Below are 57,277 nucleotides of genomic sequence, written 5' to 3' on the forward strand. Positions count from 1 at the left end.
CGTTTCGGCCATCTTCCGGTACCCTGTCAGCTTGCCGCCGGCGATCGTAAGCATTCCCGAAGGCGAAACGAAAATTTCGTCCCGTCTCGATACTTCCGAAGGCGCTTTGCCTTCCTCGTAAATCAGCGGGCGCAGCCCCGCCCAGCTCGATTCAATATCCGATGCCGTGAGCCGAAGCTCCGGAAATATATGATTGCAGGCTGCCAACAGGTAATCCCTGTCTCCGGAAGTCGCCCGCGGATGAACCGTATCGCCGACGTAGTCGGTATCGGTCGTGCCTACATACGTTTTCCCGTCGCGGGGGATGGCGAACACCATCCTTCCGTCCGCCGTATCGAAGTAGATGGCCTGCCGGAGCGGGAAGCGGACGCCGTCGAATACAAGATGCACGCCCTTGGTCAGGCGGAGCGTTTTGCCGGACTTGGACCGGTCAAGCTCCCGCAGCGTATCGACCCAAGGCCCCGTTGCATTGACGATTTTCCGGGCCCGAATGCGGTATTCTCCTCCATCGATGACGTCCCTGGCCTTCACTCCGACCAGCTTCCCGCCATCGTATAAAAGCTCCTCCGCTTTCGTATAATTGACGGCGTCCGCTCCGGCTTCCACCGCTTTTTTCATCACTTCGATCGTGAGGCGCGCGTCATCCGTCCGGTATTCCACGTAATAGCCGCCGCCTTTCAAACCCTGCGTCCGCAAAAGCGGCTCTTTACCGAGCGTTTCCTCTATGCTCAGCATCTTGCGCCGCTCTTCGCGTTTGACGCCGGCCAGGAAGTCGTATACGCGCAGACCGACCGACGTCGTGACCGCCCCGAACGTGCCGCCTTCGTAAAACGGCAGCAGCATCCATTCCGGCGTCGTGACATGCGGCCCGTTTTCGTATACCACGGCGCGTTCCTTGCCGACCTCCGCCACCATTTTCACCTCGAATTGCTTCAAATAGCGAAGCCCTCCATGAACCAGCTTCGTCGACCGGCTGGACGTCCCCGCCGCAAAATCCTGCATCTCGATCAGCGCCGTCTTCATGCCCCGCATCTGCGCGTCCAAGGCAATGCCCGCGCCCGTAATGCCGCCGCCTATGATCAGCACGTCATAGACCCCGTTTGCCATCTCCTCCAGCTTGTTTCTGCGATTCATCCCGGAAAACATATGCTTCATGCCGCAACCCCTCTTTCCATAAGTTAAGAAAAATATCGACCGGCAAAACCTTCAAAGACGACGGACCGCATCTTGCGGACATTTCCACATTTCCCTTGCAACTATATAACCCATAATCGCAAAAAAACCACGAATATCCCGCGGCATTCGCATCAAATGCGAAGCGCGGGCGTTCGTGGTTTTCTCAAACGTCTCCTACCGTCGTATGAACTTGTTGTTATTATAACACGCAAATGAAAATTGCAATATCCCTATTTATAAGCAATGACGGCCCGAACGGCTTTTTTCCTGCCCTCGTTAAGGCGGCTCTTATTCCCGGGCATGGCCTGGCCGGTTTGAATGACCGGTCCGATCTCAGCTTCCCGAGATCTCCCCTTTGTTGTTCCGGAAGCCGACGGCAGCCCCGCCAAATAAAGCCGCCCCCAGCACCGTCGTCGTATTGACGACCTGCCTCTCCATCCGGCTCCGCCTTAGTCCTTATGCTCAAAATGCTTCCACAGCTCGACGTTCGACGTCGTCACGGCGGACGCCCCCGCGCGAACGGCTTGTTCCACGTCGTTGACCGTCCGGATCAGTCCGCCCGCGAAAACCGGAATGCCGGTCCGTTCGGAGACCTCGGTGATCATATGCGGAATTACGCCCGGAAGGACTTCGATGTAATCGGGCTGCGTCCTTTTAAACATCGCGTAGCTTTTCTCCAGCGCGTTCGTATCCAGCAGAAACAGACGCTGAATTGCAAGAAGCCCGTTCTGCTTCGTTTTGGCGATGACCCCGGCCCGGGTCGAAACGATGCCTGCCGGCTTCACGACCTGGCATAGATACTCCGCGGCGTATTCGTCGTTTTTCAGCCCTTCGATCAGATCCGCATGGAGAAGCGGCTTTTTATCATGGGATTTCGCCAGTTGAACGATCGAGTTGATTTGGCTGACGTGCGTATCCAAAATGACGATGTATTCGTACGACAACTTCATCAGCTTCTCCAGATCCTTCACCTTACGGGCTGCCGGCAAAATAAGTTGATTCGTAAAAGACATGTGTCGCTCCCCCGTTCTTTTCTGTTGCCATCATACGAAAAAGAGAAAAGAAAAACACCGGACGGTCCCCGAGGGGACTTCATTCACGTGTTCTCCTTTTCTCCGCCGCTTTTATGAACTTGCGCCTAGTATAAATCAAAATGTAAGCGGTGTCTACCCGGTAATATTCGTACCGCAACACGGTTTAATATTCCGCCCCGTGTCGTACATTAAGTGCAGAAGAGGAAGGAGCAGCTTTTATCGCCTTCAAGAGCCGATTTTTTGCCCGGACATGAGAAAGGTCCGCTTGAAATCGTTTCTTTCTGATATCATAGAAAAATAAACCATATATATCCAAAGAACGGTTATGGGTAATGGTTCAGGAGCTGTTTTTTATTTTGCAAAAGGAGCTGATGAATGTATGGTTGCAGAGTACATCATCCGTCTGGCGGTCGCCGGGCTGCTTGGAGCGATCATCGGTCTGGAGCGGGAGCTGCGGGCAAAGGAAGCCGGACTCAGGACCCATTTTCTCGTCGCCGTCGGCAGCGCGCTTATTATGCTCGTATCGCAATACGGCTTCTCCCAGGTGCTGGAGCATGATCACGTCGCGCTCGACCCGAGCCGCGTCGCGGCCCAGGCGGTGAGCGGCATCGGCTTTCTCGGCGCAGGCATGATCATCCTTGAACGGAAAATGGTGCGCGGGCTGACGACGGCGGCCGGCGTGTGGGCCACCTCGGGCATCGGCCTGACCATCGGTTCGGGCATGTACGCCGCCGGCATCAGCGCGACGGTGCTGGTCATGATCGGCCTGGAGCTGCTCAGCATGATTTTCAAGTCCGGGCGGACGCTGCAAATTTCCTTCGAGCTTGATGCCAAAGAATCCGTCAAACCGATTTTGGAGTCGCTAACGTCCCGCAAAATATCCATCTCGTCGTACGAAATGGAGCAGGACCCCGAACGCCTCGGCATGTACCATCTCAAAATCGAAGCCAAAACAAAACATAACGGAACCCTGCAGGAACTGCTCGAGAACCTCGACAGCTTGCCGCATATTTTGTCCGCGAAGCTGGAATAATCCAGGAAATATTGAAATCCGGAGCCTGTTGTGCAATAGTGGAATCAAAAGCGGTGAAGGAGGGTATTCGCGTTGCCGTTTGCGGCTTGGATTCATGCCAATGATCTTACCGATACGCAGACCGGGATCATCGTCACGGGGTTTGCGGTCATCGTGTTTTTATGGATATACATCCGCACCGCCCGCTCTTACCGCAAGGCGGCCTCGGCCCGGCTGGAGAGGCTGCGGCAGACGCTCGACTTGTATTGCCGGGCGCAGGGCCTGCTGGGCGGCGATGCGGAGCCGGCTCCGGAAGAAGCGGAACATGAGCCTGAATCGGTGCATTTCCTTCTGCAGCAATGCAAAGCGGCCCCTTTGGTGACGACGGAAATGATCGAAGCCATCGACGCTTATGCGAAGGAACGGGACGCTTCCCGCCACGGTCAGCTGGAACGGCTGCTCGATCGCGAGATCAGGAAAAAAATCCGCGAACAGGCCTCCATTATAAGGTGGCTGGACAACCCGGGCTGGGGAGCGGCGTTTTGGAAGCTGGTGCGGCCAGCGGTGCCTTTTTTTCTGTTGTCATTCGTCGTTTATTGGAGCGTGCAGCTTTACGGACAATTCCAGGAACGTGACTTTCCCTTGCTTTCCTGGACAAGCGCAGAGCTGTGGATGCGTTTCGTATCCTGTCTGGCGGCCGTCGTATCCTTTTATTTTGCCGTCATGACGCCGCGCAAAGACTCGCTCAGATACGCCTATCGTATATTGGCCTTAGGCATCAGCGCGGCTGCGCTGGCGCATTTTGCAGGCCTATGGGCCGCGCCGTACATATTGGCCCTTCAAGCCGTCTTGTTTGCATGCGGATTCGGCGTGAACCCCAAACGTTCGCGGCGCGACCGCCCGTATGCAGGGTCGGAGGACTTGCTCGAGACAGACGACCGGAAGCCGCCAAGAAAATAATCCCGCAAAGTGCTGAATCAGCTTCGAAGCTGATTCAGGTACTTTGCGTGGAGCCCCGAGAATTTATAGGATCCTAAGAAGACAGACCGCGTTTAAAGGTAGTTTTTCATGCAATATCAGGAAGCAATGGCTCTGTAGTATTCTGATATGATAAACAAAACCCGCCGGCGGGCAAGCCTTCGTTACGGCTTGATGCGTCAGCGGGTTTTGCCTTTTTCCGTTCTGCCCGGATGCTATTTGCGTTGCCGTCAATTTTGAAGCGGCTAAGGCTGCCGGCCCGGCTGTCCTTACCGGCGGTCCTGGGCCGCCTTTTTCAGATCCTGCCTCGCCCGGGAGGCAATCCCCGCTTTGGCCGGTTTGGAGGGCGTATTCTCAAAACGCTTCCGCTCCGTCCGTTCCATCTGCACGATCTGGCCTTCATGCACGACGATATGAAGCGAGCCGAATTCCATGTCGTTTAATTGGCCGGCAATCCTCTCGAGCCATACCTCATTTAACTGGAGCCCTTTTGCCATGACAAGCGCCTCCTTTGCGTTCAGAACGATATTGATGCACATGGTAAATCATTCTTTTCCAACCAAATTACTATGTTTTAAAGTTACATTATCATGCCGGGAAAAAGACTGTCAATGCGCGTTTTTTCCGGCATACAAACTTTTGATCAGCAACGTGGCAAGGGCCAACAGCAAAAGCAGCGATGCGACGGCGAACGAAGCCGAAAACTGATATTCGTTGTACAAAATCTCGACATGCAGCGGCAGCGTGTTCGTCTCGCCGCGGATATGTCCCGAAACGACCGATACCGCGCCGAATTCGCCCATGGCCCTCGCGTTGCACAGGATGATGCCGTAGATCAGCCCCCACTTGATGTTTGGCAGCGTAACCCTGGTAAAGACGGCCCATCCCTTCGCGCCCAGCGTTATGGCCGCCTCCTCTTCCTGCTGTCCCTGATCCTCCATGAGCGGTATGAGCTCCCTCGCCACGAAAGGGAAGGTGACAAAAATCGTGGCGAGCACAACGCCCGGCACGGCATAAATGATTTTGACGTCATGGTCTGCAAGCCACGGGCCGAACCAGCCGTTAGCACCGAACACCAGCACGAAGATCAGCCCGCCGATCACGGGCGAAACCGCAAACGGCAAATCGATCAGCGTAATGAGCACCCCTTTGCCTTTAAACCTGAATTTGGCGATGGCCCATGCCGCGGCCACCCCGAAAATCGTATTGAGGGGTACGGCAATCAGCGCCACAAGCAGCGTCAGCTTGAGCGCCGACAGCGCGTCGGGGTCGGAGAGGGCGCTGATATAAACATCCCATCCCTTTTTAAGCGCCTGCGTCAGAACGACGGCAAGCGGAAGCACGATCAGCCACAGCAACACCAAACCCGCCGCGCCGATCAGCAGCCATTGAACCAAAGGCCCTTCGGTCGCCGCCCGCGAGGTTTGCACCTGGCGCACGGCGGCAGCTCCGGGTACGCCTCCCGCCATCTATACCGCCTCCTTTTTTCGGCCGGACCAACGCTGCAGCGAATTGATGACCAGCAGCATCAGGAACGAAATCAGCAGCAGCAAAACGGCCACCGCCGACGCTCCCGCGTAATCGTACTGCTCCAGCTTCGACATGATCAGCAGCGGAGCGATTTCCGTTTTCATCGGCATGTTGCCGGATATGAACACGACCGAACCGTATTCCCCGATCCCTCTGGCAAAAGCCAGCGCAAAGCCGGTCAGAAGCGGCGGAACGAGGGCCGGCAGCACGATGCTGCGGAATGTCCGGAACCTGCCCGCTCCAAGCGTGGCGGAAGCCTCCTCGGCATCGCGCTCCATATCCTGCAGCACCGGCTGAAGCGTCCGGACGACAAACGGCAGGCCGATAAACATGAGCGCCAGGGTGATCCCAAGCTGGGAAAAGGCGACTTTGACGCCAAGCGGCGCCAGCAGCGAGCCGATCCAGCCGTTCGGGGCGTACAGGGCCGTCAGCGATACGCCGGCCACCGCCGTCGGCAGCGCAAACGGCAAATCGATCAGGGCGTCGCACAGCTTCCTTCCCGGAAATTCGTAACGGACGAGCACCCAAGCCAGCAAAAGGCCGAGCACCGCATCCACAAGGGCCGCCGCGGCCGACGTCGTGAAGCTGATCCGGTACGAGGCAAGCACGCGCGGGTCGGTCGCCACCTGCCAGAACTTCGCCCAGTCAAGCCCGGTGGAATTGATCAGCAGCGCGGAGAGCGGCACCAGGACGATCAGACTTAAATACGCGACGCTGAACCCGAGCGTCAGGCCAAAGCCGGGAAGAACCCGGCTCCGCCTTGTTTTTGCTTCGCTCATATGTTCACCTCTTTCCTGCCTTCGCACGCTTTATTTGCCCGGCGTATAGATCTGGTCGAATACCCCGCCGTCGTTAAAATGTTTGGCCTGCGTCTCGTCCCATGTGCCGAAGACATCCTTCAGCGTAAAAAGATCGAGCGACTTAAACGTGTCTTTGTTTTGGTCCAGCACCGATTGCAGCGTCGGACGGTAGAAGTTTTCGGCGGCGATTTTTTGACCTTCCTCCGAATACAAATATTTCAGGTAAGCTTCTGCGACTTCACGCGTTCCTTTTTTGTCCACGACCTTATCCACGACCGCTACCGGCGGCTCCGCCAAAATGCTGACCGATGGATAGACGATGTCGAATTTGTCCGGCCCCAGCTCTTTCACCGACAGCAGCGCTTCGTTTTCCCAAGCCAGCAGCACGTCGCCGATGCCCCGCTCCACGAACGTCGTCGTCGCCCCGCGGGCGCCGGTGTCCAGCACGGGTACATGCTTGAAAAGCTCGCGCACGAAATCTTTTGCTTTCTCCTCATCGTTGTTGTTATGCTTCAGGGCATATCCCCATGCCGCCAGGTAGTTCCATCTTGCTCCTCCCGACGTTTTCGGATTCGGCGTAATGACCTGCACGTCGCCTTTAATGAGGTCGTTCCAGTCCTTGATGCCCTTCGGATTGCCTTTGCGAACCAAAAAGACGATGGTCGAATTGTACGGCGTGCTGTTCAATTCGAATTTGCTCTGCCAGCCTTCCTTGATGAGCCCTTTTTTCTGGATGGCGTCGATGTCGTAGCCTAACGCAAGCGTCACCACGTCCGCCTCCAACCCGTCGATCACGGAACGGCTCTGCGCGCCGGATCCGCCGTGGGATTGTTTGATCGTCACTTTTTGCCCTTTTTCTTTTTCCCAATACGCCGCAAACGCTTTGTTGTAATTTTCGTAAAGCTCCCGGGTCGGATCGTACGAAACGTTCAGCAGATTGATCTCCTTTGCGTCGCTTTTCGCTTCGCTGTTTTGGTTTTGTCCCTCTGCCGATACGGATTCACCGGTTTCTTTTTTGCCTCCGCAGGCGGCAAGCGCCGCCGTCAGCAGCAGCACAAGCGAAATGACCGCCCCTTTTTTTGCGATTCGGATCCCCTTGCGATTCACCATGGTCCCACTCCCATTTCTTAAATTGTGTTCCCCGCCTGGAATTCAGGTAAGAAAAAAAAACGGAGAAACCCCTTTCCAAATGACGGGCGCATCAAAAAAACACGCTGCATCATTCGTAATCGGCGGTTCCTCCGTTTGTACGGCGGGAACGATCGTATGTCCATCCATCTCCAAGTCGGTTTTATTTCAATTAATCCTACCTGTTTAGTATGTTATATTCGTATTGTAATCACGGCCCGTTGCGGAGTCAATCCTTTTTTTAGAAAAAAGCCACCTTTTTTCTATCGAGCCTGCCTTGCACAACGATATGAAGAGAGCCGGATTCGATGTCATTCCACTGGCTTTTGATCCGTTCCACTTAACTTGGAGTAACTCTCAAGCGTGAATGTCGGTATGCCGACATACGAAAAGGCAGCCCCCGCTTTATGCGGAAGCCGCCCTGTTCAAGAAGAACGATTATTTATATACCGGAACGATGCAAACGGGTTTCGGCAGCGTCAGCGCATGTCCCGTCGGCGTCAAACGCCCGCTTTCCTTGTCGATCTTGAAAGAGACGACCGAATCGCTGTTTTGATTCGCCGCAAGCAAAAATCCGCCTTTGACGATCGCGAAGTTGCGCGGGGTCCGGCCGCCTGTCGATACCCATTCGACCGCCGTGAGCAGACCTGTGGAAGGATCGACGCGATACAGTCCGATGCTGTCGTCGCTGCGGTTCGAGGCATACAGAAAACGTCCGCACGGCGTGACGTGAATGTCCGCGCTGCTGCTTCCCTTCGCGGCGCCTTCCGGCAATGCGGACAAGGTCTGCATCACCTGCAAATTCCCCGCCTCCGCGTCAAACGCATAAACGTTGACCGTATCGTCCAGCTCGTTGATGCCGTATGCCCATCGGCCCGACGGATGGAAATCGAAATGCCGCGGTCCCGCCCCGGGAGCCGTTTTTACCCGGTTATGTTCTTGAAGCTCGCCGCCCTCCAAACGGTAAATGACGATTTCGTCCAGGCCGAGGTCGCAGACCAACACGTATTTCCCCGATGGATCCTGGAACACCGAATGCGGGTGCGCCGCTTCCTGGCGTTCTTGATTGACGCTGCCGCCGCTGTGGCGGACGAGGCCCGTCTCGGCCAGCTTTCCGTCGCCTTCGATCCGGTAGGCATTGACGTGGCCGCTGGAGTAATTGGCTGCCAGCACATGGGTATCATCCCGGGTGAGGGATAGATAACACGGATCTGATCCATGCGTCGGCTTGCGGTCCAGCAGCTGCAGTTTTCCCGTTGCCCCGTCCACCGCATAAGCGCATACTTCGCCGTCCCCGGTCTCGCTGACTGCATACAAAGTGTCCTGGGCCGCATTCAGAGCCAGATACGATGCGTTGGCGATCCCGTCCGTTCCATGCACGATTTCCATGCTTCCGTTATCCATGTCGAGGGCGCAAAGAAAAATCCCTTGTTCGTCCGCCCCGGTATACGTGCCGGCGTAAAACCATCTTTTATTGTCGCTCATATTGAATCGACGCTCCTTCTTTTAGGTTTCCTGCTGCATCCAATGTCATGTCCGTTATCCCTACAATAATCGTTTCGGCGCCGGGCGGCAACGTTTAGTTCGTTTTCGACGTTCCCGATTAGGAAACCGCCCGCAATCCGCATCGATCCGAAAGCAGGGCTCGTTTCACTTCTTCCTTTATGCGGTAACTTAGTAACGATATAATGGAATCAGAACGCGAGTTCTCCATTTTTTTCGTTCAGTCAGGAATCCGGCATCCCGCTTGGAACCATTGTCAGGAGGAGGATGCGTTTCGGTGCCTCCCGTGCACGCTGAGGCAGTCCTGCAAAAGGGAATAAGTTCAAGAGAAAACGGCAATGTCTAGATGAAAAACACATTGGAGGAGGAGTTTGGATTGAAATCGGTAGCAGTATTTTGCGGTTCGAGCAAAGGTGCGTCGGAAGTATATGTGGAAGGCGCGAAGCAGCTTGGCAAAGAGCTGGCGCGCCGCGGCATTACGCTCGTTTACGGCGGTTCGAGCATCGGCGTGATGGGGGCCGTGGCCGATTCCGTATTGGCCGAAGGCGGACAGGTCATCGGGGTCATGCCCGGCTTTTTGGATAAACGGGAAATTTCCCACAAGCATCTCACGGAGCTGATCATCGTCGGTTCCATGCATGAACGGAAAGCCAAAATGGCCGAGCTGTCCGAGGGTTTCATGACCCTTCCGGGCGGACCGGGAACGATGGAGGAGTTTTTCGAAATCTTTACGTGGGCCCAGCTTGGACTGCACCGCAAGCCGCTTGGGTTTCTGAATACCAACCATTATTACGATCCTCTGCTGGAGTTTTTTAAACATATGGCAACCGAGCAGTTTCTGCAGGAAAAATATTTATCCATGGCGCTTGTCGACACGGACCCGGGCCGGCTGCTCGATCAATTCGGGTCGTACGAGCCGCCTGCCGTCAAAACCTTCCTCAAACCGGATCAAACGTAACATGGATAGAGAAAAACAGACCGAAGGCTTGATACGCCCGGTCTGTTTTTCTTTGTTTTGCGCTATTTTTGAATCGTAAAGCTAAAAGGTTTCTTGATCAGCTCACCGGGGTATTGTTCGACTTCAAAGGTCAACGGCTGCGGGTAGGACTTGCCGGCAATGTCGAAATAATACTCGTCCAAGCCGCTGTCCGCATTCTGTTTCCATCCTTCGTGAATCACCTCGCTGTTGTTCATTAGAACGTGTTTGTTCCCTTTTCCATCCGTAAATTCAGGTTTTACTTTCAAAAACTGGCCGATGCGCGAATCCACGCTTTGGAACCCTGACGTAATCCGGATCCGTTCGCTTGACGTTTCGATGGAAGCCAGCTTGAGCCTGTCGTCCGGCGCCTGTATCAGCTTAAATTGATTCGTGTCGATCACGAGCTTCCTTTCTCCCTGAAAAGCCGTTTCGATCCAGGACCCCCGCAGCTCGAGCGGGTCCCCCTTCACATAGTCCGGAGCATAAAAACCAAAGGTTCGCTTGCCGGGCTCGGTTTCTACGGCCATCGCCAGCGGGAGCACGTTTCCGCGGTCGTTTTTCGTACGAAGCTCCCAATCCAGAAAACGGGCGAATTTTTGCATGCCGGATGCATCCGAAGCTAAGCTTAAATTTATGCGTTCCGGAACTTGGACCATGTTTTCAAGTTTGATTTTGATGCCTTCGAAGTCAAACACGTGATTTACGGGCACCGTTCGTTCAAGCACCGCAAGCTTGGCGGCGTCCACCGGGATCTTCACCTCCAGAAATTTTCGCGTTGCCGGCAACTCGCCGTTATCCCATTCGCCCGAAAAATAAAACTCATCCGGAAGCTTCCCGCCGCCCGTGAGGTCAAAAATCAGCATATCGCGATAGCTGCCGTTGTCATAATAACCCGTCCTCTCATTCGTGTCCCGAACGAATTGCTTGTAAGGAAGCTTATCGTAGACGGTCGTATACAGCCCGGGATTCACCGGTTTGATCCGGTCCCCATTGTCGCTTTGGGAAGTATAAAACAAAACCACATGTTTCCGGTCCGTCATCATCCCGTCCACCGTGACATGAAATCCCTCATAGGATGCCGTCACGCCCACCGCCTGATATTTCCCCTGATCCAACGCTTCGCGCAGCATCCCTCTTTTGCCGACCTCCCATTCCACATAAGACGGGATTCGCTGATCGGCTGCCGTTTGCATCTCTTTGAGGCCGCCTCCAAAACGCATGTCCGGCACATAAACGGCAGCCGCCACGATAAGCAGTAACGCCGCCGCGCAGGACATAGCCGTTCTGCCGATCCTCCGCCGGGTTTTCGCCCGGCCGCCGCGCAGCATGCCGCTTCGAACCGCGCTTTCCAGCCGTTCCTCCGAAATTCTCCGTTCGGCAATGTGCGCCGGCTCGAAGTACTGCTCCAGCAGCCGCTCCTCATTTGCCATGGTATAATTCGCCTCCCGCGCTCATTTTCCCCCGCAGCTGCTTTAAGCCTTGGTGAAGCCACGTTTTTACGGTTCCCTCCGGTTTGTCCAGCACTTTCGCGATTTCGGCAAGCGTCATGTCCTGATAATATTTGAGCGTCAGCACATGCCGGTATTTCGGCCGCAGCCGCTGCATCCCCTGATGCAGGTCGAGCCTGCTGTCGCTGATCATTTCGGCCGCGCGTTCTTCCCTCTCCACGTTTAAAGGAAGCAGCCGCTTCCTCCGCTTCTGTTCATCGATGCAGCAGCGAATCAAAATCCGGATCAGCCATGCCTGGAACGCCGAAGGGTCCTTCAGCTTGCCGTAGTTCATCCAGGCTTTGCACACCGCTTCCTGCACCGCCTCGAGCGCATCGGCCTCATGATCCAAATAGCTGTATGCGATGCCGTACAGCTTTCTCTTTAATCCGGATACCTGGGCGTAAAACGTCTCCTCATCTCCTTGGCTGGCAGCGGCGGAACGTTTCGGGTCCACCATAAACGTTGCCCCTTTCCTGCATTTTCACCGGCCGGTGAAGTTCATCGACGGATCGGGCTTGCCGGAATCGATGAAGGATTTTGCAAATTCCATACTTATAAGACAGCGACGAAACGCAAACGGTTTTATTTTTTTCGGCATTGCCGGCGTTGGCCAAGACGAAGCAGCAAAAAAGCAGCCCCCGCTTCGGAAGCTGCCTGTTTTATAGCCATAATTTTGACGTTACACCGGGTCCGCGGTGCCGGCCTCGACGATTTGGCGTTTGACGTCCTTCATCGTAATTCCGTCTAAATAACGCTCCAGCGCCGATTCCCCGCCGTTGTAGATTTGATCCATAACCCCCTGGATATTGGACGCGACCTCGCAAGGAAGCTCCTCGCCGCCGGAACACCATCCCGGCTTCAAGGAACCTCGGGCAAGCAGGCGATACAAGTCTCCCAGCGTCGCGTTTTCCGTTTCCGGATTCAGCAGGTATCCTCCGCCGACGCCCTCCTTTGTCGCCACGTACCCATGCTTGCGCAGCAGGCCGAGCACTTTGCGGATGCGGGCGGGATGCGTGCAGACGCTTTTGGCGATTTCCTCGCTGTTAGCCATATGTTCCTCTTTTACGCTAAGAAGGGTTAAACAATGGACGGCAATGTTAAACTCACTATTCATTTTTGCTCCTCCTTATACTGTAATTATATGGTTAACAGTTGCTGATGTCAACCTGGGCCGACCGTTTCTCCAAGCTTTCCCGGGGACGCTCTGACGTATCGTGTACCGTTACATTACTAGTGTATCTTCGCGCTGAAAAGATAAACCCCATCCTTGTGATTTTATCTTGTTTCGGGTTTGCGTTACAATAGGGATACCGGAAGACGACTTCCGCGAATTTTGGACAAGGAGCTGACACCGGACCATGATCCATTACATTCGTTTGCGTTAATGAGAGGTGCAGGTTTAAATCAGCCCGGCCGCTTTTTTTCGAAGCCTGAGCCGAGGTTTATTTAACTGCGCCTTTTTCATTTGACCCGGGATTTGCAAAATCCCGAACCAAACGAATGAATGGGGTGTATTTGAATTGTCCAAAAAAGAACATATGTTATCGCTGGCTGGCCTGCTGGCCCGCCACGTATCCCTTTTCCGCTGCCCGGTCTGCGGCATGGCCATGAACTTGGCGAACGAACGCAGCCTGTCGTGTACGTCGGGCCATCTGTTCGATCTCTCCCGCGACGGGTACGTTCACCTGATGCCGAACGCGAAGCCGGGCAAATACGATAAAGAGCTGTTTGCGGCGCGCAAGCTGATCAACGGCAGCGGGTATTTTAACGGGTTGCTGGAAGAGCTGTTTGCCGTCATAGCGGAACATTTCGGGCCGGAACCAGCCGCCCCGTTGTCGGTCCTGGATGCCGGATGCGGCGAAGGATCGCATTTGTCCGCTCTTCAAGCCCATCTGGAGTCCCGCCTGCATCGGGACGTCATCGCGGTCGGGGCGGATCTGTCCAAACCGGGCGTCAGGACCGCGGCCAAAGGAAACCCCCGCGCCCTTTGGTGCGTGGCCGATTTGGCCCGCAGCCCGTTTCAAGACGAAAGTTTCGACGTTATCACGAACATATTGTCCCCCTCCAACTACGGGGAATTCCGAAGGCTGCTCGCCAACGGCGGCATGCTGGCCAAAGTGGTCCCGGGACCGGAATATTTGCGGGAACTCCGGCAATTTCTGTACGGCCGCCAGGCCCGGCGGGACAAGGATCCGGAACGTACGGCCGCTTTGTTCGCCGAACATTTTCCGGATATGGAAGAGCGGCGCGTTCGATACGAAACGCTGCTCGACCCGCGGCATTTGGAGGCGATGCTCCGGATGACGCCGCTGTCCTGGCATGCGCCCGAGGAACAGGTTCGTCGGCTGCTCGCCCAAAGCTCCTTTAGGATGACATTCGATTTCTATATTTTATGGGGCAAACATTTTAGATAGTGAATATTTCGGAACATCTTTTCCGCTAAAAAAAGCGTACCTCATTTCCAGCATCAAGCTGGAGGAGGTACGCTTTTTCGATTTGTCGTATAGTCTTCCTGCCGTTTACCCGTTTTTTGGCGCGGAGCTCAATCCGGAATTTCCATGATATCAGTAGGCCGGCGGAGCCGCGTTTTCCAGGCCGGGGATCGACTTGCCCTTCGGCAGCTCAAAGGACCATTCCACGTTGTCGTACCATTTGTCGGTGACGGTGCGGATGAGCGTCGCCTTTTCCGGCAGCTTGCCCATTCCGTTCACGATAAAACCGGGATCCCCCGCGGCTTCGTTTAATACACCCCATCCAACCGATCCTCTGTACGTCACCGGGTATTCCTTCCCGTCCGAATCCTTCACGATCCATTCGTCATGGTTGAACATATTGCGGAATTTCCCATTCATCCGGATCAGGCTTACGGTCGGGCCCGTACCCTTCTGCAGATTGGGATCGCGGTCGACCCAAAAATCGCTCAGCGTCAGTTCGTCCCCCTGGTCCTTGAAAACAACCGGATGCCGTTTCAGCTCGTTTGGAACGAGCTCCACCGAACCGCTGCTGCGGATTGGAATAGAGTATCCGTCAAACACGAAACGCAGCTTCTGGCTGTCGTATGGCAGGTACCGGAACGTAAAGGTCCAGTGGCGTTTGCCTCCGCGAAACTCGCTGTTCTGCGAGATGATCGTTTCCATATGCGGGGCCCTTAGATTGTTTACGCTCGATATGTCTTCCCCCTGCTCGTTTTCAAAATGGAACATGAGCTGCTGGTCGGCTTCAAGCCCGCCCGGTGAACGTTTGGCCGCTTCGCGGCTCAAAGACGTGCTTAACTCCAGCCGCACCCCGCTAGGCGTGCGAACCAGCTTTTCCATTTGGATCAGCATGCCGTCAGGCGTCTTATATTTCTCATGCAGCGGCGTCGTGATGTTCATCGCGTTGGCTTTTTGCATGTCCAGTTTGAACCGGAAATCCCAGTTTCCCTCGACGACCCTCTCGGTATAAGGAATTTTCAGCCGATCGACGTGCGCTTCCACGATCAGCGCATCCATCGGAATCTCCTTTACGAAAACAAACGTCAATTTTTCGACCGAATCCGAGCCTTCGATCCCCCGCAGCTCCGCCACCTCGTTTCCGCTAAGATCCGTGATGTGGAGATCATTCCAATCAATCGCATAAACGAGGGCTTTCCCTTGCGGGTCCGTCACCTTTACGCCCATCACGAGCCTTGTGGCATCGGCAACCACCTCGTCGATTTCGAGGGCATAGCCTTTATCCTTCACCTTTACATGGGGATTTTGCACAATGCCAAGCTTGCGGGCATCGAGCATCCCGCTGTCCGACGTCTCATTCGAAAAAATGGACCTGACCCAATCGGCGATCGACGGCTGGGCGTACAAGGTAAAGGTGCCGGTGACGATCAAAAGCAGCGCCGCCCACAGCGCGCTTTTTTTGATGATGCGGCCGGTCCTGCGCGTCCGTTTGAAGGGAATCACAAGCATCCGCTCTCCGGACTCGTTCTCGATCTCGACGTCGGCCAGGGAAGCCATTACCCGCTCCGTAAATCCGTCAGGCAAAGCCGCCCGAAAAAGCAGCTCCCCCCATGCCCTTTCCTCTTCCTCCGCCAGCCGCAGCAGCGATTGGCATTCAGGGCATGTTTGCGTATGGAGACGCGTTTCTTCATCCACACTATTTCCAGACCGAATGGACTCTTTGATCTGCGACAGCTTCGAGCATCTCATGCTTGATCCCCTCCTTATCCTTGACCATTTTGCATAAGGACTTTTTGGCCCGGTGAAGCCGGTTCCGCACCTGATTCACTTTAATGCCGGCAATCCCGGCGATCTCTTCATAACTCAGCTCGTTCGTATATCTCAAAAGCAGCACAATGCGGTATTTCTCGGGCAGCCGTTCGATGAGCTCCCGCACTTCCCCGCCGGTTTCCTTGCGCAGATAGGCCAGCTCAGGCGTTTCGGCATGGTGCCTCCCCTGGCTGAGCAAACTGTCATCCGCCGGCGTGTCTTTTTTTTTCCGGTTTGCGTCCCTCATCACGTTCACGGCGATGGTATACAGCCAGGAGGCAAAGCTGGAGTCCTCCCTGAAGCTGGCAAGCTTGCGGTAAGCTCTCAGAAAAGCTTCCTGCGTATAATCCTGGGCGTCCTGCGGACCGGCCCCCATGCCCAGAAGCAAACCGTATATTTTGTTTTTATGTGTGTCCACCAGCTGCGCGAAGCTGTCCTTATGGCCGGCCAGCACCTGTTTGACCAGCGCAGCGTCCCGTGACGGGTCTGTCATAAAGATCCTCCCCTGCTCTCTCTACCTCTGACCTTTCATATATGATGTAGACGAACGAAGCGGGCGTTTCCTCTCGCTTTTTCCGAAAAATATCCCCGCAAAAAGCGGAACATTGGCTTCGAAGCCGAATGAGCGCTTTGCAGGGACAACGGAAACTTCCCTATCTCTTCAAAAAAAGGAGCCCTTCAAAAATGAAGGGCCCAAAATCAGATTAGACATATGAAAGGGTTTACAAAACCATTATAGTATGAAACTGTCTTTTTGGAAACGCTTTTTTTCAAAAGAAGGCGGCTTATGCAACATGCGGGTAAAAAATCCGATTGCAAAAAACTAATGTGATTAGTTATAATGCTAATAAGATTAGTTTTGCGTATGGGAGGATGATTGTTTATGAAAAAAACAACGGTTCATCAAGTTACCCAGCTTTCCTTTATGCCCCGCCTGTTCCCCGTCAATGTGTATCTTGTCGAAGAAGAGGACGGCTTGACCTTAATCGACGCAGGCATGCCGTTCAGCCTGAAGGGGATTTTAAAAGCGGCGAAGTCGCTCGGCAAACCGATAACCCGCATCCTTCTCACCCATGCCCATGGAGATCATGTCGGTGCTTTGGACGGACTGAAGGAAGCCGTCCCAAGCGCTGAAGTGTATATATCGCGCCGGGATCAGGCCCTTTTGGCCGGCAGCCGCGCCCTTGAGGACGGGGAGCCGCAAATGCCGATCAAAGGCGACGTCCCGAAAAACATGCGCACGAAACCGGATCGCCTCCTGACGGACGGAGAACGGATCGGCTCGCTTCTGGCCATCGCCACTCCCGGACACACGCCCGGCCATATGGCATTCCTCGATACCCGGAGCAACGTCCTGATCGCGGGCGACGCTTTCCAGCTCCGGGGCGGCATGGCGGTATCCGGCGATATGCGGCCGCTTTTCCCTTTTCCCGCGATGGCGACCTGGAATAAAGAAGCGGCCCTTGCCAGCGCCCGCCGCCTGGCCGGTTTAACGCCGTCCTGGCTGGCCGTCGGTCACGGCCGGATGCTCAAGCAGCCTGCGGAAGCGATAAACGAAGCGATCCGTCGCGCCGAAGCCGCTTTTCGGGAGGTGAAATAAGATGGCCAAAATGGGCCTTGACCGCCACACCCTTCTTGTCGCCGCCGCCGAGCTCGCCGATGAATCCGGCCTGGACTCGCTGACGCTGGCGGCGCTGGCGCAAAAGCTGAAGGTGCGCTCCCCTTCCCTTTATAACCATGTGAACGGCCTTCCCGATTTGCGGGCGGCGCTGACCGTCTACTGCATCCGCCTTCTCGTCGAGACGACGCGGGATGCGGTCATCGGCAAAACGGGAGACGAAGCCGTCCAAAACCTGTGCAAAGCGTACCTTGGTTTCGCCCGTTCCCGCCCCGGCTTGTACGAAGCCTTTTATAAGGTAAATACGCAGCAGCATGAAGAACTCGAATCGGTGAAACAGGAACTGCTGAACCTCTTTTTGCGGATCATGGAGCCCTACGGGCTCGGGGAAAAAGAAACGCTGCACGCCATCCGCGGGCTGCGCAGCCTTTTGCACGGATTTGCGTCGCTCGAGCAGCACGGGGGCTTCCAAATGGACCTGCGAGTGGATGAAAGCGTGGCGTACGTTTTGCAGGCGTTTCTGCGTGGATTGCACGCGGAAAGAGGCCGATCATAAGCGATAAATGTCATACGATGGTCAAGTTTACTTCTTGCCTGGCGTGATATAATATAGTTATACGTGATTAATTATATCTTTACGCAGAGAGGAGTCTTGAACTTGGCTCATATTAGTCCCTCGTATCTTCAAATCGGATCTACCGTGGGGGCTCTGGTTATGGCGCTTCTGGTCATTTTCGTCCGTTTGAGGGCCAGCAATAGACCTGTAACGATCAAAAAAATCATCATCCCGCCGCTGGGCATGGCAACAGGCTTCCTGATGTTCGTGGCGCCGCAAGTCCGGGTTCCATGGCTTTGGGCTTTGGCCGCCTTTCTCGTCGGCTGGTTTTTATTTTCATATCCGCTCATTCGCAGCACCAAATTCGAAGTTTCGGAAGGACAGGTGTTTGCCAGACGTTCCAAAAGCTTCGTCGTCATTTTGTTCGCCCTGCTGATCGTTCGGACCGTCCTTCACCAGGTCATTGACGAATACGTTTCGATACCGCAATCCGGCGCGCTCTTTTTCCTGCTGGCGTTCGGCATGATCCTCCGCTGGAGGGTGTTTATGCTGAAGCAGTATCGCTCCATTGAAGCGTCGGGCGAACTAAACGGCAATCCGGTGCCGGAGAGCTCTACCCCACCGAACGCCCAATCATAACCGAATAGCTTAAAATATAGAAATACCGCCTTTTTGCGTGATCCGCCGCACAAGGCGGTTTTTCCTTATGGATCCTTCAAGCAGCTTTTTGCTTGCATCTTGCGGCGTTCAAGGGTATATTGCTGTATGGAAATGCAGAACCTAAGGCAGAAAGACGGAAAGCGTGGCAACATTTTCATCAAGGTGCAGTTTGTTGAAATTGTCACAATTTGCGCACAAAAATGGAGGAAAACAGAGAGATTGGGACCAAGAAGACGTATACTTGTGTAAAACTTCACAATTTGTGCTTAACGCTTGAAATGCCTCATTATCCTTTTGGTGAACATTATGTTAACATAGGTAATGATGAGTTAGATTGCGGCCTTTTTCACTTGGGGAAGGTCTGTTGCTTCTAGACCCCTCTGCCCAAAAAGGGTCTATTAGCCCTTTTTAAAATAAAATTAAGCACTGCTGCTTACGCAAAGGAGAAATGGACATGTCGGAAACAATTACTGATGCAAAGACTGAACAAGCGAATGCGCCTGTCAGCCAAAATCAACAGGATTTGCTCGACCAGCTGCTCAAGCCCGAGGTTCAGGAATCTTTGACCACTCTGGTCAACCATCTTCCAAAGCTGACCGAGCTTGTGAATGTATTGACAAAGTCTTACGATTTCGCTCAAGCCGTGGCTACGGACAAAACGCTTAAAAGCGATACGGTCGGCGCCATTCAGGAAATGGCAACCCCGGTTATCAAATCGGTGAAATCCGTTGCCGCAAACGTGATCGAAGCAAAAGACCGCGCAGAAAGCAGTCAAGAAGTGATCGGTCTTTTTGGCCTGCTCAAATTGCTGAAAGATCCGCAAGCGCAAAAGCTGTTCCGTTTCGTGAACGCTTATCTCCAAGTCTCTGCTGAAAACGCGAAAGAACAAAAATAATCCACTTTAATATTTAGGTAAGGACGGAGGAAAAACTATGTCAAAACATATTGTCATTTTGGGTGCGGGATATGGCGGACTCCTCTCCGCGCTGACCGTTCGTAAATATATGAACAAAGACCAAGCGCGCGTGACCGTGGTGAACCAATATCCGACTCACCAAATCATTACCGAGCTTCACCGTCTGGCTGCAGGCAGCATCGAAGAAAAAGCGATCGCCATGCCGCTCGACAAACTGTTCAAAGGCAAAGACATCGATGTGAAAATCGCCAAAGTCGAGTCTTTCTCCGTAGACAGCAAAGAAGTTAAACTTTCGGACGGTTCCAAGCTGAGCTATGACGCGCTTGTTGTCGGCCTTGGCAGCATCACCGCTTACTTCGGCATTCCTGGACTCGACAAATACAGCATGGTGCTTAAATCCGCTGACGATGCCAACCGCATTCACCGCCATATCGAAGAACGCATCCAAGCTTACTCCCAGACAAAAGATCCGGCTGACGCAACGATCCTCATCGGCGGCGGCGGCTTGACCGGCGTCGAGCTCGTGGGCGAAATCGCCGACATCTTGCCGAACCTGACCAAAAAATACGGCATTGACCGCAGCGAGATCAAATTGATGCTCGTCGAAGCCGGCCCTAAAATTTTGCCTGTGCTTCCCGACCATCTGATCGAACGTGCGACAAAAAGTCTGGAAGACCGCGGCGTAACGTTCTTGACCGGACTGCCTGTAACGAACGTGGAAGGCAACGTGGTCGACCTGAAAGACGGCCAAAAAATCGTCACCAACACCTTCGTATGGACCGGCGGCGTGCAAGGCAATCCGCTTGTCGGCGAATCCGGCCTGGAAGTCAACCGCGGACGCGCAACCGTCAACGAATTCCTGCAGTCCACGTCCCATAAAGACGTATTCGTTGCCGGCGACAGCGCCGTATACTTCGACGAAACCGGACGTCCTTACCCTCCAACCGCGCAAATCGCATGGCAAATGGGCGAGCTGATCGGCTACAACCTGTATGCGTTCCTGAACGACAAAGCGTTCGAAAAGTTTGCTCCGGTAAACTCCGGTACGCTGGCTAGCCTTGGCCGCAAAGACGCGGTAGCGACGATCGGCGAAAACAACATTTCGCTGAAAGGTCTGCCTGCGACGCTGATGAAGGAAGCAAGTAACATCCGTTACCTTTCCCACATCAAAGCTTTGTACACGTTGGCTTATTAATATATGAACGGAAGACTGCCGCTTTAAACGGCACAACAGGGCATCCCGCACGGTCCGACGACCGGGGAGGCCCTGTTTTTTTATCCATTTTCCAGCGCGCCTATGTCCCGCCGCAAAATTCGATCTTGTCCGCGTGTTCTTGGACGTCCCTCTTCTCTATATCCTAAAAAGGGAAAAGATTTATGGCAAATGCAAGGAGGACGGCATGCGGAAGCTTGCGGCGGCGCAGCCTGCGGAATTTCAAGTTTGGGTTTTCACCCGCGCGGATCTGGCGAAGTTCATCATCATCGATATTGTATTCAGCTCGGCGCTTTATGCCGGTTTAAGACGGGTCAACGGGCATGACACGATTGCGATTCTCGGAAGCTCCGTTGGGACGCATTTGTGCAAATATTTGCAAAACCGCGGCCTCTTGCCCAAACTGCGGGCCGGAAAACCCGTCCGGCAGCTGCCCTGGCGCCTGACACCGGACTAGAAATAAAATAACTCGGCCGATTATGAGATTTTTATCACAATCTCGTGTACAATATTCATTGAAGGAGCGAATGAAACATGAAACGCAAAAGAAGAAGAGTTGCTATCGTAGGCTCAGGCATGGTCGGATCCAGCTGCGCTTACGCCATGATTAACCAATCCATCTGCGACGAAATCATGATGATCGACCGCACGTACGACCGGGCGCTGGCCCAGGCGCTGGACTTGTCGCATTGCATCGATTTTACCCATACGCGGACGACCGTGTACGCCGGAACCTATGCGGATTGCGCCGATGTCGATGTCGTTATTCTGACCGCGGGAGCCAATCCGAAACCGGGACAAAACCGGATGGACGTCTTGGCCGACGCCGCCGAAATTACGCGGCAGATCGTCACGCCGATCGTCGAGAGCGGATTTCAAGGGATTTTCATTACGGCCGCCAATCCGGTGGATATCGTTACGTATATGATATGGAAGCTTACCGGCTTTCCGCGCCACCGCGTGATCGGCACAGGCACGTCCATCGACTCGTCGCGGCTTAAAACGCTGCTGTCCGACGTTTTTTCCATCGATCCGCGCAGCGTCAGCGGGTATGCCCTGGGAGAACACGGCGAATCGCAATTCGTGGCATGGTCGCATGTCACCATCGGCGGCAAGCCGATCCTCGACATTTTGGAGCAGCATCCGGAGCGGTTTAAGCATGTCGATCTGCATGACATCGCGCGCAAAACGAAAGACGCCGGATGGGAAATTTTCACGCGCAAGGGCTCGACCCATTTCGGGATCGGCAGCGCCATTGCCCATATTACCCGTTCCGTGTTGAACGATGAACATAAAATTATCGCCGTATCGGCCATCCTCGACGGGGAGTACGGGCAACACGGCGTATGCGCCGGGGTTCCGGCCATCATTAGCAGCGACGGCATTCAGGAATTGCTCGAGCTGAAGCTGAGCGAAGACGAGCGGCAGCTTTTTGGCGATTCCTGCGATTTGATCCGCCGCAATTTGGAAGGGCTCAACATGGAGCCAATCCGATAACCGAGTCCACATCTTTTGCCAAAATAGGGTATAATGGAATCGATATCCAATTGAATCGGGGTGGGTCAAATTGATGATGCTCGCCGCAGTTCTTGCCGTTTTGCTGATGTGCGGATTTTATTTTGCTGTAGTCTATTTCGGATTAAGATTGTTGTTTAAAAAGGTTCTTCATCGCACCTTGGACCCGATGGTACTTTTCGCAGTCTTGATTATTTTATTGTCCTGTTTAGGCATCGGACAGCGGATTTGGTACAACCAGCCATGGGATGCGGGTATGCTGCTGATGCCGCTGTCCGCCATGGTTGTGGTTCTGCTTCGCAAAATGCGCGCACGAAAATAAAACGGTTTTAAAAAGAGCCTTTCCCCGCCTTCCGGCAGATGAACATCTTGTCCGGACCGGCTGGGGCAAAGGCTCCTTTTTCATTTACTGCGGACTTCGATCACTTTGAATCCGGCCATGCTACTTCCCTGGCGAATCTGCAGCCGGATGTTCCGGATGTTCATACGCGTGATGAATTACCGCCCCTCCAGTCCGCTCATATCCGGCGGCACGCGGTGTTTGGTCGCCTGCTCGTACCCATAAGCAATCTTGATCAGCGTCGGCTCGCTGAACGCGGCCCCGACAAACGTGATGCCCACCGGCCCTTTGGTAATGTAACCTCCCGGTGCGATGACGCCATCTTGCGCGTAACCTCCCGGCACCGTAATCGCCGGATACCCCGCTCTGGCCGCGATATCATCCCCATCATCGCAACCAAGGAACAATAGCGCGTCAAGATTGTAGGTTTCGAGCGCGTAATCGATCCCCTGCGACTGCGACATCTCCTTATTGTACCGAAGCGTATCCAAATATTCCGGTTCGGATAGCGTCCCGCTTGTCGCTTCGCATTTCTCCAGCAGGTCCTGCCCGTATTTCAGGCACCGGTCGGCATGCTCGTTGTTGAACGCGATCACTTCGGCCAACGTATGTACGGGGATGCTTTCAGGAAGCTGCGCGAGATAGTCGTTGACGCCCTTTTTGAACTCGTAAACCAAGACGTTTCCGTTCCAGGACGCATCCTGACAAGGCAGCTCCACCGGATCGACGATCGTTGCTCCTTCGCTGCGCAGCGCTTCGATCGCCGCTTCGAGAATCGCCGTCCGGTCCTGATCCAGCTCTCGGAAATAAAATCTCGGAATGCCGATACGCGCCTGCTTGATGAAAGAGGCGTCTAGAAACGGGGTATAATCCGTTAAAAAACGGCCGTCGCCGGCGCGTGTTGCCGCATCGCGCTCATCCAACCCGGTCATGGCCCCCAGCATGATCGCCGCATCGGCAACGGACCGGGCCATCGGTCCGGCCGTATCCTGGGTATGCGTAATCGGGATGATGCCTGAACGGCTGACCAGTCCGACCGTCGGCTTAATGCCGACCAGCATATGTTGGCTGGCCGGGCTGATGATCGACCCGGACGTTTCCGTGCCGATGGCCGCGGCGGCCAGATTCGCCGCCACGGCGGCGCCCGAACCGGAGCTGGAGCCGCCGACGAACAGTTCGCCCGGGCCGTATGGATTTAAGCACAGTCCCCGGCGGCTGCTGTATCCGGCCCACATGTCGCTTGCCATAAAATTGGCCCATTCCGTCATGTTCGCCTTCCCGAGGAATACGGCCCCGGCCTTTCGCAGTTGGGCTGCGACGAATGAATCCTGCGCCGCCACGTGCTCCGCCAAAGCAATCGTGCCTGCACTTGTATGCATTGCATCAGAGGTATCAATATTATCTTTCAGGAGCAGGGGTATGCCATGCAGCGGCCCGCGGCTCCCTTTTTCATAACGTTCGTCATCGAGCGCCCTTGCGATGTTTACCGCTTCCGGATTCACTTCAATGATGGATTTCAGCTTGCCGTCGTACCGCTCAATCCGTTTCAGATAGGCTTTGACGATTTCCTCGGAGGTGGTTTCGCCCGATTCCATGGCAGCCTGCATGCCGCGGATATCCAGCTCCACGATCCAATCTTCGATATTTCGTGTTTCTTCCATTTGTCCTCACTCCAGATTTGACGTTAGAGGCAGCCGCATCGTTTCAGACCGTGGCATATTTCTCCATATGCTGCCTGTACAGCTTCCATTCCCCTTGTTCCTTGCGGAATACTTCCATGGCCAGCACGCTCGCGACTTGTTTGCCGTGCAGGCTGAAGTTCACGATGGCCGATAGGATCAATTCATTTTCTGTACGCATGTTCCTTGCGAGGTCGCTGTACTCCCAATGAGGTTCCTTGCCCTCATACATGGCCAGCGTCTCAAGGTTGTCCGTTTTATAATGCTCGGATCGGTAGACCTCGTAATCGCGATCCGGGTAATAACCAAAATAACCGATAAAGTCATCCGATATCCATGCGTTCACCTCTTCCGCGGTCCCTTCATTGATAACTCTGCGGTACGCTTCGACCGCAGCAATGGCTTCATCAAACATGAAAACTCACTCCCTATGTATATTGGCGCTGACCTTTCGCATTGGCCTGCAGTATTTTGCATAACTCCCCGTCTTAAAGCGCCCCCAAATATTCGGGAATCATCTCAATTTCCGCAACTTCGCCATCAAGGGCTTCAACCCCGTAGACCCGGGCCTCCCGGCGCGAGCTGACGACGCGGTGAATTTTGCCGCCGATATAATGAATGCCCGCCCCATCGCTTACGCCAACGCCTGCGCCGATCCGGCCGCTGCGCAGCAGCTCGTGATAACCCCGTCTGTACTCCGGCTCCGAATCATAATGCGGACTGTGGCTGCCGGATATGAGGCCCAATCCTTGGACAACTTTTGCCTGCCCGGCATCATCGCAGTTGACTCCCTCTTCGTACCAGCACATGGAGCCTGCGCTAAGTCCGGCCAAAACGACGCCCTGCTCCCATGCCTTGCGAAGTATGCGGTCCAAACCGTGCTCCCGCCAGATTTCCAGCATCCGCATGGTGTCGCCCCCGCCCACATAAAGGATGTCCTTTTCCAAGACGTAATCCTCCAAATCAGCCGTAGGAAGCCGGGATAATGCGAGATGGGAAGCAGTGCAGCCGAACGCCGAAAAAGCTTCATAAAACCCTGCAATATATCCTTCCGCGTCCCCGCTGGCCGTCGGGACAAAGCACACTTTTGGCGTACGGGCTGCAGACTGCCGCAAAATATATTGATCGAGCAGCGGATTATCCGGCTCCATAGAAAAGCCGCCGCCGCCCAGCGCGATCACCTGTCTCATGGAATTCCCTTCTTTCTGCAGGTAACGATCAAAAAAGCTAGTTATTCCAAAATTCTTTCATCCATCATAACAGCACCCCGATCCGCGCCGCCACCTAAAAATTGGCTTAAACCGTTGTTTCCGGCATGAATTGGCATTATGATCAAGAGAACCGATCCTTGAGGAGGGACAATCACCATGATTCAATATCAGGATCATATTCGCGATATGACCGAAGCTTCGCTTGCGGAAGGTTTTTTCGACGGGTGGCCGAATCCGCCTTCTTATAGCGTTTTCATGCAAATTCTTAAAAATGCGACCCACGTCATCTTGGCCAAGGACGATCAGTCGGGGCAGGTGGTCGGCTTCATTACCGCTTTATCCGACCGGGTGCTGACAGCCTACATTCCTTTGCTGGAAGTGGTGCCCGCCTATCAGAAACGGGGGATCGGAAAAGAGCTGACCCGCAGAATGCTGGATAAGCTGCAGGGCATCTATATGGTCGATTTGTTGTGCGATCCGGATCTCCAGAATTTTTACGAACAGCTTGGCATGAGAAAAGCGCAGGGCATGCTGATTCGCAACTACGAGCATCAGTCCGGCAGCCCGGAGCCGCAATAAACTTGAAAAAGAGGGGCATCTCATAAGTAGGTTCCTATGCGATGACCATTCGGATTCGAAAAAGGTCGAGTTTGGGGTTAATTTGTACCCGTACTCGGCCTTTTTGCTTTATCGTTGCACTTCAGCAAATTGTGGGCAAAGGAAAGCCACCGACCTTTCTTACCGAAATGCTACACCTGGGTGACACAAAAGGGCTACATTCGCTTCTTCGATATATGTTATAGCTGTGACCAACCATGATGGATCCCAGGAACTGGTTCCATTCATGAAATCTCAAATTGGTACCAAAATGTAATCTTGATATTTTATTCTAGTAAATTCCATATATTAATATTTACAATAAATATAGTGAAGATATTTTAGGAGGGATTTTTTTGAAAAAATACATATGGTCAGGGCTTGCAATTGGTTTAGCGTCTGTACTCATTAGCGGATCCATTCTTGCAGCCACAGGGAAAATCAAAATAATTGTCAATGGAACGGAGCTATCAACGGACACATCGCCCAAAATTGAAGATGGAAGAGTGCTCGTCCCCATTAGTACGATATCCAAGGCATTAGGCGTTGGGGTAACTTGGGATCCTAAGTCTAAGTCGGTGAAGGTGGATTCGAAGCCGAACGTTTTAAATGATGATTTAAGTGCTCTGTACACTACCTATGCTTCCGTGAGAGATGTAATCGCTGAATACTTCTCTTACTATGATTCAAAAAAGGATGGCTATCAAGCGTTGGTAACAGATCAATTTAAGAGTGATTTTGTAGACCCAAAAAAAATTATCAGTGATGATCTACTCTTAGATTCAATATTAGATTATAAGATTATTGGCGGTAAATTTATTGGGACATTAGAAGAGCCTTTTCAATATAAATTTCGTGTTGAGGTCATCCGTTTTATCGAAAGAAACAACTCATCAACAAATGTGGCAAAAATTCAATTGGATTTTAATATGAAATATGACCAAGACAAAGGGAAGTATTTAATTGATGGTATCTATAAAGCAAGTAAGGAGGAACGTATAAATTCGTATACAGTATTTACAGGTCTAACGTTTAAAGACGTAATACGGTAAAAAGAAGGGGCTAAATCATAAGTAAATATACTTGTGGTTTAGCCTTTCTTTGTAAATGAGGATTTTGCAAAAATCCAAGGAGCGACTTTCAATCAGGAATATATAGAGCGAAACGGTTTAATTCGTCTATATATTGTACCCGGGAGCGGCCAGAATCGAATTTTGCAAAATCCTGAAATAGGTATTCGGAACATTCACAAAAAACAACACGCACACTCTCCTGAGAAGTTGCATCTTTTGCAGGTCATTGCATTAGAGTCGGTAGCCAACCTTCCTTGTTCTTACTTCCAGGCATTGTTCACACTTCTTCCTCCCCGGCCGTTCCGGCTAAATATATATATCCATCGAAAGCTATCCCTGCTTCCCATCCTTTTGCAGCGCTTCCTGAAGCACCTGTCCGACCAATTCATGATCGTTTACGACATAACCAAATTCCTCCGGTTCGACCCAAATCCGCGACAAACACTCATGCTCACGGTTAAACGGCAGCCGCTCGGTCACGTCCATCCGGTAAAACAGCTGATAGCCGATCATCGGGTATTTTCCGTTCGGGTCAAACGACTCGTTTTCTTCGTGACTGATCTCCATTTTGCCGAGGTACGCGATGATTCCTTTAACGCTGCCTTCTTCCAACGCTTCCCGATGAAAAGCCTCCTCCGGCGTCTCTCCCGGCTCCACATGTCCTCCCGGCACGTTGTAGCCCCTACCTTGTACATGCACGGCAAGGACAAGCCCCTGATGCAGGCAAATGCCGTGCACGCTTGTCACCAGCGCGGGATCGGGCCGTTCGTCTCCGGGGATCCAGGTTAACTTTATTCTTTGGCCGTTCCAATCTGCGTATATGGTTTGATTCATGCTGCGTACTTCCTTTCAAGAAAAAAATAGCGGGACTATGCCCCCTCCGACGCGCTTTTGCTATGGAGTTTCGCTGATGGATGATGTCTGTAAATAATAATCGCCCGCCAAACTTGCTTCCACAAGCTGCCGGGCGAATCCTGCCTATTTTTGTAATTGATTGATGTATTTATCCATTATTGAACGACGCTTTTGAAATCAGAATGATTGCAGCAACGTCAAACGATCAAGCTGCTGACCGCAAAGGCCGTTCCGATGAACACCATGGACAGCAGCGTCGCGACGGCCACGTTTCCTTGCTTGAGGCAATCGGAGATTTTAAAGCTTGGCGTGACCAGCTCGAAAATCCAATAGGCCGCCACGAGGCAAACGTAACCGACCGCAAACCACATCGCCATAAACCAGATCGACGTGTTGGTATAGGCCGCGACGCCCAGGATGATCGCCGTGGCCAAAAATTTGCCGCCCAAGGCGAGGCCTACCGCCACATTGCCCTTTTTCAATTCTTCCATGTCTTTAAACGGCGTCATCCAGCTGAAAATCAGCATCCCCAGCAGCTGCAGCGCAATGATGACAAGCACGCTTACGACCAGATTCACGACGACGGTCAACTCGCCCACCCCCTGAATTTTGCATAAGCCGAATCGTAGTCGGCAAAATCGTGAATTTCTTCAAGCTTGACGGATACTTTCTTTTTCTTCTCCAGCGCTTTGTAGCGCTCGTCGTCGATCGGCTGCTTGATCCGGTTGCCGGAAGGCAGCTCCAGCACGGCGAAATTCCGCGTTTTATCCTTGTACTGCGTTTTGTACACGCCAACCAGATCGACTTCCGTCGTGATCGGGATTTTCAGGTTGGCCATGTCTTTTTTGGCGTCGCCCTCGGTTTTGAATGTTTTGATCGTGCTCCAGGAGGACAGATGGACGCTGCTGCGCTGATTCGCATCCGTCGTCATTTCCGCATCCATGTACTGCAGGGCCCAAACTTTATCCCCCGTCGCGTAATTTTCATCGTTAGGCATCAGCTCGTTGTCCGGCAAAATCGTCATGTCGCTGCCGATCAAATCGCCGACGCTGCCTTCGATGATCCGGTAATCCCACGGCACGCGGGACACCATGTCCTGTCCATCCACCGAGGTGCCCGAAGTAAACACGGACTGCTCGTTGTCCGAGCAGGCGTTTAGCAGCAGCACGGCCAGCAAGGAAAGCGCCAGAAACGCCGCAAACCTGAATTTCCGCCCGGATCGCGGATGTCTTGTTCCGTTTCTTGTCATCTATCTCACTCCGATCGCTATAAAATGGCTCGCATTTCCCGTAATCAGCCCCCCGGCTCTGCCCAGCAGGCCGCATGGCTGACCGTTGATCATGAACATGCCTGTAAGCAGGCGCCGCGCGCCGACTGTCGTCTCAATTTCCGGGAGGTTGGCCCGCATCTGATAGACGGAGGGGAACAGCTCGCTGGTATCAAAACCGTCCTCGTCCTTGATCTCCAGCTCCCCGCTGCCGTCGAACATTTGCACGGAGCCGCCCTCGCGCCCGAACATCGATTTGGAAACATAGTTTCCCGAAAAAACGGGCTTATTGTACGTCGGCAAAAGATATTTTTCGATCGTTTCACGCTCATCGCCGGTATACAGCAGCCCCAGCTCATACAACCCCCAGGCCGCGGCGATCAGTCCTTTGGACTGCAGCAGGATGCTGTGCGGCGGGTTAAACAGCGTCAGCTTCCCCGTCTCGATCGAATACGCAAGCGCATCCCCGCCGTCGTCAACGGCCATCCATTCTTTCGGATACAAAGCGAACATCCGCTTGATCTCCCGTCCGCTCCCGTCCTTGACGATGCCGTGATCGATGGAAAGCTCCAGACAATCGACGCATCGGATATCCAGTCCGCTGTGGCGCACCAGCGCTTCGATGGTACCCGAGTCCTCCAGATGCTCACCGTAAGCGACGCATGCCGCCGTATCCGGGCGCTCGACGCCCCAGGCCGCAGCCACCAGCTCTTTCATCCGGACGTTGGGCGAATCGATGCCGGCCTCCCGGCACATCCAAGGCGTCACGATGGAAGCTTCCACGTAACCGGTCGGAGTATCCGCGTTCAGCTCGTACAGTTTGATGCTCCCGTCATGCGAAACGGCGTAATCGAACCGTGCATACCGGCTGATCAGGTTCTCCTCGGGCAGCGGGCAAATGTCGAGCATATCCCATAAGATCGGCGGGATGCCGATCAGCTCGTACAACGCCCGGTTCCCGTGGACATAACGCACCGTCCGGTCCAAAATCCGCCACAATCGGGCGGACGCCTGTTCCAGCTCCAGGTAAGTATCCCTGTTCATGACGACGAGCTGGTCCAGCCAGTATTCCTCGTCTTCCAAATCGGCCCAAGTGAAGCCAAGCTCCGCGAGTTCTTCCACCCGTTCCTGGCGGGGTTGCCCACCCGGCTTAAGCACTTCGAATACGCTGCCCGTCATCCGCCGAATCCGCTCCGCGAGCTGGATCTGGAACCCGAAAAGATGCCGGATTTCGAGCTGGAGCTGGAGCCGGACGAGCTGTAGCCGCTCGATTTGCCGCCGATGCCGCCGGAGCTTGAAGAGGTGCCGCGCCGGGTAATCGAACCCGTCGAACGGGAGGTTTTTGGCGTAACCGTCGACCCGACGACCTGCTTGTTTTGGAACGCGCCGCTGGAATAGGAACGCGGTTTGTAGCTTTGCGACGTGCCGGTATAATACGTTTTGCGGTTATCGTAATACGTGCTGGGATGATAGCTCGATCCGCTGTTGAACAGGAAATGGTACAGCAGCAAATCGTCCCACCCAAACCCTGAATGGCTCGTGCCGTAGTTGTTGATGACCGTCGTACCGCCGCTGCTAGCACCTCCGGAGCTTCCCGACTGCGTACCGTCTTCTTTTTCGTTTTCTTCGGGAAGCGGGATGTTCCAGTCGGCATTTTTATCGAAATAGGCTTTGACTTCCTCGGTTGACCATGCCACAAGCTTCGGTTCGCCGGCCGTATCGCCGGCCGCATTAACGGAGCCCGCTGTCGCCCCGCCCGCAAGCAGAAAAGCGTTTGCCAAAAGCGCCACGCCAAGCGACGTGGACAGCACCCGAACCGGCTTGCCTTCCGGCGTAAACAATTTTGCCGGTTGTTTCTCCTTGTCCTGCGGCTGTTGTTCGTTTGTCATGTTTCTTCCCCCTTTCTGCCGAACTTCAGGCTATTCATTGCGGATCCGGACCAAAAGCAGTTCCAGCTTGCCGTCGTCCACGTTTAATCTGCCTTCGATCGTTTCGTATTCCTGGCCGCGAACGACGATGTAATTCACATGCTCCAGCGCCGCTACCATGTTCATGCTCCAGCTGCGTTCTTCGATCTGGCGAAGCTCGCCGCTTGGCATCTTTTCAATCAAAATGACGTTCATATCGTTGCCCATTATGTTTTACACCCCTTGTTCTGAATTAACCCATATGTCATTTGATACGTAAGTAAACCGTGGTCCGTTCCATTTCCCGTTTCCATTTTTCCAAAAAAATTGTCGCATTGGCGATCACATCTCTGAAAAGCAAGTCTTTTCATAATATGGAAACACGCATTAATCAGCATAAAACCTATTTCTTTGAAACGCAACAAAAAATAGAACGGCATTTTTTTCATGAACTACTATCGAGCCCGTTTTTCTTAACGGTATTTCCCGGGTGGATCAGCAACCTTATTTTGGAAATCGCGTTTAATATAAAGGCTGGAAAAGTTCCGGCATCCTATGACTCTATCCATACCGAATAAAATGATACAAGAAATGAGGCGCAACGATCATGAAGAAACGAACCAAGCTGATTCGCATTACTGCGGCCCCTGCCCTGGCGGCAGCTTTGCTTTGCGGCATGGCCTCCCTGCCGACGGCAATTCATGCCGATACTTCGGCCGTCTCGATCGGCTTTCCGGGCGGTCAGGCCATCAAGGCACCCGTGCAAAAGCCGCTCTGGACCGCAGCCGTTGATCCCGGCTCGAAGGCCGCCGTCACCGATGACGGAATAGTGCTTGCCTTTTCGGGAAAAAAGCTGATCGCGCTGAATCTGGCCACCGGCAAAAAGGTCTTTACCTACGGCAGCAGCCTGAAGCCGTCGGTGCAATGCTTGAAAGGAACGGCCTACGGCGTCGGGGACGACGGACATGTATATGCCGTGAACGCCAAGTCGGGCAAAGAGCTGTGGAAGACGGCTGCAGGCCTGTCGGATGCGGACGAGCCGATCGTGATTGGCGATACGGTGTATGTCGCGAACAAGCAGGCCCTCATTGCTTTGGATGCGGCGACAGGCAAACAGCGCTGGAAGTCGGTCGAGGATCAGGCTTGGACCGCAGGCAAGTTGTCCTTGGAAGCGGAAGGCATCGTTTTTATGTCGTATGACATCTCCGGAGCATATTCGTATTCGCAGCTTGAAGCGATCGATAAGAAAACGGGCAAAACCTTATGGAAGGCACGTTACCAAGCAGCACCCTTTGCTGTTCGGGACGGGCTGGTTTATTCCCGTAGGGAACAGTCGCTGTTTGATGAAGAGGATGCGAACGAATCTCCTCACGTCACCTTAGCCGTATTAAACGCCAAAACCGGGGAAAAGGTCGGCGAACGGATTTATTCCTGGAACCATAGCGACCGCAACTCCTCTGCGGCAGGAGGAGCAGGAAGCATGCTGCTCAGCGGCAATGATCTGTATTTGGTGACGGAAGACGCCATTCAGAAATACGATTTCGGGCATTACGAGCGAGACGGGAAACCGGTGAAAAAATGGAATAAACCATCCTACCCCGTAGATTTAACGGGATCGGTACATGCGGGCAGGGTTTATTTTTGGAACTACTATACGTCAATTTCAGGCATGAAGCTCGCAGACGGTCAGGAGGTTCAATGGGGGGTCGACAACCCGGTCGTTCGGACGGACATTTACGGCAACGGCGTGTACATCGGGCAGAGCGACGGCGTGTTCCATGGATACAACCTGCAGACGACTGCGCCCGCCTTTACCGTGAACACCGGGTCACGCAATTACGGTCCTACGTTACGTTCGAGCAATACGTTGATCATTCAGGCTCAGGATAACGGGAAGCTCATCGCGATTCCAGTGCCGAAGGCGCTGCAATAAGGCTTATCGTTTTATACGAATCTATTTCATAGAAAAGAGGTACAAGATGCAGATGAAAACAAAATTGAAACCAGCCCGTGCAGGAGCTGTCGCTTTGCTCGCGGCTGTTTTGGTCGGCGGGATCAGCCTGCCTGCGGCGCAAGCCGCGGCTCCCGTCGTCTCCTATAACGTCCCGGCGTCGCCGGCCATTAAGGCACCGATCCAAAAGCCGCTGTGGACGGCATCCTTTGACAAGAACACGAACAGCGTCGTGACGGACGACGGCATCTTATTCACTTTTAACGGCGGCAAACTGGTCGCTCTGAATGCGAACAACGGGAAGAAACTTTATACTTACGGCAGCCGGCTTCGCCCGGATGTCGCTCACCAAAAGGGCACGGTGTACGGCATCACGGAGGCTGGCCAGGTGTACGCGCTTCAAGCGAAAACCGGCAAACGGCTATGGCAGACCGCGGCCGGCGTCACGGACTCAGGCTCGCCCCGAGTGATCGGCGATACGGCGTACGTCACCAAAGGCAACGCGATCATCGCACTGGACGCCGCCACGGGCAAACAGCGCTGGAAGGCGATCGAAGAACAAAGCGAATTCGCCGGGGGCGTCAGCATGGAAGCGGATGGCATCGTTTATGCTTCGTACATGGTTCAAGGCGCGCTCACTTCGGTTCAACTGGATGCCTTTGATAAGAAAACCGGCAAAAAGCTGTGGAAGCAATTCCGGCAATACCCGCCTTTGGCGGTCCGAAACGGGCTCGTTTATTCCCTCCGCGACGAGTACCCTTTTGACGATGCCGACCCGAAACGGGAACTGAACATTAACGTATTCGACGCCAAGACGGGCGTGGAAAAAGAAACGCAAACCTACAGCTGGAGTTTGGGCGCTTTGCCTCCTTATACAAGGGACAATAACGGCTCCGTGATCCTAAACGGCAACGACCTTTATATAGCGACGGACAGCGCCGTGATGAAATATGACATTACCGCCTACAAAAAAGACGCCAAGCCGCTGCAAAAATGGTCCGTCCCGAACGTGGGGAAATCGCTGATCGGCTCGGTGCATGACAACAAAATCTTTTTCAGCAAAGAAGCTTCCGGCGCAATTACGGGCATGAAGCTGGCGAACGGCCAAACGTTCGGCTTCCAAACCGACAACCAGCCCGTTCAAACCGACATCTACGGCAACGGCGTGTATATCGCGCAAAGCGACGGCGTATTACATGGGTATAACCTGCAGACAGCAGCTCCGGCTTTTACGGTAAATACCGGCTCCCGCCAATACGGCCCGACCCTGCTTTCCGGCAATACGCTGATCATTCAGGCCAAAGATACCGGCAAGCTGATTGCGGTTCAAGTGCCAAAGACGCTGCGTTAACGGGCTGCAAACGGCTGGATAGGGTATAATCATTGACAATAACGTTGGTTACAAGAGGAGACGCACAGTGGAACAATTACTGCAAAAAATCAAGGCATTAAGCGAAAAGGAAAAGAAAACGCTGGAGCAGATGGTCCTGAAATTGACCGAAGAAGTCGGGGAAACTTCGCAAGCGATGCTTTCTTACAGGCAGGCCAGCGGCAGCGAGTATAAAAAGCTGGATCTCTCGGACGTGAAGGAAGAATGCGTGGATGTCATCCTGGTCGCTTTGGCGCTATTTTACAAGCTGAGCGAGAATGATAATGAGCTTCAAGACGTTCTCAGCAAAAAAGTCGATAAATGGATCTCGGTGATGACTTAAGGAACGATTTACGTGAACATGCCCGACATAAAGAAGGCGCCCGGTGAGGCGCCCTTTTATATGACGGAAGCCTCGGTACGATCTCAGGGGTTCTTAGAATATTGGGGCGGTCTCGGACACGCCGCCTTCGTTTATGAACTTATGCATGAAACAAGCCGGGGAAAGATATCCGCTAACCCTACCGGTAAATGTCGGCAAAAGGAGCTTCGTTTCATGCCTTAAACGAATCCGCGCTCCGAAAGTTATGTTTTCTTTTACAACGGCATTACGTCCTTTTTGGTTTCTCCAGTCCACCGATGGCCAGGGAAAGCAAAATGACGATCAGTCCGGCGACCGCATTCCACGTCAATCGATCTCCCAAAACGGACACGCCGAGCATGATGCCGATCAGCGGAACGAGGTAATTGTTCAAAGAAGCGAAGGTGGCTCCCGCCTGCCGGATCAATACATTGTAAAGCATGTATACGATGCCTGCATGGAAGCAGCCCAGAATAGCTACGGCAAGGATTTGCTGCGGCGTCAACGCGATTTGAAACGGGCTTTCGAGCAAAAAGGCAAGCGGCACAAGGATCGCCGAAGCTGCGGCAAGCACGTTCCGCATCGCTTTAATGGAAGACATGGGCGGCAGCCTCTTGATCAGGATCAGCGAACCCGCGAAACTGATCGAAGCGCCGAGCAGCGCCAGATCTCCCGCCATACTGCCGCCGTGCAAGGAGGAGCCGAGATCGGGGGCGGACAGGATGGCGATGCCGACCATCCCCGCGATGACCGAAATCCATTTGGCGGCCGAAACCGTTTCGCCCGAAACGAACAGCTTCACGAACACGATCGTAAAGATGGGAATCGTCCCCATCAAAATGGATGCCATGCTGCTGCTTATGGATTGCTGTCCCCACCCGATCAGGATAAACGGAATGACTCCTTCAAGCAGGCCGATCCACAAAAAGGTCCGCCACGGCGATGCCGCTTCCGGCGTTTGCGGCTTCTTTTGCCCAAAAAGATGCAGCAGAGCAAGCGTCCCCGCCCCGATCAATGCTTTTGCCGCCGCCAAGGTGACCGGAGGAATGGAGCCGATAACCAGGTCGACCAGAAAAAATTGCGATCCCCAAATCAAGCTGATCCCGATCAACAGGAGGTAGTTCATCCCTTTCATGCCAACCACCCGCCTTTTGGCGATGGGAGCGCTCTGTCGATATTGGGGCCGTACCCCGCGCAACATCCGGGCACGGCGGTCATACGAAATACCTTATAGGAACAAAGAAAATTCGTTGTCGATTTCATTGATTGATTTTCCTTTGGGAATGCATGCAAATCTGTTGGATTAAAGGCCTTTGTCTTGATTGTATAAGCTGCTTCCCTGCCCTGCCAATAGCAGAAATGCTGATCTGTACCGGTACAGATCGATGCGTGATTACGATTCGGCTTCGGCGTACGCCGCCGCAGCCGCGTTCAGATAATAAGCCAGCCCGGTCTGTTGGTCCTCCAGCATTCGCAGGTGAAACTCATCCTGCAGGAAAAACGCCGTTTGTGCCGCAAAATCCTTGGCTGCAATCCGATGTCCGTGACCGTTCATGAATGCCAAATGTTCCCGGATTGATTGGTGAACCCTTGGGTCGTTATGTTTGACCCCTCCGGCCAGAAAAGAGGACATATTTTTCATAAAAGCTGCCGCCTCCGCGGCCTGCTCGTTCATCTCCGGCACATCGATCCGCTCTGCTTCAAGCTCCACGCCGTAGTGCTCTTTCAAGTATTCGCTTTGTTCCCGCAACGCCTCCCGCCACTCGTCCTCGCTTTCGAAGCCGACAAACAGTTCCTCCTGCGGCAGCGGTTCTCCGCGCTCCAGGCCTGCTTTTGTTTTCCGCAGCGTGTCCATGATCCGTTCCAGCCTTTGCCGGCGCTGCTCCAAAAGCTTTTCCTGCTCCGCCAGCATCGCCGCTCGATCCGGTTCCCGGTCCAGCAGCTGCCCGATTTGCTCCAGCGAAAAATCAAGCTCGCGGTAAAACAGAATGGCCTGCAGCCGTTCCAGCTCTTTTGCGCCATATAACCGGTATCCCGCTTCCGTGATTTCAGCCGGGTCAAGCAGACCGATTTTATGGTAATGGTGCAGCGTCTTGACCGTCACCTTGGACAGCTCCGACACTTCTTTGACTGTAAGAAGCATGATGCTTCACTCCCTTCTGTAGTGAAGTCTAAAGCCTGACCTAAGAGGAGGGTCAAGGGGGAATTTTATTACTCATCGTAACACAAAAATACCCCGCTCAAAATGAGCGGGGTGCGGTGCCCCTCACGATCACCTGCCACCTTACGTCCGAAACAACATGAAAACTGACATCGGTTGATTGGGACTGGATGTTTTTAAACGCTGGAGACTATCTCGACCCTTCCTGCCAAGCGCGAATCAGGAAATCTGCGTCCGCGTTCAGCACCGCTTTGACGCTGTCTTTGACATGGTCGCTCATCGCTTCGTTGTTCAAATGTTTCGCGAAATTCTGCAGCTGTTTGACCGCTTGATCCGTTTTGCCGCCATCCCGTTGATGCTGCGCCTGCTTAAGCGCATTGGTCAGCTGCGGGACAAGGGGACCGCCGAGGTCGCCGGCCGCCGCGTAACGCGCCATCAGATTTTGGATGGAACCCAGGCTCGCCGTTACATGGAACCGGAACGTTTTTGAATTAGGATGGCCAGATCCGTCCTTCACCGCCACATTTGCCGTCTGTTCGCCTAAGAGACCGGCCAGGCCGATGGATAGGCTGCGGTTATCGGCATTTACCGTATATTCTTTGCCGTTCAAGGTTAGCGTCGCGGCACCGCCCGCCGTCAGGCCCTCTTCGACCTGGAAGGTCAGAACGGCATCATCTTCAAAAGCGTCGCCATCCTTCACCGCATTGCCGTCCACAGTGAGCGAGAAAGCCGACTGCTTCCCGCTTTCCACCGTGATCCCTTTGGATACGTTGCCCGACGTGTCTATGGATTTGAACCGGATGGAATACTCCTTCCCCTGCTCGGTTCCAGGAATCGCTGCCGTTTGAACGCCGCGTTTTACTTCGATTACGTCGCCGATCTGCTGTCCGCCCGAAGAAACGGTCATTTGCACCTTTTGGGCGTCGATATCATAGGGACCGTCCCAAGTCAGAACGAGTTGGCCGTTCGCGTACGAGATCCGGACATTCTCCACGTCTCCGGGAGGAACATTGTCTTTGGGAGGTTCCACCGGCGGCGTCGGTGCCGTGAATACGGCCGGATCGCCGAAAGTGAACTTATCCACGTTGAACAAATAATCCGTTCCTTTAAACAACATGAATACGATATGTTTTCCGGTGACCGGAGCCGTGACGTCGGCCGGGAAAACCTTAAAGTTTTGCCACCCGCCGGTTCCCGTGATCTTGTTCTCGGCGATGACCGGCCCGTTCATGCTGTCCAACCGGACCTCGATCGTGCCGCCGCCGGTCGCGCTGGCCGCTTGGACATGGAATTTGGAAGGACTCGTATTCCCGAAGTCCACATAGTTGTACATGACATATGGATTGTTGGCCGCGTTAATGCCCGCCAAATACGTTTGCCCGCCGCCCGATTCGGTGCCAAAGCCGACACCGCCGTTGTTGTCCTCGGCCTCCAGCTTGGCATAAGCATCCCTTGCTTTGCCTTTCATGGTCGTAAACGTGAACCAGTCCAGGTTGCAAGGATAGTCGCCGCCGCCCGCCCCATGGAAGACGAGATAGACGTCATGCACGCCTGCGGCCGCTTGGTCATCGATGTTGCCCATGATATCGACCCATTTGTCCCAGCCTCCCAGCGCCGGAATGTCCACCGTGCCCACCGTCGGTCCGCTCAGCGAATCCAGCTTGACCTCGATCGTGCCGCCCTGGCTGCCGCTGGATACATGCACGCTGATGCCGGATGCGCCCGACCCGAAATCGATGCCTTTATAGGAGGCATAAGCATTATTTCGGATGCCGTCCAGATATCCGTTCTCCGCATTTTTGCCGAGCCCCTCGCTTCCGTCATAATCCCCAGCCTTCAGCTTTGCATAGGCATCGGTTTTGGTCGGATCGCCCGCGGTGAACTTAAACCAGTTCAGGTTAAACAGATATTGATCGTTTTTCCTTGTAAAAACGAGATAGACGTCATGTTTTCCCGTAATCGTGCTTGGATTTCCTTGATCATCCTTCAGCAGCGTCACGGCGTCGATGTAGTTGTTCCATCCGCCGGTGCCTTCCACGTTCAGCGTCCCGACCTTCGGACCGTCCAAGGCGTCGAGCCGGATTTCGATGTTGCCTCCACCCGTCGCGCTGGCCGCTCTCGCGATAAAACCTTGGGCGCCGGTTGTTCCGAAATCGACGTTTTTGTAGGCCGCATAGTGTCCGGGCTGAATGCCGCCGAGCTGCAGCGAGCCTTCAAGCGCCCCCTCCAAGACGAATCCTTTGCCGATGTTGTAGCGCTCGGCCTCGATTTTTTTATAAGGATCTTGAACGGCGTAACGGACTTCCGCATCCATCGGTTTGATGACGTTCAACGCTTCCACGGCCGCGGCCGACGACCAGGATCCGTACGTTCCGGACAGCAGCTGTCCGACCCAGTTGCCGTCGACGATACCATCCGGATTCCGGTGGCTCCAAGCCATTTCCGTGTTAAAAGCCGCCCAGGCGTCAAACGTGGCGCCGAATTCCTTGTATTTGCTTTCGCCGCGTTCATCCAGCGCTTTTTGGAGGAAGGACAAGTTCCGCATCAAAATCGTTTTGCCGCCTTTTAAATCGCCATTGGGCCCTTCGTAGTTCAGCAAACCGTTCGCGTCCACCAGCTTGGTTTTGGTGAAGTTGGCGGCTTTGACCGCATCGTCCAAATACGTCGTATCCCCGGTCATCCGGTACAGTCCGACGGCCGCCCCGATGTATGTGCCCTGATTGTAGTGCGTGGCGTCCGGGATCGCGCCTTTTTCGGTTTCGATCCGGTCGAACACTTTGCCATTGCCGTCCGTCAGCATCGTTTTGCCCCATCTGAAAATGCGGGTTGCCGCATCCAGGTAATACGGATCTTTGGTAATGTCATACAGATATTCGGCCGCTTCGGCCGCCGGGAAGTTAATGCAGGCATTTTTCGTGTTATGCTCGCTGTTCAGCCACCAGATGCCGCCGCCGGCAAACTCGTCGTCCCACTGCGTGTCGTAAACGAAAGCGAAATGGCGTTTCGCCGCATCCAGATATCTGGCTTCCCCCGTGATTTGATAAGCCCGGGCGCTTCCCATGACCCACCACATGATGTCGTCGTTAAACGGGTTGTTCGTCCAATCCGAGCCGTATTGGGCCACGGTGCCGTCGAAGATGTCGTCGATCTGGGCCCGAAGCTGCTTTTTCAGGTCGGGATCGGAGGTATGCTGGTACGCGTCCATCACCATTTCCCACAGCTCGGCTTCCACCCAGAAGCCTTGGTAGGTTTTGCGGTTCGTATCGCCCCAAAACTGTTTGTCCGCCGGGTCCCAGAACGCGGCATTAAACGCCTTCATGGCCTTGTCGCCATCCGATGCCTGAAATGCGTGAGCCGTCGATCCTCCCGCTTCGGATAACGCTCCGAAGGCGAGCACCGCCGCGAGTGGAACGGCAAAAAGCTTGCATGCGCGGTATTTATTCCAAGACATACAAATTCCCTCCCTGTTTATTGTGCGGATATATGCGAAAACTTGAAGCCGACCTCCTTTTTGGTTTGATCGGCTTCATGCTTTAACGCCAGGCGTTTATTTGGCTTCCGAAATCACTTTATTGATTTTGTCCGCCATCGTATTCAGCTCGGTGATCGGCGCTTTGCCCATGAGGACGTTTTTCCAGGAGGCTTCGATGAACGGATTCGCTTTCCCCGTCCAGGTTGCCAGGAAACGGACCGGCTGCGTGCTCGGGGATTTCAGGATATGGTCGATCGATTCGCCGACCTCCGGATGCCCTGCCGTTTTCAAAGCGTCAAAGTAGGCGGAAGAAGATGCCTGGTAAGCGGCCGGCGCGACCGGCGTTTTCGGCAGCACTTCCTCGTACATTTTGGAATCCAGATACTTGAGCACTTTCCAGACGGCCTCCGGATTTTGGATCGAAGCCGGCGAACACCAGCCTACGGCATCGTATATTTCGGTTTGGCTGTTCACGACGGGCATCGGCGCGAATCCCCATTCCAATTCTTTCGGAGCGGTCCGGATCAGATCGTCGGCAACCCATTGTCCCTGCAGCGTCATCGGCACTTTCCCCTGCTTGAAAGAGCTCATGACGTTCGTCAAATCGAAGGTAGGCGGATTCATGTAGCCGCTGGCAATGGCATTTTTGTATTTTTCGACGCCTTCGACGAATTTGTCGCTGATTTCCACCTTTGCCGGGCTGGTGATGGCGTCCGCGAACGGAGCCCCGCCAGCCGATACCGAATACAACGAGGTCATAAACGGATCCACCGAAGCGTAAAAACCGAACTGATCCACGCCGCCCTGCTTGCTCGAAAGCTTCTCCATGTCCGCGAAAAATTCGTCGTACGTCCAGCCGATTTTCGGTTCCGTGAGCCCGGCGTCCTGGAACGCTTTTTTATTGTAAAAAATGCCGTACGTGTTCAAGAGCCCCGGAAGCCCGACCAGTTTGCCGTCATAATGCCAGCTGTCCGTCACGCCTTTATAAAACCCGTCCATAAACGTTTTGTCCTGCTCCGCCATCGACGTCCAGTCGTACAACAGGCCTTTCGATGCATTATCGAGCAGCATGTCGTTGCCCGTCATAAAAATGTCGGGGGCTTTTTTCGCGGTCAGCATGCCGTTGATTTTGACGCCGTAGTTATCCAGCGGGGTAGGAATCAGCTTCACTTTGATGTCCGGATTTTCCTGCTCGAAGCTTTTCATCGCGGCCATGATTTTGTCGTTCATTTCCGCCGATTCCCAGGTAATCATCGTGACTTCGACCTGTTTGCCTCCCTTGTCCGTCCCCCCTCCCGTTCCCGGCGAATCCGCCGTGTCCGACTTGCCGCCGCATGCGGCCAGCAGGCCTGAACACAGCATGATCGCGAGCATTCCAGCGGTCCACTTTCCGGCAACCTTTTTCATAAAAAAAGACCTCCCTAAACGAATTTGATAAAATGACGCCTAAAGTCCGATATGTCTTGAGAATTGCATCAAGCCGGCACGCACCACCTCCGATCCGGTTCACCCGGATTATTTCAGCGAAGCGGAATTAAGGGAGCCCAGCCCCTGCATGAAGTATTTCTGCCCGAAGAAGAAAATGAGCAGCATCGGAAGGATGTAAATCAGGTCCGCGGCCATGAACAGGTTCCAAGCGGTCGCATAGGTGCCTTTATAGGAAGCCATCGCAAGCGCCAGCGTCCATTTGCTCGGATCGATGATGTAAATCAGCGGTTCCAGGTATTGGTTCCATGCGCCCTGGAAGGAGAAAATAACCATCGTCATGATCACCGGCATCGTCATCGGCACAAGCACCTTGGTCAAAATATACAAATCCGAGGCGCCGTCGATTTTGGCCGCTTCGTCGAACGATACGGAGATCGTTTTCAAATATTGGACATACAGAAACGAAAACGTGGCGTTGCCGAAAAAAGCGGGCACGATGATCGGGAGCCAGGTATCGTACCATCCCAGCTCGGTGTACAGATTAAACAGCGGGATCATGCCGACGAATCCGGGGAGCATCAGGCTGCCGACAAACAGCGAAAACCACAGCTTGCGGCCCGGAAAATGCAATCTTGCAAGCCCGTAGCCGACCAGCACGGAGCTAACGATTTGCCCGATCGTGCACATGACCGCGATAAACATCGAGTTGCCGAAGGTTTGCCAAAAGTTGATTTCTTTCGTTCCGGTCACGAAATTGGACCAGTGAAGTTCCCGGGGGAACCATTCCGGAGGAATTTTGAATACGTCGTTGTTGCCCTTAAGCGCAATGGTCACCATCCAAAGCAAAGGGAACAGCATCGCGACGGCGCCGACCGCCAAAATGACGAACCGTACGGCATCCAGCAGGCCGAGCTTCCGTCTTCGCTTCATTCTCCCTTCCGCATGCACCACCATGATGAATCTACCTCCTTATCTCGCATTGTCGCTTTCGTAATATACGAACCGGTTGGAATACCGGTAAGTCAAGGCCGTAAAAATCATGATGATCACGAAGAGAACCCATACCTCCGCGATCGCGTAGCCGAACATTCGGCCGCCGAAGGCGTCGTTGTAGATTTTGAAATTGAGGAGCGAGGTCGAAAAATTCGGGCCGCCGCCCGTAAGCACCTGAACCTGGTTAAAGGCCTGGAACGCGCCGATGATGCCGAGGATCAGCTGCAAAAACAAGATCGGGGTAACCATGGGGATGGTGATGTGCAGCGCCGTCCGCCACCGGACGGCTCCGTCAACCTCGGCCGCCTCGTACAGTTCTTGGGGAACCGACTGCAGGCCGCTCAGAAAGATGATGACGCCCGATCCGACCTGCCATAACCCGATCAGCACAAGCGAGGGCAGCGCCGTTTTTTCGCTCGTGAGCCACGTCCCTTCGGGCAGCCCCAGCAGGCGCAGCAGGGAATTGGCCAAGCCGTATTGCGGCTGGTAGATGAACAGCCACAACGTCAGCGAAGCGATGGACGGCACCACCGTGGGCAAATAATAGATCGTGCGGAACCATTTGATCCCGGGAAGGCTTTTGTTCAGCAGCATCGCCAGCAGCAGGCCGAGAATGAGCGACGAAGGCACGCTCAAGATGACGAAATAAAGCGTCGCCCGCACCGAAGGCCAAAAAGCCGGGTCCTCCGTGAACATGTATTTGAAATTATCGAAGCCGACAAACCGGGGCGTGTCGTAGCCGCTCCATTCAGTCAAGGCATAATAAAGGGACGACAACAGCGGATAAGCGACAAACACGCTGAAGCCGATGATCGAAGGCAAAATGAACAAATAACCTTTGGCCCAGCCGCGAAGTTTCCTTTTGTTGAACCCCATGTTTCACATACCTCCTGCACGTCTGTTTTTGGCGAAAAGATTGGGCGATGCCGCTTAGGCGGACCATAAGCTTTGTCCGGCTCTTTTTCCCGCACTTGCGTCATTTTTCCGGTCCGTCGAAAGCCGTCACCGTTTTACCCGAATCCCGCAATAATCCATCAGCAGCTCGCAGAACATCATATTGGCCCAGGAGAACCACGGTCTGGTATATTCATTGGGATCGTCGGGATTAAAGCTCTCATGCATCAGGCCGGTTCCGGCATCGGTCTCGCTCATGAGCCGCAGCAGCCGTTCCTTTTCCTCCCGGCGTTCCTCGGTCAGGCCTTGCATCGCCAAGGCGATATGCCAAACGTAACCCCGGGGCGTATGCGGACTGCCGATGCCTTCCGCCGCGCTCCCCCGATAGAAGTAAGGATTATGCCCGCTCAAAACGAACCGCCGCGTATTCCGGTACACCTCATCGTCCGCTCCGCGGTATCCGAGGTAAGGAATGGACAGCAGGCTCGGCACGTTCGCGTCGTCCATCAGGTTGTAATGCCCCAACCCGTCGGTTTCATAGGCGTAGACCGGACCGAACTCCGGATGCTGCACGATGCCGAACCGTTGGATGCCGTCGTCGATTTCCGCCGCCAGTTTATGCGCCCGGATGAATAACCGCTCGTCTTGCAGCACGTCGCGGGCGATTTCCTGAAGATAGCCGAGCACCACGACCGCAAACATGTTGGACGGAATCAGATAGCCGTACTCGCAGGCGTCGTCGCTGGGGCGGAATCCCGACCAGGTCATGCCGGTATACGCGGTTTCCGCCCCTTTCCCCTCGCGGATCAGCGTATCCGTAGGGGCGCCGTCCTTCCGTTCGAAGCGGTAGCCTGAGTCGGTCTCATGCCGCTGCTCCGTCGTCCACAAGTCCAAAATGACGTTCGCGGCCTTGACGAATTCCTCGCCGAACTGCGACATTCTGCCGGTATTTTTCCACAGCAGATAACTCAGCTGCAGCGGATAACAAAGCGAGTCGATCTCGTATTTCCGCTCCCAAATCCAAGGGGACATATCCGTGTCGTCGCTTTGATGACCATGTCCGTTCGCCTCCTGATTGAAAGCGTTTGCATATGGATCGTGCAAAATGAACCGCAGCTGTCTAACCACCAGCCCTTCGATCAAGTCCGCTACTTCCCGGTCCTCGGCCGCCAACGCCAAAAACGGCCTGACTTGAGCCGCCGAATCGCGCAGCCACATGGCGGGAATATCCCCGGTAATGACGAAAGTGGTCCCATCCTCCATTTTTTTTAATGTCGTCCCCCACGTATTGCGGATGGCGTTCCGGAAAAGCTCCAAAAGCTGCGGCTTTTCGGCCAGCCTTTCGGACATTCTCCCGGCGAGCGTCCCCAACGAAACGGGTTCTATTCCCCATGTCTTCATGTGCATTCCCCTTTAGGTACGAATTATGATGACGGCATATCATGACATTCAAATTGCAGATAACAACGATATATCAACCTTGTGAGCGCTTGCATAGACACATTATAAAATCACCGATATAACATGTCAATATGTTTTTTATAACATTTTTATATACCAATATGATATTAAGCACAGGATCGTTATCGAACAGCCTGCAACGCAGAAAAACCCGTAAATTCCCACCTTAGCCTCGATGCCAATTCTGCGCTTGCAGGGGAAATGCTCGTATGGAGCAAAAAAAAGAATGCCATTCACATCGTGAGTGGCATTCTTCCATGGAGGCGCCGGCGTTATCCCTCCCGGGCGGGTCCCGAAGAGGAACCGACGATCAGCTCGGCATCCAGCAGCATTTTATTCGGCACGCTTTCGCCGTTTCTCAGCTTCAGCACGTTTTCGAAGGCCAGCCGGCCCATCTCCTCCTGCTTTTGGCGCATGTGGGTGAACAGCGGTTCTCCGGCATAATCCGGGCTGTCGAAGCAGACGATCGACAAATCCTCCGGAACCCGGAGTCCCGATTCGCGGGCCGCTTCATAGGCAAGCAGGGCGATATTGTATTCCATCGCGAACAGCGCCGTAATTTCGGGATGCTCCCGCAGATGCTGTTTGATGTTTTCCTTCTCTTTTTCTTTATTCCCGGGGACAAAGGCAGCCGGAAGCGTCGCCGTAATGCGCTCCATCCACAGGCTGCGGTCCGCCGCGATGCCGCTTTCGGCATGGGCCTGAATAAAGCCTTCGATCCGATCCTCGATGGCCGTCGTATCCTGCGGCGGCGGCGTCATCAGGGAGATGCGGGTATGCCCCAATTCGAAAAGATATTCGATCATGCGTTTGGCCGCCGCCGCGTTGTCCGTGCTGATCGAACTTGCCGAGACGCCCTTGAGATGGCGGTCCAGCAGCACAAACGGATATTGGCCGATGACAAGCTTTAATATTTCGGCATTAAAATATTCGCCCTGCGCAGGGAAAATAATCAAACCGTCGACCCCCAGCTCCAGCAGGCCGCGAATCGCTTCTTCTTCGCTGGCGACCACGCCAAGCGATCTTCTTAGGACCAAATAGCCGTCATGCTGACGGGATGCTTCCTCCATGCCGTATATGAGCCCTGTCCCGTAGCTGTCCCCGAAATCCGTCATGACGAGCCCGATCAGCGGTTTATCGCGATGGATGCGCGGTTTGGCTGCCCCTTGCGCCATGGCGCCCTGCGCCGCCCCTTCCGAACCAAAATCCTCGGACACGAACGAACCGCGGCCGGGCTGCCTGACGATGTATCCATGCTGGGTCAGCATCTCCAGCGCTTTTTTGCTCGTAATGCGGCTGACGTTATAGGCTTCCCCCAGCTCCTTCTCTGAAGGAATCCGTTCGCCGGGTGCGTATTTGCGGGATATGATCTGATCGCGCAGCGCTTCGAATATTTGCTCGTACATCGGTTTTGAGGATGTTTCATGCGACATGATTAGTTCCCTCCACAAGAAAATATCTACCCTGCATGGATAGATACGTCGTCGATAATCTACACTGTATGCAAACATTATATAATAATATATCATGTTATATTTGCTTTGTGAATAGCAAACCTTCGAAGCCGATTCAAGCATTTTGCGGGAACCTCGTAGATCTAGAGTAAAGGGCAGAGAATTTCTGCCCCTCCTCATCAAACCGTACGTGAGGTTTTCCCTCATACGGCTTTCCGATGTTCGTCATTCACGTGCATACAGATTATAAGAGCGTTTTGAGTCCACATTGACTCGTCATGTGCCGGATCTCCTGGACTGTACTCTGCCACCGCGTACGTTGTCTTTTCTTTGCATACCATTTCGCCAGACGCTGCACGATGTACCAATCCAATTTTGCCATCTTTCGTTGACTGTAGGACGTATAGTAGTAGTTACGCCATCCCTGAATCTTCGGGTTTAGCCACTTCACATGTTCCGCAAGTGACCTATGCCTCTGGTTAGGCGGGGCCAGACGTTCTTTTACCACTTCTCGGATGCGCTCCTCCGCTTTCCGGCACAGCCATTGCTGCGTTGTGTAGTACACTTTACCCTGTGAGGTTTCGGCTTTCGTCTTGCGATGATGCATGCCTAGAAAATCAAACCCTTCTTCTCCTGTCCAGAGTCCGACGATGCGCGTTTTGGTTGGATGCAAAGTGAGTTCCAGCCGCCCCATGATCGCATGGATAAGTTCATACGCCCGGTCTGCGTTTTTCTTCGTTTTGCATACGACGACGAGGTCATCCGCGTAGCGCGTAAGTTCCCCGATTCCACCGCCATGTCGTTCCCACAGGATGTCGAAATAATTCAGATAGATGTTCGCAAGCAGCGGGGAAATCACACCACCTTGTGGTGTGCCCAAGTCCGAGCGCCTGACCCTTCCTTCCTCCAATACTCCCGCTTTCAGCCACTTCCGCACCAACTTCAAGATGCGTCTGTCGCTGATTCGCATTTCCACCAGTTTCATCAGCTTCTCTTGGTTGATGTTGTGGTTGGTAGAAGACGGCCTCGGATTTTTTTTTTTTTCCTCCTTGTGCCGTCAGCCCCAATCAGAACCCGACGTGCGGATTTCCCGCATCGGGCTCCCCAGAGTCGTTCACAGATTTTCTCGTTAGATCGTTGGATGGAGCAACTTCGGCTCCGGCAATTTAAACCAGTCCCTGCTTCTCAGATAGGACCAGTACAGACGATGTCTTTGGCTCCTTCTACGGAGTACCCGTATCCACTGTCTTTCAATTTGCCGTTTGAGGCTGTGCAACTTGTAATCGCAGTGGTATAGAGCAAAATATTGGTAGAAACCTTGCAACATTCTTGTGAGTTGCTTTTGCTGGTCTCGTCTTTTCCAGTGCCGGTGTGTCTTTAACCAGATTCCAACTCGCTCTGTAAATTTTCGGATGCTCTTTACGCTTGGTATCCGTATGAGTGCGAATTCGCCTCTGCGTCCTACTCCACAGACATGTTTAAATCCCAGAAAATCGAACGTATCCGGCTTTTCCCCGAATTCCGCTTTTCTCTCCCTTGCAAATCGCCCAAAGATCATGAGACGCGTCTTTTCCTCCGCCAACTCCAAGTTGAATTTCTTCATCCTTTCGTTTAGTAGCGTTTGGAAGTTCTCAGCATCTCGCTTGTATTCGAAACACGCGACGTAGTCATCCGCAAAGCGGATGAGATATGCTTCCCCTTGTACGCATTTCTTGAACCGTTTCTTGAACCAGAGGTCCAACACGTAGTGCAAATAAATATTCGCCAGCAGGGGACTAATCGGTCCGCCTTGTGGCGTACCTTCCTCATTTCGCGTGACAACGCCGTGCTGCATGACTCCTGCCCGCAACCATTTCCCGATGAGACGTAAAATCCCCGGATCGGCAATGCGTTGTTTGACCATCTTCATCAGCCATTCGTGGTTGATGTGGTTGAAGTACCCGCGAATATCTGCTTCAAATACATGCCTGACTTTCTTTGTTACAATGCAAGTTCTGAGCGCTTTAAGCGCCATATGGGGGTTTCTTCCCGGACGGAATCCATAGGACAAGCCCAGAAAATCCTGTTCAAAGATGGTCTCTACTATTCTCGTTACTGACCGCTGTACCAGTCGATCTTCCACTGTTGGAATGCCGAGTGGCCTCGTTTTCCCATTCCCTTTCGGGATGTCCACTCGTCTTACGGGTGGCGCTTGATAACGATTTTGTCTAAGCCGCTGACACAGGTCTTCTGTCCGCTCTTTGAGATTCCCTTCAAATTCCTTCGTTGTTTCTCCATCAACTCCGCTTGCCCCTCGGCGGTTCATCATCCCCCATGTCTCTTGCAGAAACTCGGGTGTCATGAGATGCGCCAGTGACGTGAATCGGATTTTCTTATCTTGCCGAGCTTTCTCTGCTATCTTAGCCAAGTCTGTTGACATACGATGTCCACCTCTGTGTGTGGGGTATGTTTCGTTGTTAAGAATTTACTCTGCCCTGCCGCTTCCCCCTGTGCGCGGCTTTCCCGCGCTCCGAGTACTATCAGCAGGTCCGACTTCCACCGCGGCATCCGCTCTCCTATGGATGGTCCTTTCAGTCGGCGTACTCCGCATTTTTTTTTTTTTTTTTTTTCGCGAAGACCGCGATGGATCTCCCTAGTTCCGTGATGCTTCCTTTTCCGCCATGCCGTGCTCTCAGACCCCGCCGGGGTCTCCGATTTCCTCGCCTCTTGCGGAAATCTACTATAGCCTTCCAAGTATTCGACCTTGTCGGCCCCCGGATATCTCACGAGGCTCTATCGCTTCACTTGCGTTACGGCCTGGACGTCGCTCTGTCTACGCTTAACCCGCATCGTTGCCTTTGCGTGCTCAAGACTCGATTCCGGGTAGGGCGGCTTATTCCCTTTGCCCGGGTGGGAATTCCACCCACTGAAAGCACCCAGCTTACCTAGGCGCACCAAAGTACCCTTGGATGTCGACGTCGACCACCCAATTCCCTTTGCGATTGCAGGCTTTCCGGATTCGATCCAGCGCACCCTTCGCGCTTCGTTTCGGGCGGAATCCAAATGATGATTCCTGAAAATCCGCTTCGAAGATCGGTTCCATGATTAATTTCGTTGCCATCTGTATGACACGGTCTCGGATGGTCGGAATACCCAGCGGTCTTTGCTTCCCGTCTTTCTTGGGAATGTAATGCCGACGAACAGGCTGTGGGTGGTACTTGCCTTCCTTCAGGCGTCTTTGGCACTCTTGCAGGAAATGTGCTTCTCCCTGTTTCTCGATATCCGATATTGTTTCTCCATCGATTCCGGCCGACCCTTTGTTGGCTCGTACCCTCCGCCAAGCTTCCTCTAAGATGTCCATGCGATAGACCTTGTCGTACAGTGCGTGGAATCTTCGCTTCTTATTTTCCTTGGCCGCATGACCTAGTTTTTCCTGGAGTTGTTGAACGTTTTCCTTTGGTGTCGTTAGCCGTTTGGCATTCACTAACTCGTACCTCCTAAAAAAAACATGAACAAAGCAGGGCTCCTTCCCTCCCGCAGGTTGTGTTGTCCTGCGGTTCCTCGGTAGTATGAACCCCTCGGACTCCCTTCCTGCAGACGAGTCACTTCACCTTCCGGGCTTATAGAACGTCTCTTTACGGTCTCAAAAAAAATTTGATTCCGTGCAGGGGAGGGTCTCCCCAGTTCACTGCATCCTCTTTCCTGTCATGCCGCTCCCCATACGCCGGAGGATTCTTCGTTGCTGCTCCAAGTTCCAGGCAACTTCCATGGCCTTCGTCCATATGCACGAGACTCGGCTTCCTCTTGTCCCTCTTGCGAGGCCTTTTTGACGACGCGGCAGGATTCACTTGATGTTACGGCCTGACCGGTTGCTCGCCCCGTCTCTGACGGGTACTTTTGTCGATGCGCTTCTGCGCACAGATTTCTCCGTACGCAGGCATCCTAGCTACACGGGGGCTTGGCCCCTCCCGTGACCGGACTTTCACCGGCTAGAAGATGCGTGCTTGGCTGGGCACGCTACAATAAAAAAAGCGCCCTCGACGCTGCGAAGACGCTTTGTTTGAATGGATACGGCTGCTTTCTGCGATTTCATCCGCTTGAAGCGAACGTTATTTGCGTTATTTTCTAAATTTCCTTCAGTCTGAAATACGTCCAGCCGAAAATCAGGAAAACCACGAAGCTGCCCAGCACCGTAATCATCAAATTTTCGAACGGCAGGTTCATTGCCCCGAAGCCCCCGCCTTCCATCGCCTGACCGGGAATCGTGGCGAGAAACGGCTGCGCCCAAGGATAATAGGGGCCGTATTGGGCCGAGTTGACAACAAGCATGTTCGGGATGGTGAATACGACGTTCAACGCCAGCGGAGCGGCGAAGCTGCTCCACATCAGCGATACGGCAAGCTGCAGCGCCGCCAGCGGCAGGCAGGCGACCCATCCGCCAAGCAGGCAGCGCCCGATGATCCCCCATTCGACGGGAGCATCGATGCCTTTGATCGAGCCGACAAGCAGCATCGCTCCAAGGAACAGGATCTGCATGAATGCCAGCATCGCGATCACGGCCGAATATTTGGCGAAAAATACGCCCGTCCGGGTCACCGGCAGTACCAGCAGCTGTTTCCATCCTCCCCCGCTGTGTTCGTACCGGCAAATAAAAGCCGCGAATATGCCGGACAGGATCGGCAGAAACAGCAGGGCGTGCAGCATCCCCATCGTGCCCAGCAAAACCAGCCAAGGGCGGTCCGCGCCCTCCATATTCGACAGCAGCCCGACCAAAACCGCAATCGCCGGGCTCAGCAGCAGCAAAAGCACGATAAACGAACGCGACATCTTCAGGCGTTCCGAAGACAATACTTTAAAATAACCTCCCATGTCAGTTCACATCCTTTCCGCGAAAATGCCCCATCCCCGCCATGTAGATGATAAAAGCGAGGATGATGCCCGCACCTACCGGAAGCGCGGGTTTCGCTTCGCTGATAAAGGACAAAAACGGCCAGGAAAGCGGAATGAATTCCGGGTAGTTCGCGGCAAACATCGAGGCGATGGCCGCCGTAATGCCAAGCGTGACGGGCAGAGCCTGATTTTTAAGCGACAAAGACAGCCACAACTGCAGCGCCAGCATCGGCAGCGCCCCCAGGTAAGGCAAAAAGCTAAGCTTCAAGATCATCAAATACGGGATATTCCCGGTTCCGAACTTCAGCAAAATCCCTAATACGACGGTTCCGGCAGATAAAATCAGGCAGGCGACTCCCATCGCGATAAAGCCGAGCAGAACCTTGGCGGTAAATACGGATGCCCTGGAGATCGGCAATGCCAGCAGCTGCTTCCATGAATTGTTCTGATGCTCCACGTTCGCGATCTGCGAGGAGATCAACGTGGCCCCAAGGTATAAGGCGATCGGCACGAAGGAGAAAATCTCCCGGATCAGCCCTTGCCACAAATCGGGTTTATAATGATCGATCATGTAATCGTAACGAAGGCCGAAATTCAACGCCTGCATGGCCAGCAGCCCGACGGAGCCGAGCAGGACGAGAAACCAGACGCCTTTTCTGCGGATCTTCAGGAAATCGGACGACAATGCTTTACCGATCATCATGAAAGTCCCCCTTGCTCGATCACCTGCATGAAAATATCTTCAAGCGTGCGGCGTTTCTCTTCCACGCGGTAAATCGCGTGGTTATGGTCCACCAGCCGTTTGACGAGCAGCGCCACTTCCGGATCGCTGAGCTGGTCCAGCCTGAGCCCGCCTTCCTCCAGCTGACCGGCGTAACCCTGTCCCCGGATCAGCTGCAGCGCTTCGACCGGTTCGGAAACGACGAGCCGGAAACCTCCCGATGCCTGCTGCTGCAAGTTGCTGATCGTATCCTGAAAGACCATCTCGCCCTCGCGGATGATGCCTACCGTTCCGGCCATCTGCTCCACCTCGGACAGCAAGTGGCTGGAGACCAGCACCGTAATGCCATGCTGCTGCGGCATGCTGCGGATCAGCTCGCGGATTTCGTGAATGCCTTCCGGATCCAGACCGTTGGTCGGCTCGTCCAAAATCAGCAGCTCGGGGTTGCCGAGAAGAGCCGTCGCGATGCCAAGGCGCTGTTTCATTCCGAGCGAATACCCCCTCACCGGGCGTTTTGCGTCTTTGGTCAACGATACGATGCCCAGCACCTCGTCGATCCGGGATTTCGGCACATCCAAAATGCGGCGCACCGCTTCCAGGTTTTGCACCGCCGTCAAATGCCCGTAGTTGGACGGGTATTCCACCAGCGAGCCGACCTTGCGGAGAATGTTCAGTTTTTCTTTCCGCAAGTCTTTTCCGAAAATCCGGATCGACCCCATCGTCGGACGGATCAGTCCGAGCAGCATCCGGATCGTCGTCGTTTTGCCGGCGCCGTTCGGCCCCAGGAATCCGTAAATCTCCCCTCTTCCGATTTCCAGGTTCAAATTTCTGACGGCGTAACGCCCGCGGTATTTTTTATTCAAATCTTTTGTCTCGATCACGAGTTCTCTCACTATGAATCACCTCGGGAACTATATTAGCCCCCTTAGGTTAAAAGACAGGCGGTCCCAAGTTTAAAATTTTTTTAAACTTGGGACCGCCCGCCCTCGTTCATCTTTTCATCTCAGCCTTAATCCCTGTTCGCCCCCAAAAGCGGCGGGAGAGATCATGATGGCCGTGCCCTCTTCGGTGCTGCGGATTTCCATCCCCAGCCCCATTTCCCTCGCAAGGAAGCCGACGATCGCCAGGCCGATCCCCGCCCCCTTGTCTCCCGAGGAAGCCTTCATCCCTTTGCCTTTGTCCCTAATCACGATGGCCATCCCGCCGGCAGCGTCCGTTGCCGTCCCGACGCCGATATACTGCCCGCTCCGTGCGTGCCTGACGACGTTTTGGAATACATTATCGAGGATTCTCCGGAACCATTGGGCATCAAGCATCCAATAAACGGGACCTTCCGGCAGGTCGATATCCACCTCGAAACCTTCCTTTTCCCAAAGGGGGTACCAGGCCGCGGCGCTTTCCCGGACGACGCGGAGCACGTCGATGCGCTCCGGGTGGAGCGTATATTTGCCGCTTGTCAGCAAATTGTAGGACAGCAGGTTGTCGATGAGGCCGGAAAGATCGCCGAGCTTGGATTCCGTCAGTTTCAGCAGTTCCTTGCCTCGCTCCGAAAGCTGCTCTTTTTGCAGGGAATACACATGGCTGCGGACGACCGTCAACGGCGTCCTTAAATCATGCGACAGATTTGCGACGAGGCGCTTGCGCAGCTCCTCCTCTTCGCGCTCCCGCTTCAGGCTGCCGTCAAGCTGGCGAACCATGCCGTTAAACGCTTCCTCAAGCTGCCCGATCTCGTCGCTTTTCCGGACCGCAATCGGATCGGGCAGCCCGCTCCCGTTCTGAACCGTCATGGCATACTGCAGGCGGAGGAGCCTCCGGCGCATGTTCATGAAAAACATCCAGGATACGACGATGAACAGCACGAACATCAGCAGGATGATGCCGAAAAAGGCCATCGACTCGCGCGCCGACAAATCGTTATCCCTCGGGCTTAACTCTGCTTTGGAGACCTGCATGACCATAAACCCCCGGTTCAGCTTTTCATCGTCCCCGATAAACGCGATCACCGAAAATTGCTGCGTCGCTTCCCTGTAATGCTTCATGTACGAAATCGCGTCGGCCGCATCCCATGTTTCGGGCAAATGCAGCCTGCCGCCGGCCGGCTGCCTTACACGCGAATCGGCGTCGACCCAAAACATATCCACCTTCGAATACGCCTTGCCGAGCTCGCCGATCCTCCGGTCGATCTCATCCGGCGTGCTTCCCTTCAGCTTCTTGGCTTCATCATGCCACATGTTTTCGAGATGGATCGTCCGGTACCGCTCCTCAGGCTGCTGCCCGGACTTCGGGTACACGTTCCCGTGCACCAAGTTCTGCACGATCTGGTAACCGATCAGCGAAACGGGGAACACGACCGGGATGAACAGCAGCGCAATCAGAATGATGAGCAGATATCTGGAAAGCAAGGACCCGCGAAAACGGGGTTTCGGCAGCGTCTTGTTCCTCATGCTTTCACCCGGTAGCCGACGCCGCGGATCGTCTCGATAATTTCCGGATTCGCCGGATCGCGCTCCAGCTTTTCACGCAAATACCGGATATGGACCATCAAGGTTTTATCCCCGTCGAGGTACGGATCTCCCCAAACGCCTTCGTAGATTTGCTCTTTCGTCAAAATTTGTCCCAGATGGCGGAGCAAATACATGAAGATTTGAAACTGCTTGCCTGTCAGAACGATTTCCTCGCCCGTGTCCTTGTTCATGATCCGGTTTTCCCGTTCATAGACGAGGAGATGCCCCAGCGCCAGCGGCTCTGAAGAATAGGAGCCGGAGCGGCGCAGCAGAACCTCGATCCGGGCCGCCAGCTCGTCCGGGTGAAACGGCTTCGTCACATAATCGTCCGCGAACTGCAGCCCTTCGAGTTTGTCGTCGATGGAGGTTCTCGCCGAAAGCATAAGGATCGGCAGATCCGGATAGGCTTTTTTGAGCCGCTGCCCGATCGTGAATCCGTCCAGACCCGGCAGCATCACGTCAAGGATGACGAGGCGGCACCCCGTCGCGTGGTCGACGGCCCGCTCCCCGTTTTGCAGCCAAGTGACCTCATATCCCCTCCCCGTCAAATCCTCGTTTACCCATGCGCCGATTTCCGTGTCGTCTTCGATATATAACAAATGAATGCTCATATGATTGTTGCCCATCCTTCCTCTTTCGGATCTGCACAAATCCGGTTGTGTCGTCCATGAAACCGTGGTATATTTTACGTATCATTCATTATCAATTTAAAGGCTATGTTACCCTGAAATCAAGGTACAACCTCGGACAGCGCTATCCGTCCCGGTTGTGCCTTTTTTTTGATGTGGTGGGGATCGATTCCGTCCCCTTCGCCACTATCGCTTTTTAACGCAGAAAATCATATTTGAGCCTTAAGGAGGAAATCTCATGCTGCTTGAAGCTGTCTATCACCGCCCTAAACTGAACTGGTGTTACGCCTATGACGGGCGCACGATCCATCTCCGGATCCGCACCAAGCGGAATGACGTCACCGCCGTGTCCGCGATGGCCGGGGACAAATACATTTGGGATCGTTCCAAAACCTATGTGCCGATGACGAAGCTCGCGTCCGACGAGCTGTTCGATTATTGGGAATGCGAAATCGTTCCGGAATACCGGCGATTAAAATACGGCTTTTTGCTGCAAAAAGGCGCGGAGAAATATTGGATGACCGAATACGACTTTTTGAAGCAGGAGCCGGAAAATCCGGATCGACTGTTCGAATATCCGTTCATCAATCCGGTCGACGTGTTTGAAACGCCGGACTGGGTGAAGGATGCGGTGTTCTATCAAATTTTTCCCGAACGTTTTGCCAACGGCGACCCGGCCAACGATCCGGAAGGAACGCTCCCTTGGGGCGGAACGCCTAAGCCGGACAACTTTTTCGGCGGAGACCTGCAGGGTGTCATCGACCATATCGACCATTTGTCGGAACTCGGCATCAACGCGGTTTATTTCACGCCGATTTTTAAAGCGACGACCAATCACAAATACGACACCGAGGACTACATGCAGATCGATCCTCAGTTCGGGGATCTCGATACGTTGAAAAAGCTCGTCGCCATCTGCCACGAGCGCGGCATCCGCGTCATCCTCGACGCGGTGTTCAACCATTCCGGAAGAACGTTTGCGCCTTTTGTGGACCTGCAAAAAAACGGGGAAAAATCCCGCTATAAAGATTGGTTTTATATCCGGAAATACCCGATTGCCGTGGAAGACGGCATTCCGACTTACGATACCTTTGCTTTTGAGCCTTTGATGCCGAAGCTGAACACCGCCCATCCCGAGGTAAAGGAATATTTGCTGAAGGCTGCCGCTTATTGGATCAAGGAGGCCGACATCGACGGCTGGCGCCTGGACGTCGCCAACGAAGTCGATCACGAATTTTGGCGCGAATTCCGCAAAGTCGTCAAAGGCATCAAGCCGGACGCCTATATTCTGGGCGAGATTTGGCACGAGTCCTCGCCATGGCTGATGGGAGACCAGTTCGACGCCGTCATGAATTATCCGTTTACGAATGCAGTGCTGGACTTTTTCGTTGACGGCACCCGGGATGCCCGCAGCTTTGCGAACGCTCTCGCCAGCCAATATGTGCGCTATCCGCGCCAGGTAAACGAGGCGGCCTTCAATTTGCTGGACAGCCATGATACAGCCCGGCTGCTGACCAAATGCGACGGCAATAAGGAACAAATGAAACTCGCCGTCCAGTTCCAATTCACCTATACCGGAACGCCTTGCATTTATTACGGGGACGAAATCGGCTTGACCGGAGGACATGATCCGGGCTGCCGCAAATGCATGGAGTGGGATGAAACCAAACAGGACCGGGAGCTGTTCTCCTTCTACCGGGAGCTGATCGCCCTGCGCAAAAAATACGGCGCC

General features: G+C 53.9%; 56 protein-coding genes (2 of these 56 only partly in view). 19 read left to right on the plus strand and 37 right to left on the minus strand.

Going from position 1 to position 57,277, the window contains the following annotated elements; translation table 11 throughout:
• Positions 1 to 1,155 carry the 5' portion of an FAD-dependent oxidoreductase gene (locus tag GQY55_RS05595; protein ID WP_160039010.1) on the minus strand. Its footprint begins 528 nt before the window's first position, so only the first 1,155 of its 1,683 coding nucleotides appear in the window; its start codon is at positions 1,153 to 1,155; the stop codon falls past the left edge of the window.
• Between the two features lie 470 nt (positions 1,156 to 1,625).
• Complete coding sequence (locus GQY55_RS05600) at positions 1,626 to 2,189, minus strand: glycerol-3-phosphate responsive antiterminator (protein ID WP_160039012.1); 564 nt, start codon at positions 2,187 to 2,189, stop codon at positions 1,626 to 1,628.
• Between the two features lie 400 nt (positions 2,190 to 2,589).
• Here GQY55_RS05600 and GQY55_RS05605 point away from each other — a divergent pair, with 400 nt between their 5' ends.
• Together GQY55_RS05605 and GQY55_RS05610 are read left to right on the plus strand one after the other, a co-directional pair.
• Positions 2,590 to 3,243: an MgtC/SapB family protein gene (locus tag GQY55_RS05605; RefSeq protein ID WP_160039014.1), complete on the plus strand. Its 654-nt coding sequence runs from the start codon at positions 2,590 to 2,592 to the stop codon at positions 3,241 to 3,243.
• A 72-nt stretch (positions 3,244 to 3,315) separates the two neighbouring features.
• Positions 3,316 to 4,182: a hypothetical protein gene (locus GQY55_RS05610; protein WP_160039016.1), complete on the plus strand. Its 867-nt coding sequence runs from the start codon at positions 3,316 to 3,318 to the stop codon at positions 4,180 to 4,182.
• A gap of 287 nt (positions 4,183 to 4,469) precedes the next feature.
• Here GQY55_RS05610 and GQY55_RS05615 read toward each other — a convergent pair whose 3' ends face one another.
• From GQY55_RS05615 to GQY55_RS05635, 5 genes are all read right to left on the minus strand, one after another.
• Entirely contained in the window at positions 4,470 to 4,697 is a 228-nt protein-coding gene (locus GQY55_RS05615; protein ID WP_160039018.1) for a YezD family protein, read from the minus strand.
• 111 nt (positions 4,698 to 4,808) lie between these two features.
• A complete protein-coding gene (cysW, locus tag GQY55_RS05620) occupies positions 4,809 to 5,669 on the minus strand; it encodes a sulfate ABC transporter permease subunit CysW (protein WP_160039020.1) in 861 nt (286 codons plus the stop codon).
• A complete protein-coding gene (cysT, locus tag GQY55_RS05625; protein WP_160039023.1) occupies positions 5,670 to 6,509 on the minus strand; it encodes a sulfate ABC transporter permease subunit CysT in 840 nt (279 codons plus the stop codon).
• A 30-nt stretch (positions 6,510 to 6,539) separates the two neighbouring features.
• On the minus strand, positions 6,540 to 7,640 hold the full coding sequence (locus tag GQY55_RS05630) for a sulfate ABC transporter substrate-binding protein (RefSeq protein ID WP_160039025.1): 1,101 nt from the start codon (positions 7,638 to 7,640) through the stop codon (positions 6,540 to 6,542).
• A 456-nt stretch (positions 7,641 to 8,096) separates the two neighbouring features.
• Positions 8,097 to 9,143 carry a lactonase family protein gene (locus tag GQY55_RS05635; RefSeq protein ID WP_160039027.1) on the minus strand — a complete coding sequence of 349 codons (1,047 nt, stop codon included), beginning with the start codon at positions 9,141 to 9,143 and terminating at the stop codon, positions 8,097 to 8,099.
• A gap of 394 nt (positions 9,144 to 9,537) precedes the next feature.
• Here GQY55_RS05635 and GQY55_RS05640 point away from each other — a divergent pair, with 394 nt between their 5' ends.
• Positions 9,538 to 10,119, plus strand: coding sequence for a TIGR00730 family Rossman fold protein (locus GQY55_RS05640; protein ID WP_160039029.1), 582 nt, complete (start codon positions 9,538 to 9,540; stop codon positions 10,117 to 10,119).
• 62 nt (positions 10,120 to 10,181) lie between these two features.
• Here GQY55_RS05640 and GQY55_RS05645 read toward each other — a convergent pair whose 3' ends face one another.
• From GQY55_RS05645 to GQY55_RS05655, 3 genes are all read right to left on the minus strand, one after another.
• Positions 10,182 to 11,570: a hypothetical protein gene (locus tag GQY55_RS05645; protein WP_160039031.1), complete on the minus strand. Its 1,389-nt coding sequence runs from the start codon at positions 11,568 to 11,570 to the stop codon at positions 10,182 to 10,184.
• Positions 11,560 to 12,087: a sigma-70 family RNA polymerase sigma factor gene (locus GQY55_RS05650; protein WP_160039033.1), complete on the minus strand. Its 528-nt coding sequence runs from the start codon at positions 12,085 to 12,087 to the stop codon at positions 11,560 to 11,562. Before GQY55_RS05650 ends, GQY55_RS05645 begins: the two co-directional genes overlap by 11 nt.
• Positions 12,088 to 12,309: 222 nt before the next feature.
• Positions 12,310 to 12,744, minus strand: a complete 435-nt coding sequence (locus GQY55_RS05655) for an Rrf2 family transcriptional regulator (protein ID WP_160039035.1) — start codon at positions 12,742 to 12,744, stop codon at positions 12,310 to 12,312.
• 406 nt (positions 12,745 to 13,150) lie between these two features.
• Here GQY55_RS05655 and GQY55_RS05660 point away from each other — a divergent pair, with 406 nt between their 5' ends.
• Positions 13,151 to 14,044: a putative RNA methyltransferase gene (locus GQY55_RS05660; protein ID WP_160039037.1), complete on the plus strand. Its 894-nt coding sequence runs from the start codon at positions 13,151 to 13,153 to the stop codon at positions 14,042 to 14,044.
• A 150-nt stretch (positions 14,045 to 14,194) separates the two neighbouring features.
• On the opposite strand, the gene GQY55_RS05665 is transcribed toward GQY55_RS05660, so the two are convergent.
• Complete coding sequence (locus GQY55_RS05665) at positions 14,195 to 15,811, minus strand: DUF4179 domain-containing protein (RefSeq protein ID WP_160039039.1); 1,617 nt, start codon at positions 15,809 to 15,811, stop codon at positions 14,195 to 14,197.
• Positions 15,759 to 16,364, minus strand: a complete 606-nt coding sequence (locus GQY55_RS05670; RefSeq protein ID WP_160039041.1) for an RNA polymerase sigma factor — start codon at positions 16,362 to 16,364, stop codon at positions 15,759 to 15,761. The genes GQY55_RS05665 and GQY55_RS05670 overlap by 53 nt, the downstream gene beginning before the upstream one ends.
• A gap of 390 nt (positions 16,365 to 16,754) precedes the next feature.
• Between GQY55_RS05670 and GQY55_RS05675 the strand changes: the two genes are divergently transcribed.
• The 8 genes from GQY55_RS05675 to GQY55_RS05710 all read left to right on the plus strand — a co-directional run bounded on the left by GQY55_RS05675 (position 16,755) and on the right by GQY55_RS05710 (position 22,671).
• The gene (locus GQY55_RS05675; protein ID WP_160039043.1) at positions 16,755 to 17,471 is read left to right on the plus strand and encodes an MBL fold metallo-hydrolase; all 717 of its coding nucleotides are present in this window, start codon (positions 16,755 to 16,757) and stop codon (positions 17,469 to 17,471) included.
• 1 nt (position 17,472) lies between these two features.
• Positions 17,473 to 18,045 carry a TetR/AcrR family transcriptional regulator gene (locus GQY55_RS05680; RefSeq protein WP_160039045.1) on the plus strand — a complete coding sequence of 191 codons (573 nt, stop codon included), beginning with the start codon at positions 17,473 to 17,475 and terminating at the stop codon, positions 18,043 to 18,045.
• 102 nt (positions 18,046 to 18,147) lie between these two features.
• Complete coding sequence (locus GQY55_RS05685; protein WP_160039047.1) at positions 18,148 to 18,684, plus strand: CcdC family protein; 537 nt, start codon at positions 18,148 to 18,150, stop codon at positions 18,682 to 18,684.
• Positions 18,685 to 19,159: 475 nt separating this feature from the next.
• Complete coding sequence (locus GQY55_RS05690; protein ID WP_160039049.1) at positions 19,160 to 19,600, plus strand: DUF1641 domain-containing protein; 441 nt, start codon at positions 19,160 to 19,162, stop codon at positions 19,598 to 19,600.
• A gap of 37 nt (positions 19,601 to 19,637) precedes the next feature.
• Positions 19,638 to 20,816 carry an NAD(P)/FAD-dependent oxidoreductase gene (locus tag GQY55_RS05695; protein ID WP_160039051.1) on the plus strand — a complete coding sequence of 393 codons (1,179 nt, stop codon included), beginning with the start codon at positions 19,638 to 19,640 and terminating at the stop codon, positions 20,814 to 20,816.
• 205 nt (positions 20,817 to 21,021) lie between these two features.
• Positions 21,022 to 21,291 (plus strand): hypothetical protein, encoded by a 270-nt coding sequence (locus tag GQY55_RS05700; RefSeq protein WP_160039053.1) that lies wholly within the window; start codon positions 21,022 to 21,024, stop codon positions 21,289 to 21,291.
• A 77-nt stretch (positions 21,292 to 21,368) separates the two neighbouring features.
• A complete protein-coding gene (locus GQY55_RS05705) occupies positions 21,369 to 22,331 on the plus strand; it encodes an L-lactate dehydrogenase (RefSeq protein WP_160039055.1) in 963 nt (320 codons plus the stop codon).
• Between the two features lie 73 nt (positions 22,332 to 22,404).
• Positions 22,405 to 22,671 carry a hypothetical protein gene (locus tag GQY55_RS05710; RefSeq protein WP_160039057.1) on the plus strand — a complete coding sequence of 89 codons (267 nt, stop codon included), beginning with the start codon at positions 22,405 to 22,407 and terminating at the stop codon, positions 22,669 to 22,671.
• Positions 22,672 to 22,847: 176 nt separating this feature from the next.
• On the opposite strand, the gene GQY55_RS05715 is transcribed toward GQY55_RS05710, so the two are convergent.
• The 3 genes from GQY55_RS05715 to GQY55_RS05725 all read right to left on the minus strand — a co-directional run bounded on the left by GQY55_RS05715 (position 22,848) and on the right by GQY55_RS05725 (position 25,558).
• Positions 22,848 to 24,350, minus strand: coding sequence for an amidase family protein (locus GQY55_RS05715; protein ID WP_160039059.1), 1,503 nt, complete (start codon positions 24,348 to 24,350; stop codon positions 22,848 to 22,850).
• 43 nt (positions 24,351 to 24,393) lie between these two features.
• A complete protein-coding gene (locus tag GQY55_RS05720; protein ID WP_160039061.1) occupies positions 24,394 to 24,783 on the minus strand; it encodes a DUF4440 domain-containing protein in 390 nt (129 codons plus the stop codon).
• Positions 24,784 to 24,856: 73 nt separating this feature from the next.
• Positions 24,857 to 25,558 (minus strand): peptidase E, encoded by a 702-nt coding sequence (locus tag GQY55_RS05725; protein ID WP_160039063.1) that lies wholly within the window; start codon positions 25,556 to 25,558, stop codon positions 24,857 to 24,859.
• A gap of 177 nt (positions 25,559 to 25,735) precedes the next feature.
• Here GQY55_RS05725 and GQY55_RS05730 point away from each other — a divergent pair, with 177 nt between their 5' ends.
• Positions 25,736 to 26,158 carry a GNAT family N-acetyltransferase gene (locus GQY55_RS05730; RefSeq protein WP_160039065.1) on the plus strand — a complete coding sequence of 141 codons (423 nt, stop codon included), beginning with the start codon at positions 25,736 to 25,738 and terminating at the stop codon, positions 26,156 to 26,158.
• Positions 26,159 to 26,532: 374 nt separating this feature from the next.
• Entirely contained in the window at positions 26,533 to 27,228 is a 696-nt protein-coding gene (locus tag GQY55_RS05735; protein WP_160039067.1) for a copper amine oxidase N-terminal domain-containing protein, read from the plus strand.
• 351 nt (positions 27,229 to 27,579) lie between these two features.
• Here the strand turns inward: GQY55_RS05735 and GQY55_RS05740 are convergent, their stop codons facing one another.
• The 6 genes from GQY55_RS05740 to GQY55_RS05765 form a co-directional block, all read right to left on the minus strand.
• Positions 27,580 to 28,083: an NUDIX domain-containing protein gene (locus GQY55_RS05740; RefSeq protein WP_160039069.1), complete on the minus strand. Its 504-nt coding sequence runs from the start codon at positions 28,081 to 28,083 to the stop codon at positions 27,580 to 27,582.
• A gap of 218 nt (positions 28,084 to 28,301) precedes the next feature.
• Entirely contained in the window at positions 28,302 to 28,694 is a 393-nt protein-coding gene (locus GQY55_RS05745; RefSeq protein WP_160039071.1) for a DUF350 domain-containing protein, read from the minus strand.
• Complete coding sequence (locus tag GQY55_RS05750; protein WP_160039073.1) at positions 28,691 to 29,353, minus strand: hypothetical protein; 663 nt, start codon at positions 29,351 to 29,353, stop codon at positions 28,691 to 28,693. Before GQY55_RS05750 ends, GQY55_RS05745 begins: the two co-directional genes overlap by 4 nt.
• Positions 29,354 to 30,550: a glutathionylspermidine synthase family protein gene (locus GQY55_RS05755; RefSeq protein WP_160039075.1), complete on the minus strand. Its 1,197-nt coding sequence runs from the start codon at positions 30,548 to 30,550 to the stop codon at positions 29,354 to 29,356.
• On the minus strand, positions 30,547 to 31,260 hold the full coding sequence (locus GQY55_RS05760) for a hypothetical protein (RefSeq protein WP_160039077.1): 714 nt from the start codon (positions 31,258 to 31,260) through the stop codon (positions 30,547 to 30,549). The genes GQY55_RS05755 and GQY55_RS05760 overlap by 4 nt, the downstream gene beginning before the upstream one ends.
• 30 nt (positions 31,261 to 31,290) lie before the next feature.
• Positions 31,291 to 31,506, minus strand: a complete 216-nt coding sequence (locus GQY55_RS05765) for a hypothetical protein (protein ID WP_160039079.1) — start codon at positions 31,504 to 31,506, stop codon at positions 31,291 to 31,293.
• A 146-nt stretch (positions 31,507 to 31,652) separates the two neighbouring features.
• On the opposite strand from GQY55_RS05765, the gene GQY55_RS31245 reads away from it, so the two are divergent.
• The 4 genes from GQY55_RS31245 (at position 31,653) to GQY55_RS05780 (ending at position 34,941) form a co-directional block, all read left to right on the plus strand.
• A complete protein-coding gene (locus tag GQY55_RS31245) occupies positions 31,653 to 31,856 on the plus strand; it encodes a hypothetical protein (protein WP_236575440.1) in 204 nt (67 codons plus the stop codon).
• Positions 31,857 to 31,885: 29 nt separating this feature from the next.
• Positions 31,886 to 33,211, plus strand: a complete 1,326-nt coding sequence (locus tag GQY55_RS05770; RefSeq protein WP_160039081.1) for an outer membrane protein assembly factor BamB family protein — start codon at positions 31,886 to 31,888, stop codon at positions 33,209 to 33,211.
• A gap of 52 nt (positions 33,212 to 33,263) precedes the next feature.
• Positions 33,264 to 34,580, plus strand: a complete 1,317-nt coding sequence (locus GQY55_RS05775; protein WP_236575441.1) for an outer membrane protein assembly factor BamB family protein — start codon at positions 33,264 to 33,266, stop codon at positions 34,578 to 34,580.
• A gap of 67 nt (positions 34,581 to 34,647) precedes the next feature.
• Positions 34,648 to 34,941 carry a MazG-like family protein gene (locus GQY55_RS05780; protein WP_160039085.1) on the plus strand — a complete coding sequence of 98 codons (294 nt, stop codon included), beginning with the start codon at positions 34,648 to 34,650 and terminating at the stop codon, positions 34,939 to 34,941.
• Positions 34,942 to 35,206: 265 nt separating this feature from the next.
• On the opposite strand, the gene GQY55_RS05785 is transcribed toward GQY55_RS05780, so the two are convergent.
• The 16 genes from GQY55_RS05785 to GQY55_RS05860 form a co-directional block, all read right to left on the minus strand.
• Entirely contained in the window at positions 35,207 to 36,094 is an 888-nt protein-coding gene (locus tag GQY55_RS05785) for a DMT family transporter (protein WP_160039087.1), read from the minus strand.
• 258 nt (positions 36,095 to 36,352) lie between these two features.
• On the minus strand, positions 36,353 to 37,102 hold the full coding sequence (locus GQY55_RS05790; RefSeq protein ID WP_160039089.1) for a MerR family transcriptional regulator: 750 nt from the start codon (positions 37,100 to 37,102) through the stop codon (positions 36,353 to 36,355).
• A gap of 208 nt (positions 37,103 to 37,310) precedes the next feature.
• Positions 37,311 to 40,571 carry a carbohydrate-binding protein gene (locus GQY55_RS05795; RefSeq protein WP_160039091.1) on the minus strand — a complete coding sequence of 1,087 codons (3,261 nt, stop codon included), beginning with the start codon at positions 40,569 to 40,571 and terminating at the stop codon, positions 37,311 to 37,313.
• Positions 40,572 to 40,667: 96 nt separating this feature from the next.
• The gene (locus GQY55_RS05800) at positions 40,668 to 41,999 is read right to left on the minus strand and encodes an ABC transporter substrate-binding protein (protein WP_160039093.1); all 1,332 of its coding nucleotides are present in this window, start codon (positions 41,997 to 41,999) and stop codon (positions 40,668 to 40,670) included.
• A gap of 108 nt (positions 42,000 to 42,107) precedes the next feature.
• Positions 42,108 to 42,974: a carbohydrate ABC transporter permease gene (locus tag GQY55_RS05805; protein WP_160039095.1), complete on the minus strand. Its 867-nt coding sequence runs from the start codon at positions 42,972 to 42,974 to the stop codon at positions 42,108 to 42,110.
• A gap of 15 nt (positions 42,975 to 42,989) precedes the next feature.
• Complete coding sequence (locus GQY55_RS05810) at positions 42,990 to 43,889, minus strand: carbohydrate ABC transporter permease (protein ID WP_160039097.1); 900 nt, start codon at positions 43,887 to 43,889, stop codon at positions 42,990 to 42,992.
• Between the two features lie 126 nt (positions 43,890 to 44,015).
• Positions 44,016 to 45,308 (minus strand): glycoside hydrolase family 125 protein, encoded by a 1,293-nt coding sequence (locus tag GQY55_RS05815; protein ID WP_160039099.1) that lies wholly within the window; start codon positions 45,306 to 45,308, stop codon positions 44,016 to 44,018.
• A gap of 332 nt (positions 45,309 to 45,640) precedes the next feature.
• Positions 45,641 to 46,801 carry a GntR family transcriptional regulator gene (locus GQY55_RS05820; RefSeq protein WP_160039101.1) on the minus strand — a complete coding sequence of 387 codons (1,161 nt, stop codon included), beginning with the start codon at positions 46,799 to 46,801 and terminating at the stop codon, positions 45,641 to 45,643.
• A 265-nt stretch (positions 46,802 to 47,066) separates the two neighbouring features.
• On the minus strand, positions 47,067 to 47,825 hold the full coding sequence (locus GQY55_RS05825) for a reverse transcriptase domain-containing protein (RefSeq protein ID WP_268894998.1): 759 nt from the start codon (positions 47,823 to 47,825) through the stop codon (positions 47,067 to 47,069).
• Between the two features lie 126 nt (positions 47,826 to 47,951).
• Positions 47,952 to 49,241 carry a group II intron reverse transcriptase/maturase gene (gene ltrA, locus GQY55_RS05830; RefSeq protein WP_160039103.1) on the minus strand — a complete coding sequence of 430 codons (1,290 nt, stop codon included), beginning with the start codon at positions 49,239 to 49,241 and terminating at the stop codon, positions 47,952 to 47,954.
• A gap of 501 nt (positions 49,242 to 49,742) precedes the next feature.
• Positions 49,743 to 50,285, minus strand: a complete 543-nt coding sequence (locus tag GQY55_RS05835; protein WP_236575443.1) for a reverse transcriptase domain-containing protein — start codon at positions 50,283 to 50,285, stop codon at positions 49,743 to 49,745.
• A gap of 641 nt (positions 50,286 to 50,926) precedes the next feature.
• Positions 50,927 to 51,670: an ABC transporter permease gene (locus GQY55_RS05840; RefSeq protein WP_160039105.1), complete on the minus strand. Its 744-nt coding sequence runs from the start codon at positions 51,668 to 51,670 to the stop codon at positions 50,927 to 50,929.
• Position 51,671: 1 nt separating this feature from the next.
• The gene (locus GQY55_RS05845; protein WP_328803726.1) at positions 51,672 to 52,394 is read right to left on the minus strand and encodes an ABC transporter permease; all 723 of its coding nucleotides are present in this window, start codon (positions 52,392 to 52,394) and stop codon (positions 51,672 to 51,674) included.
• Positions 52,391 to 53,305 carry an ABC transporter ATP-binding protein gene (locus tag GQY55_RS05850; protein ID WP_160039107.1) on the minus strand — a complete coding sequence of 305 codons (915 nt, stop codon included), beginning with the start codon at positions 53,303 to 53,305 and terminating at the stop codon, positions 52,391 to 52,393. Before GQY55_RS05850 ends, GQY55_RS05845 begins: the two co-directional genes overlap by 4 nt.
• A gap of 105 nt (positions 53,306 to 53,410) precedes the next feature.
• Complete coding sequence (locus GQY55_RS05855) at positions 53,411 to 54,856, minus strand: sensor histidine kinase (protein ID WP_160039109.1); 1,446 nt, start codon at positions 54,854 to 54,856, stop codon at positions 53,411 to 53,413.
• Complete coding sequence (locus GQY55_RS05860) at positions 54,853 to 55,527, minus strand: response regulator transcription factor (RefSeq protein WP_160039111.1); 675 nt, start codon at positions 55,525 to 55,527, stop codon at positions 54,853 to 54,855. The genes GQY55_RS05855 and GQY55_RS05860 overlap by 4 nt, the downstream gene beginning before the upstream one ends.
• Before the next feature lie 256 nt (positions 55,528 to 55,783).
• Between GQY55_RS05860 and GQY55_RS05865 the strand changes: the two genes are divergently transcribed.
• On the plus strand, positions 55,784 to 57,277 hold the 5' portion of the coding sequence (locus GQY55_RS05865) for an alpha-glycosidase (protein WP_160039113.1). It continues 249 nt past the right edge of the window; the window shows 1,494 of its 1,743 coding nt (coding positions 1-1,494); it begins with the start codon at positions 55,784 to 55,786; its stop codon lies beyond the right edge, outside the window.

The sequence above is a fragment of the Paenibacillus sp. USDA918EY genome, from assembly GCF_009870825.1.
In the GTDB taxonomy this organism is placed as follows: Bacteria; Bacillota; Bacilli; order Paenibacillales; family Paenibacillaceae; genus Paenibacillus_AQ; species Paenibacillus_AQ albilobatus.

Excerpts from the sequence above, each read along its gene's own strand:
- GQY55_RS05600 (WP_160039012.1), bottom strand. The coding sequence starts at position 2,189 with ATGTCTTTTACGAATCAACTTATTTTGCCGGCAGCCCGTAAGGTGAAG.
- GQY55_RS05605 (WP_160039014.1), top strand. The coding sequence starts at position 2,590 with ATGGTTGCAGAGTACATCATCCGTCTGGCGGTCGCCGGGCTGCTTGGA.
- GQY55_RS05615 (WP_160039018.1), bottom strand. The coding sequence starts at position 4,697 with ATGGCAAAAGGGCTCCAGTTAAATGAGGTATGGCTCGAGAGGATTGCC.
- cysW (WP_160039020.1), bottom strand. The coding sequence starts at position 5,669 with ATGGCGGGAGGCGTACCCGGAGCTGCCGCCGTGCGCCAGGTGCAAACC.
- cysT (WP_160039023.1), bottom strand. The coding sequence starts at position 6,509 with ATGAGCGAAGCAAAAACAAGGCGGAGCCGGGTTCTTCCCGGCTTTGGC.
- GQY55_RS05630 (WP_160039025.1), bottom strand. The coding sequence starts at position 7,640 with ATGGTGAATCGCAAGGGGATCCGAATCGCAAAAAAAGGGGCGGTCATT.
- GQY55_RS05635 (WP_160039027.1), bottom strand. The coding sequence starts at position 9,143 with ATGAGCGACAATAAAAGATGGTTTTACGCCGGCACGTATACCGGGGCG.
- GQY55_RS05645 (WP_160039031.1), bottom strand. The coding sequence starts at position 11,570 with ATGGCAAATGAGGAGCGGCTGCTGGAGCAGTACTTCGAGCCGGCGCAC.
- GQY55_RS05650 (WP_160039033.1), bottom strand. The coding sequence starts at position 12,087 with ATGGTGGACCCGAAACGTTCCGCCGCTGCCAGCCAAGGAGATGAGGAG.
- GQY55_RS05655 (WP_160039035.1), bottom strand. The coding sequence starts at position 12,744 with ATGAATAGTGAGTTTAACATTGCCGTCCATTGTTTAACCCTTCTTAGC.
- GQY55_RS05665 (WP_160039039.1), bottom strand. The coding sequence starts at position 15,811 with ATGAGATGCTCGAAGCTGTCGCAGATCAAAGAGTCCATTCGGTCTGGA.
- GQY55_RS05670 (WP_160039041.1), bottom strand. The coding sequence starts at position 16,364 with ATGACAGACCCGTCACGGGACGCTGCGCTGGTCAAACAGGTGCTGGCC.
- GQY55_RS05675 (WP_160039043.1), top strand. The coding sequence starts at position 16,755 with ATGAAAAAAACAACGGTTCATCAAGTTACCCAGCTTTCCTTTATGCCC.
- GQY55_RS05680 (WP_160039045.1), top strand. The coding sequence starts at position 17,473 with ATGGCCAAAATGGGCCTTGACCGCCACACCCTTCTTGTCGCCGCCGCC.
- GQY55_RS05690 (WP_160039049.1), top strand. The coding sequence starts at position 19,160 with ATGTCGGAAACAATTACTGATGCAAAGACTGAACAAGCGAATGCGCCT.
- GQY55_RS05695 (WP_160039051.1), top strand. The coding sequence starts at position 19,638 with ATGTCAAAACATATTGTCATTTTGGGTGCGGGATATGGCGGACTCCTC.
- GQY55_RS05700 (WP_160039053.1), top strand. The coding sequence starts at position 21,022 with ATGCGGAAGCTTGCGGCGGCGCAGCCTGCGGAATTTCAAGTTTGGGTT.
- GQY55_RS05705 (WP_160039055.1), top strand. The coding sequence starts at position 21,369 with ATGAAACGCAAAAGAAGAAGAGTTGCTATCGTAGGCTCAGGCATGGTC.
- GQY55_RS05710 (WP_160039057.1), top strand. The coding sequence starts at position 22,405 with ATGATGCTCGCCGCAGTTCTTGCCGTTTTGCTGATGTGCGGATTTTAT.
- GQY55_RS05715 (WP_160039059.1), bottom strand. The coding sequence starts at position 24,350 with ATGGAAGAAACACGAAATATCGAAGATTGGATCGTGGAGCTGGATATC.
- GQY55_RS05720 (WP_160039061.1), bottom strand. The coding sequence starts at position 24,783 with ATGTTTGATGAAGCCATTGCTGCGGTCGAAGCGTACCGCAGAGTTATC.
- GQY55_RS05725 (WP_160039063.1), bottom strand. The coding sequence starts at position 25,558 with ATGAGACAGGTGATCGCGCTGGGCGGCGGCGGCTTTTCTATGGAGCCG.
- GQY55_RS05730 (WP_160039065.1), top strand. The coding sequence starts at position 25,736 with ATGATTCAATATCAGGATCATATTCGCGATATGACCGAAGCTTCGCTT.
- GQY55_RS05740 (WP_160039069.1), bottom strand. The coding sequence starts at position 28,083 with ATGAATCAAACCATATACGCAGATTGGAACGGCCAAAGAATAAAGTTA.
- GQY55_RS05750 (WP_160039073.1), bottom strand. The coding sequence starts at position 29,353 with ATGACAAGAAACGGAACAAGACATCCGCGATCCGGGCGGAAATTCAGG.
- GQY55_RS05755 (WP_160039075.1), bottom strand. The coding sequence starts at position 30,550 with ATGACGGGCAGCGTATTCGAAGTGCTTAAGCCGGGTGGGCAACCCCGC.
- GQY55_RS05760 (WP_160039077.1), bottom strand. The coding sequence starts at position 31,260 with ATGACAAACGAACAACAGCCGCAGGACAAGGAGAAACAACCGGCAAAA.
- GQY55_RS05765 (WP_160039079.1), bottom strand. The coding sequence starts at position 31,506 with ATGGGCAACGATATGAACGTCATTTTGATTGAAAAGATGCCAAGCGGC.
- GQY55_RS31245 (WP_236575440.1), top strand. The coding sequence starts at position 31,653 with ATGGAAACACGCATTAATCAGCATAAAACCTATTTCTTTGAAACGCAA.
- GQY55_RS05770 (WP_160039081.1), top strand. The coding sequence starts at position 31,886 with ATGAAGAAACGAACCAAGCTGATTCGCATTACTGCGGCCCCTGCCCTG.
- GQY55_RS05775 (WP_236575441.1), top strand. The coding sequence starts at position 33,264 with ATGAAAACAAAATTGAAACCAGCCCGTGCAGGAGCTGTCGCTTTGCTC.
- GQY55_RS05785 (WP_160039087.1), bottom strand. The coding sequence starts at position 36,094 with ATGAAAGGGATGAACTACCTCCTGTTGATCGGGATCAGCTTGATTTGG.
- GQY55_RS05790 (WP_160039089.1), bottom strand. The coding sequence starts at position 37,102 with ATGCTTCTTACAGTCAAAGAAGTGTCGGAGCTGTCCAAGGTGACGGTC.
- GQY55_RS05795 (WP_160039091.1), bottom strand. The coding sequence starts at position 40,571 with ATGTCTTGGAATAAATACCGCGCATGCAAGCTTTTTGCCGTTCCACTC.
- GQY55_RS05800 (WP_160039093.1), bottom strand. The coding sequence starts at position 41,999 with ATGAAAAAGGTTGCCGGAAAGTGGACCGCTGGAATGCTCGCGATCATG.
- GQY55_RS05805 (WP_160039095.1), bottom strand. The coding sequence starts at position 42,974 with ATGGTGGTGCATGCGGAAGGGAGAATGAAGCGAAGACGGAAGCTCGGC.
- GQY55_RS05810 (WP_160039097.1), bottom strand. The coding sequence starts at position 43,889 with ATGGGGTTCAACAAAAGGAAACTTCGCGGCTGGGCCAAAGGTTATTTG.
- GQY55_RS05815 (WP_160039099.1), bottom strand. The coding sequence starts at position 45,308 with ATGAAGACATGGGGAATAGAACCCGTTTCGTTGGGGACGCTCGCCGGG.
- GQY55_RS05820 (WP_160039101.1), bottom strand. The coding sequence starts at position 46,801 with ATGTCGCATGAAACATCCTCAAAACCGATGTACGAGCAAATATTCGAA.
- ltrA (WP_160039103.1), bottom strand. The coding sequence starts at position 49,241 with ATGTCAACAGACTTGGCTAAGATAGCAGAGAAAGCTCGGCAAGATAAG.
- GQY55_RS05840 (WP_160039105.1), bottom strand. The coding sequence starts at position 51,670 with ATGGGAGGTTATTTTAAAGTATTGTCTTCGGAACGCCTGAAGATGTCG.
- GQY55_RS05845 (WP_328803726.1), bottom strand. The coding sequence starts at position 52,394 with ATGATGATCGGTAAAGCATTGTCGTCCGATTTCCTGAAGATCCGCAGA.
- GQY55_RS05855 (WP_160039109.1), bottom strand. The coding sequence starts at position 54,856 with ATGAGGAACAAGACGCTGCCGAAACCCCGTTTTCGCGGGTCCTTGCTT.
- GQY55_RS05860 (WP_160039111.1), bottom strand. The coding sequence starts at position 55,527 with ATGAGCATTCATTTGTTATATATCGAAGACGACACGGAAATCGGCGCA.